Origin of the sequence: Actinomadura sp. 3N407 (assembly GCF_052245875.1) — a bacterium.
Lineage (GTDB): Bacteria > Actinomycetota > Actinomycetes > Streptosporangiales > Streptosporangiaceae > Spirillospora.
In genome coordinates, this window is the sequence record NZ_JBQQBP010000013.1 from 168,084 (window position 1) to 223,273 (window position 55,190).

The window sequence follows — 55,190 nt, forward strand, 5'->3', positions numbered from 1 at the left end:
ACTGGAAGGGCGAGTAACCCCGGCCGCCGGTTCCCTCTGGTCCCGACACTGGCCCCGCCGCGGGCCGGGACCACGGGCCCGACCACGTAAGACGCCCGGAACCGACCGGTTCCGGGCGTCTTGGCGTATGTGACGCAAGTGCCTGATGCGTCACATACGCCCGTCACGCTGTCCCCGGCGGGGCGGGTGTCGCGCTCTGCCCGGCAGGCGCGCTGTGCACTGCCCCGCCGTGCCGGTCCGCTGTGTTGGTCCTGCTGCTGCCGGTCAGGCCAGGACGGGGAAGTTGCTGCGGAAGACGCCGTGCGGGTCGCGGCCGCGCTTCAGGTCGCGGAGCCTGGCGAGGGTACCGGGCGTGAACGCGTTCGCGGCGCGCTCGCCCGGGGCGAGCAAGGTGAACGGCTTGCGGCCGGTCGTGTACGGGACGAGGGCGTTCGCGATCTCGTGCTGGCGGTCGCGCACGGCCGCCCCGCCGTCCTCGCCGGGGACGCCGAACATGTAGAGGGCGAAGGGCTCGTCCAGTTGCCCGGCGGGCGTACCGGACGGACGGGCCAGGGCGCCGCCGAGGTGCCGCAACTGGACGCTGAGCAGCGGGTCGATGGGGCGTTCCAGCAGCGTCGCGGCCACGTCGTCCGCCAGTTCCGTCAGCAGTTCCGCGCGGGACCGCCCGGGGCCCGGGTCGGTCGGCTCGGCGGTGATCGACCCCAGGTCGGCGACCGGCAGCGGGGCGCGCGAGTCCGAGATCCGTCCGGGGACCTTGTCGAGCGGGCGGAGGAGCGTCTCCGCGTCCGCGCCGTCGCCGAGGAAGGCGCTGTCGACCGCCGCCAGCGGAGCCGCGCCCGGGAACTTCAGCAGCTCGTACCAGGCGGTCAGCTCGTCCGGTGCCGTCCCGGTGACCTCCCGGTAGGCGTCCAGGACGGCGGGTGCCTGCTCGGCGGGCCACAGCATCCGGCCGCCATGCAGCCGCGGCGCCGGATGCAGGGCGAACTCGATCGCGGTGACGATCGCGAAGTCGCCGCCCCCGCCGCGCAGCGCCCAGAACAGGTCCGGGTCGGTCTCGGACGTCACCCGGGAGCGGGCCCCGGCCGCGTCCACGACGTCGAACGCGCGGACGCTCCCGGCCGCCCATCCGTGCTTGCGGCCGAACCAGCTCAGCCCGCCGCCGAGGGTGTAGCCGGTGACGGTGACCACGGGACTGCTGCCCGCGAGACCGGTGAGGCCATGCGGGCTCGCCGCCGCCAGGACGCGCCCCCACCCGACGCCCGCGCCGGCCCGGGCGATCCGCTCGTCCGGGCGGATCTCCAGCTCGTCCAGGCGGGCGGTGCGGAGCAGGATCACCTCGCCGAGGTCGCCGGCGGCGCCGTGGCCGCTCGGCTGCGTCGCGATGGTCAGCCCGGCGAGGCGGGCGTGCCGGACGAGGGCGGCCACGTCGTCGGCGTCGGCGGCCTCGACCACGGCCCGGACGGGCTGGTCCACAGCCAGGTTCCAGGCGCGCCGCGCGTCGTCGAATCCGCGGTCGCCCGCCGCGAGCACCCGGCCCCGGACCACGCCGCGCAGTTCGTCCCCGATGTTCATGACTTCTCCTCTTCGTCGCCCTGTTCGTCGTCCTGGGTCGACTGTGCTCCCCGGCGGCTGGGATCGAGCTGGGATCGAGTTGAGGTGCCCGTAAGCTGGTAACTCGCGCGATTCGGGAGGGTGATGGCGGAGGGACCGGCGTTCCGGCTGTTCGGCCCCCTTGAGGTCGCGGACGGCTCGGGGCGCGCGCTCGACCTCGGCACGCGCAAGCAGCGCGCGCTGGTGGCGATGCTGGCGCTGGAACCCGGCCGGGTGGTGTCCCTGGACCGGCTGATCGACGAACTGTGGGCCGGTGAACCGCCCGCCCAGGCGACCCGGACACTGCAGGCCTACATCGCGCACCTCCGCAAAGTGCTGGAGCCCGGCCGGGCGCCGCGGACACCGCCGTCCGTCCTGCTCACCCGCGAGCCCGGCTACCAGCTCGCCGTCCCGCCGGGACGGATCGACCTGTGGCGATTCACCGCCTGGGCGGACGAGGGCCGCGAGGCTCTCGCCCGCGGCGTGTACGCGGAGGCCGTCGAGATCCTGGACCGGGCCCTCGACCTGTGGCGCGGTGATCCGCTGGGGGAGTTCGCCGACCAGGGGTTCGCCCGTCCCGCCGCCGCCCGCCTCACCGACCTGCGCGCGGCCGCCCTGGAGGACCGGTTCGACGCCCGGCTGGCCCTCGGCGAGGCCGCGTCCCTGGTCCCGGGTCTGGAGGCGCTCGTCGAGGACGGGCCTTACCGGGAACGCGCGTGGTCGCTGCTGGTCCTCGCGCTCTACCGGGCCGGACGTCAGGCCGACGCCCTGGCCGCACTGCGCCGCGTCAAGGCACGCCTGTCGGACGACCTCGGGCTTCGTCCGGGGCCTGAGCTTCGGGAGCTGGAGCGGGCGGTGTTCGACCAGGCGCCCGGCCTCCGCCTGCCCCCACGCGAACCGCCGCGTGAGCCGCCACGCGAGCGACCGCCGTCCTACGTGGCGGGCCCGGAACCGGACGGGGACGGCCTGGTCGCGCGGTCGGCGCAGATGGCGCTGGTCGAGCGGTGGCTCCGTGAGGCGCGGCGCGGGCAGGGCGGTGTCGTCCTGGTGACCGGGGAGGCCGGCATCGGCAAGACCCGGCTCGTCCGGGCCGCCGCCGACCTGGCCGCCGCCCGGGGGTTCCGTCTCGCGTGGGGACGGTGCGTGGACGGCACCGCGCCCGCGTTCTGGCCGTGGAGGCAGATCGTCCGTGAGGTGGGGGACGAGTCCGGGCTGCTCTCCGCGGAGACGCTCTCCCCCGGTCAGGACCCCGGTGCCGCCCTGTTCGCCTTGTTCGAACAGGTCGTGGACGTTCTGACGCGGGACGAGACACCGCTTGCGGTCGTTCTGGACGATCTCCACTGGGCGGACGTGTCGTCCCTGCGGCTGCTGTCCTTCGTGGCGGACGCGGCAGTCCGGAACCGGCTGCTGGTGTTCGTCACGTGCCGCCCCGAACCCGGCGATCATCCGGGCGTGCTCCGCGACACTCTGGCGGCGCTGGCGCGGTCGGCCGAACGCGTGGAGCTGAGCCCGTTCACCGCGGACGACGTGGCGTCCTACCTGCGCGTGAGGGGCGTCGCCGAAGAACCCGGGCTGGTGGAGGCCCTCCTGGACCGGACGGGCGGCAACCCCTTCTACCTCGGTGAGGTGCTGCGCCTGCGCGGCAGTGAGGGGACCGTGCCGAGCGGCGCGCGGAACGTGATCGAGCGCCGCGTCGCCCGGCTGCCGGAGGAGACGCGGGCCCTGCTGCGCGCCGCCGCGGTGGCCGGACGCGACGTCGGCATCGACCTGCTCGAAACGGTCACGGACACGGCACCGGAGCAGGTCATGACGGCGATGGAACCGGCCGTCGCGACCGGCCTGCTGGTCGAGCCGCCCGCCGGGGACGCGCCGGCGCCCGACTACCGGTTCGCGCACGCCCTCGTCCGCGAGGCGCTCTACGCCGGGCTGAGCCGGCTGGAACGGTCCCGGCTGCACCTGCGGGTGGGGGAGGCGCTGGAACCCGTCCTTCCCGAGGCGGAGTCGGCCACGCTCGCGCACCACTTCGCCCAGGCCGCGAAGCTGGGCGGCGGCGCGGACAAGGCGGACAAGGCGAGAAGGGCGAACAGGGCGGTCGAGCACGCGTCCCGCGCGGCCCGGCACGCGACCGGCCAGCTCGCGCACACCGAGGCCGTCGACCTGTGGGCTGTGGCGCTCTCCGTCCTCCCGCCCGGCCGGGACGCCGAACGGGCCAGGATCCTCACCGAACTCGGCCAGGCCCGCCGTACCGTCGGACGGCCGGAAGAGGCGCGCCGCGACTGGGAGGAAGCGATCCGGATCGCCCGCGCGATCGGCGACCGCGACGCCCTGATCCCCGCGGTCACCGCCATCGGCGGACCGTCCCTGTGGAACTGGCGCCCGTACGGCGTCGTCGACGCCGAGATGGTCGCGATCATCGAGGATCTGCTCGCCGGCCCGCTGCCCGACGCCGACCGGGCGGCGCTGCTCGGCGCCCTCGCCCTCGAACTCCACTACGGGCCGCGCGGCGCCGAGGGCGAACGCCGCGCCGCCGAGGCCGTCGAGATCGCCAGGAAGGCCGGGGACGTCCCGCTCCTTGCCCGGACGCTGAACAACTACCTGCTCGCGGCGTTCCGTCCCGGCCGCAACACCGAGCGGCGCGCAGCGGCGGAGGAACTGGCGAACCTGCCCGGCCTCCCGGTCAGCGGCGAGGTGATGGCGCGCGTCTTCCTGATGTCCTGCCTGCTGCGCGACGGCGACGTGCCCGGCTGGGACCGCGAGCTGGCCCGCTGCGAGACCCTCCTCGGCGCGGCGCCCCGTCCCGAGCTGGAGTCGATGGTCCGTGTCGCGCAGACCGCCCGCAGCACCCTGGACGGCCGGTGGGACGAGGCAGAAGGACTGCTCGCCCATGACATGCAGTTCGGCTCGACCCTCTGGGGCAGCCGGTTCCGCCGACTGGTGACCACGTTCACGTGCCGCCGCGCTCAAGGCCGCGTCCCCGAAATACTGGACGAGCTGGTGGCCGCCGCAGGGGAAACCCATCTCGTGCCGCTGCGCCCGGTCGCCGTCCTGGCGGCCGTCGAAGCGGACCGTCCCGAACTGGCCCACGAGCTGATCGGCCGCTGGGGAACCGGCGTCCCCGACGACTGGGTCGCCGACTTCCTCATCCCCGTCTGGGGCCTGGTCGCCGCGCGCCTGGGCACCCCCGACCCCGGTGACCTGTATCGACGTCTCCTCCCGTACGCGGACCAGTTCGTCGTCGCCGGCATGGGGACCGCCTGCTGGGGATCCACCCACCTCGTCCTCGCCGAACTGGCGCAGCGCACGGGTGACGACGACGCGGCCCGTGATCACACCCGCGCGGCCCACAAAACGCACGCTGCTCACCATGTGCACGAACAGCACTGATTCGGCTACTGGGCGTCGCGGGACGCCGCGAAACGGTCCATCCGGTGGCTGTACGACGAGGCGGGACGGCGCCGGGGCCGCGGCCTGAAGAAGCTCGGGCACCGCGACGTGTACGCGACGAGCTGCCCGGGGGACGAGCTGTACGCCTGGGTACGGGCCGGGATGCCCGCCGACCTGGACGACACGCCCGACTACGTCTCCGTCTCGATGGACACCGAGCAGGCCCTCCCGCCGAACACCTGGGTGACGATCGACTGGGGCCGGGAGCACTCCGACCGCGAGCATCACCACCGGGACGCCGGCGGACCGTCCTTCGTCGAAGGCCCCGCCCGCTACGCCTTCACGGCCAACGTCCGGATCGACGGTCTGGCCCCCGGCACCGGGTTGCGGGCCCGCGCGATCGAGCACCCCGACTCCGGCGGCGACGTCGCGGGCGGCCCCATCGCCTGGCCCACCTGACTCGATGTCGCCCAACGGTTGTTTCGTGACGCTGGGCGGGCAAGGTCGGAGCGTAGTCAGTCCCAGCGGCTGGAGCGCTGGCGTTTTATGGCGGAGCGGCGTTTCTTGTTCTCCAGGCGGCGTTCGTTGATGCCGCGGGGGACTTTCTTGGGGACGCGCTTCTTCGGGGGCGGGGCCGTGGCCTCGGCCAGGAGGGTGGCCAGGCGGGTGCGGGCGGCGTCGCGGTTGCGGAGTTGGGAGCGGTACTCCTCGGCGCGGACGGTGAGGACGCCGCGGACGAGGCGGCCGGCCAGGCGGTCCAGGGCGCGGGCCTTCAGGGTGTCGGGGAGGGACGGGGAGTTCGCGACGTCGAAGGAGAGTTCGGCGGCGGTGGCGCTGGTGTTGACGTGCTGCCCGCCCGGCCCCGAGGAACGGGAGAAACGCCAGCTGAGCTCGGACTCCGGGATGGAGACCGAGCCGCGGACATGGATCTCGTCGGCCATGTCCCCATTGTCGCAGGGGAGTCTGATCTTGTCGTCCGGGTAAGGCCCGGTCGATAACGACTGCAAGTACTTACTTACAATGGTCGGCATGGCTGATGGAGTGTTCCAGGACGGCGACCTCATCCGCGTCATCACGCAGGAGGGCGCGCTCATGGCGGCGGGTGGGGCCGCGTCGCTGCTGCAGACCGCCCATCCCAAGGTTGCGCAGGGCGTCTACGACCACAGTTACACGGCGGACGATCCGGTGCGCCGGCTGCGGAACACGATGGGGTGGCTCTACACGGTGCAGTTCGGTACGCGGGAGGAGGCCGAGACCCTCAGCGCGCTGGTCACGAAGGGCCATGAGTCCATCACCGGACCCGGCTACGAGGCGAATGATCCGGAGTTGCAGGTGTGGGTCGCCTCCACGCTGTTCGCGGTGGCCGCGCAGTTCTACCAGCTGCTCTTCCGGCGGACGTTCGACGAGGCGGAGCTTGAGGAGTTCTACCAGCAGAGCAAGACCTACGCGACGATCCTGGGGTGCCCGGAGGAGCGGATGCCGGGGAACTACCGGCAGTTCCGCGAGTACTACGCGGACATGCTCCGGACCTTGAAGATCAGCGATGCGTCGCGGGCGGTGGCGGACCAGGTGCTGGACGGGAAGAAGCTGCCGGGCGGCGCGTTGAACGTGCCCGGGATGATGGCGGTCCGGTTGCTCACGGCGGGGCTGATGCCGGCGCCGATCCGCGAGCAGTACGGGTGGAAGTGGGACGCCGCGCGGGAGCGGCGGTTCCGGCTCCTGGTCGATGTGCTGTCGGTCGTGTATCCGCGGCTGCCGCCGCGGGTCCGGACGCTCCCCCGGGGCGTCTACCTGCGTTCGACGCGGAAGATGCTGGCCAAGGTGGGGCGGCGGCCGGCGATCTCGGTCAGGTCGGGCCGAGCGGGGCGGGCGCGGCCGCGTGGCCCACAGGGAAGCCACGCGGCCGCTCTCCCTTGCTCGGTCCCTCCCCGCCCGGCCCGGCCGGGAGGGACCTTCTGGCCCGGTTCCGCCGCCCGTCCGCCCGCTCCCCCCAGAGCCTGGCCGGACGGCGCCCGGGTCAGACCGTGGCGCCGGCGATGATCTCGTCGGCGGTCTTCTTTGCGGAATCGATCGGGATCGCGAAGCCGACACCGATGTTGCCGTTGCCCTCCCCGGCGGTGGCGATGGCGGTGTTCACGCCGATCACGTGGCCGGAGGCGTTGACGAGGGCGCCGCCGGAGTTGCCGGGGTTGATGGCCGCATCGGTCTGGATCGCGTTCTCGATGACGGTCTGCTCTTGCCGGGTCAGCCGGTCCTGCAGGCCCGGCGGGAGTTGCCGGTCGTCCTGCCCCTCCTGGACTTCGCGGCCCAGTGCGCTGACGATGCCCGAGGTCACCGAGCCGTCCAGACCGAGCGGGCTGCCGACCGCCAGCACCATGTCGCCGACGGCGAGGTCGCCGCTGTCGCCGAGGGTGGCGGGCTTGAGGCCCGATACCCCCCGCGCCTTGATCACGGCGATGTCGTCGCCGGCGTCGGAACCGAGGACCTGCGCGGGTGCGGTCCGGCCGTCGCTGAACTTCACCGACACCTGCCGGGCGCCCTTCACGACGTGCGCGTTCGTGAGGATCACGCCGTCCGAGCGCAGGATGACGCCGGAACCGCCGCTGGTGCCCGCCGCCGTCTCCGCCTGGATCGACACCACGCTCGGCTGGACGGCGGCTGCGACCTGCGCGGCCGTGCCGCTGCCGGACGCTGCTCCCGATACGGCCGTCGGGCTCGCGTAGACGGTGCTCTGGTGCGTCAGCGCCATCGTGATGCCCGCGCCCGCGCCGCCCGCCCCCAGGGCCAGCGCGGTGGCGGCACCGATCGCCGCGATCTTCTGCCGTGTCGTGCCGAGCAGGCCCGGACGCGGGGCCCGCGGCGGGACGTTCCCCGGTCCCCGCCACGGCGGCTGTTCCCAGTGCGGAGTGAAGCCCGGTCTTCCGGGCTCCCATGGCCGCTCCCGCGGCTGGTCGGCGTTCATACGGATCCCCCTGTCGTTACCTCACCATCGAGAGTGCGCCCCGGGGCTGCAGCCCGCCTGGATCCAACCTGAAAGTGTGCTGAACGCCGACATGTCACGAGAACCGCGGCCGGGGGGCGTGCGGCGTTGCGCCCTCCCGGCCGCGGACGACGGCGAGCCCGGTGCCGGTAACCACGGTGCCGGTAACCACGGTGCCGGTGACCACGGTGCCGATAACGGCGCGGGCCGCCGAAGCTGGCCAGGGCGCGGACTCCCGCTCCCCGTCGAGACCGGGGCGCGCCCTGTGGATGTCACCTAAGCGCACATACCTGGAAGTTGCCTGAACGCCACCTTCGGTCTTCGTCCACCCGTCGGTGTTCGTCCGCCGTCAGTCTTCGTCCAAGGGCAGGACGACCCTGAACGTGGCGCCCTCGTCCGGTGTGGAGTCGACCTCCACCAAGCCCTCGTGGGCCGCCACCAGCGCCGCGACGATGGCGAGGCCGAGCCCCGCGCCGCCGCCCTCCCGCGACCGGGCCTCGTCCGCCCGGTAGAAACGCTCGAAGACCCGTTCCGACTGCTCCGGTGAGAGACCGGGGCCCTGGTCGACGACCTCGACGTTCGCCGCGGGGGCGTCGCGCAGCGTCCCCGGCGTGAGGCGCACCTCGACCGGCGTGCCCTCCGGGGTGTGCACGATCGCGTTGGTCAGCAGGTTCCCGAGCACCTGGCGCAGCCGCGGCTCGTCCCCCAGCACCTGGTAGGCCAGGCCTCCCTCGACCGAAAGGTCGATCCTCCGTTCGGGTGCGAGAACTCTCGCCTCCTGGACAGAGTCGGCGGCGACGGCGAGCAGGTCCGCCGGACGCCGCTCGATCGGACGCTGCCGGTCCAGCCGGGCGAGCAGCAGCAGGTCCTCCACGAGCAGGCCCATCCGGGACGCGGTCTCCTCGATCCGGCCTATCAGCCGGTCGAGTTCCTCAGGGCTGCGGGCCGCGCCCTGCCGGTAGAACTCGGCGAAGCCGCGGATCGCGGTCAGCGGGGTGCGCAGCTCGTGGCTGGCGTCGGCGATGAACCGCCGCATCCGCTCCTCCGAGCGCAGCGCGGTCCGCTCCGACCGCCGCGCCGCCGTCTCCGACTCGGCACGGGCCCGGAAAGCCGTCTCGATCTGCGCGAGCATCGCGTTCAGCGACCGGCCGAGCCGTCCCATCTCGGTGCGCGGATCGGCCTGCGGGACGCGGCGGGACAGGTCTCCCGCGGCGATCGCGCCCGCGGTCTCCTCGACGGCGGCGAGCGGCCGCAGGCTCGCGCGGACGACCCACACGCCGAGACCGACGAGGCCGGCCAGCACCACCAGGCCCACGATCGCGTCGATCGCCATCAGCCGGCGGACGGTCCTGTCGACCTCGTCCAGGCTGAACGCCAGCACGAGGATCGCCCCGTCGCTGCCCGGTATCGGCTCGGCCAGGATCCGCCACGAGGACGTCGAACCGCCGGTCCCGGAGACGGTGAACGGCCGGTCGATCCACCCGGACAGGTCCTCCGGGAGACGCGGATGACCGGGATCGCTCCACGCCGGGTTCTGTCCGACCGTGCGGCCGTCGTTGACGCGGATCTGCCCGTAGATCTCGCTCGGGAGCCGGACGGTGAACCGGGTCTGCCCGCGCTCCAGATGCGGGAGGACCTGGTCGATCGTCCGCCCGACGGAGCCGCGCAGCTGGTCGTCGGCCCGCCCGACCAGGTACTGCCGCAGCACCGACGCGCCCGCCGCGGCCATCACCGTCATCCCGAGAGTGGCGAGGACGAGCATCCCGGCGACGAGCTTGACGCGCAGCGACGTCCGCCCCCACAGATGGGACAGGCCGCGCCGCGGCCACCCGGCCGCCTTCCCGCCGGGGACGTTCGGCGGCTCAGGCGGCGCCGCGGATGAAAGAGCGCCGGCGGCGGACGCCGGAACCTGGGAGGCCATCAGCCCGGTCTCGCCGGCTCACGCAGGACGTACCCCACACCGCGCAGCGTGTGGATGAGGCGCGGTTCGGCGTTGTCGACCTTGCGGCGCAGCGCCGACACGTACGACTCGACGATTCCCGCGTCGCCGCGGAAGTCGTAGTTCCACACGTGGTCGAGGATCTGCGCCTTCGACACGACCCGTCCCGCGTTGGCCATGAAGTAGCGCAGCAGCTTGAACTCCGTCGGCGACAGCTGGATCGCTCGTCCGCCCCGCCACACCTCGTGGCTGTCCTCGTCGAGTTCGACGTCGGCGAACACCATGCGCGGCGTCGGCTCGGCCAGCCCGCCGCGGAACCGCCGCAGGACCGCCCGGATGCGGGCGATGACCTCCTCCAGGCTGAACGGCTTGGTGACATAGTCGTCACCGCCGATCGTCAGCCCCTTGATCCGGTCCTGCACGGCGTCCCGCGCGGTCAGGAAAAGCACCGGGGTGTGGTCGCCGCCGGACCGCAGCCGCCGCGCCACGTCGAACCCGTCGATGTCGGGCAGCATCACGTCGAGCACTATGAGGTCCGGGCGGTGCCGCCGCGCCGACTGGACGGCGTCGGCCCCGTTGGTGGCGGTGACCACGTCGAACCCGGTGAAGCGCAGGCTGCCGGCGAGCAGTTCCAGAATATTCGGTTCGTCCTCGACGACGAGCAGCGTCGCCTCCGCCGCCTTGCCGCCGTTCGCGGTTCGATCAACCAATGGCACAGTCCCCCTCCACAATCACCGCAGAGGTTCCCATCTGAACCTGAACGTCCCCTGAATGCGCGCAGAGGATCCGTTGAGTGCCGTCTACGTCATTGTGCCTGGTGGGGAGCCCCGGCTCTCCCGAGAGGGAAGAGGCCCGCCGTGCGCCCGTGCGCTGCGCCTCGCCTACCGGTCGAGGTCCCGGATGGCTCGCATGGCCTCGCGGCGCGCATCGCCGGACAGGACATCGATGTAGACGCCGCCATCCAGATGTCCGCACTCGTGCTGGAGGCAGCGGGCGAAGTAACCGGTGCCCTCGACGCGGACGGGTTCGCCTTTCACGTCCACACCCTCGACGACGGCACGCGCGTGGCGGGGCGTCTCGAAACGCATGCGGGGGACGGACAGGCAGCCTTCCGGCTCGACCAGCATCTCCCCGTCGGCGGCCACGAGCCTCGGGTTGACGACGTGCCCGATGTGGCGCCGGCCCCTGTCGTCGTTGACGTCGTACACGAAGACCCGCAGGCCGACGCCCACCTGGTTGGCGGCGACCCCGGCGCCGTCCTCCTCGTACATCGTGACGAACATGTCGTCGACGAGGCGTTCCAGGGAGGCGTCGAACGTCCGGACGGGATCGCATCCGGTGCGCAGGACCGGGTCTCCGAGGAGCCGGATCGGGCGGGCGGTTCCGCGGCGCGTGTGGGTCCTCTTGCTCACCCCAAGATCTTATAAAGGGGGCCGGCTCAACGGCGAGACGGTGCGGGCGAGGCGGTGCGCCCGGCCGGGTGGGCCGGGCGCACCGCGGAAACCGCCTGACGTTTCCGGAGCCGGGTGGGCTACAGCTCGATGGGGCCGCGTGGCTGCTGCGGCGGGACGGCGGGCCCGCCGGACTGCGCGGGACCACCGGACTCCGCGGGGCCGGACTGCGAGGGGCCGGACTGTGACGGGCCGGACTGGGTGGGGCCGGACTGGGTGGGGCCGCCGGGCTGCGCGGGGGAGCCCGGTTCCTCGGCCGGGCGTGCGGGCTTGGGCTCCGGCCGGGCCGGCGGCGCGGGGGCGTCGGCGGCCGGGGTCGCCGGCTCGGGCTTCTTCATGGAAGGCGTGCCCTGCGGTGCGCCGGGCGCCGCTGCGGGCTTGGGCGCGGCCGCCGCCGGCTTCGCGCCGGGCCCGGACTGCGGCCCGGACTGCGATGAAGGCTGGGCGGGGGAGGGCTGGGCGGGCCCGGCCTGGGACGGGGCGGGCTGCGGCTGCTTGCGGGGCGCGCTCTGCCGGACGGCGTCCTCGACCATCTTCTCCAGCGGACCCGCCTCGTTCTCGGCGGTCAGCAGCCGGTGCAACGTCTCGCTGATCTCGGTGAGGCGCTGCAGGGCCTGGGTGTGGTTCTTGGTGAGCGAGGTCAGCCGCTGCGTCGCGCCCTCGTTGATCACGCTGGCGCGGCGCTCCGACGCGGTGAGGGTGCGCTCGGCCTCCAGCCGCGCGCTGCTCACCGTCTGCTCGGCCTCCTGCTTGGCGGCCGACAGGACGCTCTCGGACTCCTTCTTGGCGGAGGCGAGCACGTTCTCGGCCTTCTCCTGCGCCTGAGCGAGGTTCTTGTCGGCGTGCGAGCGGGCGTCGTCGATGATCCGCTTGGACTCTTGCTCGGCGTCCTCGCGGATCTCCGCGCCCTTGGCCTCGGCCTGGGAGACCTTGTCCTGGGCCTCGTCCTCGGCGAGGTTGATGATCTGCCGGAGCCGGTCGCTCAGGTCGTCGCCGGTGGGCTTGCGCGCCTCCCGGAGTTCGGCCATCTCGCGGCGGAGGCGTTCGCCGTCGTCCTGGGCGCGGGCGAGACGCGCCTCCAGTTCGCGGTGCTTCTGCTGGGCGCTCTGCTGGGCGCGGGCGATGTAATCGTCGACCTGGCGGCGGTTGTAGCCGCGCATGACGATCTCGAAGGACTCTTCTTGGAGGAGGTTCGGCAGGATTTCGGCTTCGTTGCTCATGATGCCTTGGGGGTCGTTGGCGGGGGTCATCACCCCGTCAGGGTCGGTTGCGATAACATCCTCACCCGCCGGTGAGCGGGCCCACATGTGGAAACGTCAGGACGACTCTTGTCCGGTCCACCCCATTCGCGCAACCGGAACGCGCTTCTCGCTGCCGTTTCTTCACCTGGGTAGGCCCGACAAGCTACCTAATCTGCGGATATTTCGCGCGATAGGGGGCCCGTGTCGGGGGATCGTTTTCCGGGGCCGCCCGCCCCGCGCACCCCCGCAAGGCCCGTCCGATGCCCGCCCGGAGCCGGTGCGGAGTCCGCCGGGGGCCCCCTCCGGGGTGGGGCGGGACGCCTCCTAGCATCGGCCGCATGAGCTACCTGGGATCATTGGGTGAGGACCGGCCGAAGATCGACCCCGAGGCGTGGGTCGCGCCGGGCGCGGTCGTCGTCGGGCGGGTGACGCTGGGCCGCGCGTCCAGCGTCTGGTACGGCTCCGTGCTGCGCGGTGACGACGAGGAGGTCGTCGTCGGCGACGAATGCAACATCCAGGACCTCTGCTGCATGCACTCCGACGCCGGGCTGCCCGCCGTCCTGGAGGACCGGGTCAGCCTCGGCCACAAGGCGATGGTGCACGGCGCGCACGTCGAGACCGGCTCGCTCATCGGGATCGGCGCGATCGTGCTGAACGGCGCCCGGATCGGCTCCGGGACGCTGATCGCGGCGGGCGCGCTGGTGCCGCCCGGCAAGAAGATCCCGTCCGGCGTCCTCGTCGCCGGCACCCCGGGCAAGATCGTCCGGGAGCTGACCGACGATGACCGGCTCGTCCTGGAGCACACCCCTCAGGCGTACATGACCAAGGCCCGGCGGCACCGCACCGCCGAATGGCAGTGACCCTCCGGTGACCGTCAAGCCCGGAATGATATTTCGCTGACCTGCGATTATGTGGCGAATGGGCCGGTGAGGGGCACCCCGACCGGCTTCTCCTGACTACCATGACGATCGTGGTGTGGGGACCGGGCTATGGCAGTGCTCCGCCGCCCAGCCCCCAGATGGGGCAGGATCCGTTCGCGGAGGCAGAGCGGGACACGAGGGCGATGGTGGCCGCCGCATGGTGGCCGTCGACGCCTCCTCAGCAGCGCCATCACGCGATCGGCGGGCGCATGCTCGTCCTGCCCGATGGCACGTGGTGGCTGTTCGGGGCGTGGGCGCGCTGGTACCGGCTGCACCCGTCCGACGGGCAGTGGTACCTGTGCCCGCCGCCCCGCACGCCCGCGGTCCGGATGGCGGCCAGGCCCGCGCAGCAGGCGCCGGGGCAGGCGCCCAACCTGCCGCCGCACGTCATCCCGGCCGGCCCCGACTTCTCCTACGACCCGCCGGCGGGGCTGCCGTTCGTCGGGCACGGGTTCGCGACCGACGTGACCTCGCGGGTCCGGTCGACGGTCGAGTCCGCCGCGGCGCTGCCCGCGCCGGAGTACCCGCACTGGTGGCCCGAGTTCTCCAGCGCGACGCCGTCGACCGTGGTCGTCGCGTGGGGCGTGATGCTGTGGTGCGCGTCGGCGCCCGCGTTCGACGCGCGGCTGGACCCGCAGATGCTCGACCTCTGGAAGCCGTACCGCGCCAGGCCGCTCCCGGACGTGGACGGCCCGCGCTGGCTCACCCCGCCCGCCCTGGAGACCCTGGCCGGGCTCTACGCGGAACGCCTGCGGTCGAGCCGGGTGGACGCCGCGGTCGTCATCCTGCGGACGATGTGGGCCGTCGCCAGCGCGCTGCGCGAAGACGTCCGGTACCAGATCCGGGCTGACGCGCTGCTCGCCATCCTCGGCCCCACGCTCGCCAACCCGACGGTCGACTACGGGGCTCTGCCGTACGGGGACCAGGCGATCGTCCAGCAGTGGCTTACCCGCTGCCCGGCGAACCTGGTTCCCTCGCTGAGGAACGAGAGTTCGCCGGGGGACAACTTCCGCCACGCCTTCTACACGCTCAGCGAACTGATAGCCGACCTCGCAGGCGACCCCGCCGACCCGGCCTACGTCGAGCCTCGCCTGGTGGCCGCCGCGTTGCTCGCCGCCGATCTGGACGTCGTCCGCAAGGACATGGTGGGAACCATCGTCCCCTGGCTGGACCCGGAGATCCGTTACACGGTGCAGGCGGTGTCGGACCAGAAGGGCCACCCGCTGCGCCGGCTGTGGCCACAGGACATGCGCCTCCCGGAGCCGTTGCGGTCCGCGGCCGGATCCGGCCCGGGCGCGGAGTCGCTGCTGGCCGCGATGTACGAGGTCGACCTGGCCTGGTGCCGGCTCGGCGGGATGCCCGCACGCCCCCGCGGCTTCCCCGTCCCCACCGCGATCATCGCCGGGATCATCGGCCGCAACCGCGCCCGCGCGACGGCCGTCACCGCCGCCCCCACGCCGCCGCCCAACCCGGCGCCCTCGCAGCCGTCCCCGTTCGGCATGCAGAGCCAGCCCGGACTCGCCCCGGGCACGCCTCCGCAGCCGCAGGGGAAGCCGTCCGAGCCCGACCGTCCGTTCGTCCAGCCGCCCGCTCAGCAGGGTTGGGAGAACGCGTCCGGTCCGGCAGGGCCGGCGCACGACCAGCCGCCCGCGCAGAGTCCCGGCCAGGGGCAGCAGGCCGCGTTCGCCGCTCCCGAGCCGCCGGTGGGGGGCGCGTCGCCCGCCGAGGAGGACCGGGACGAGAGGAACGTCGCGCCTCCCTACACCGAACTCGGGTTCCAGCGTCCTGGCGCGGCACAGCCTGCGCCGATGCAGAGTCCCGCGCCGATGCAGAGCCCCGCCCCCATGCAAAGCCCTGCGCAGAGCCCTGCCCCCATGCAGAGCCCGGGAGCGATGCAGAACCCTGCGCCGATGCAGAGCGCCCCTCCGTCACCGCAGGTCCCCAACCAGGGCCAGGTGCCCTATGCGGCACAGGAACAGGCCACGCCTCCCCCTCCTGCCGCGCCGGAGCAGCAGCCGACCCCCGCTCCGCAGCTCGGCGGCTTCTCCCCTCCCGAGGAGGAGAGGCAGGACGAGAACTTCGTGCCGCCGTACACGCATCTCGGCTACCAGCCCGCGGGCGCCGCTCCTCCGCAGCAGGGACCGCCGCAGAGCCCCGTCCCGCAAGGACCGCCGAGCCCCGTCCAGCCTCCAGAGGCGCAGCAAGCACACCAGCAGGCACCTCAGCAGGCGCAGCGACAGGCACAACAGCAGCAGCCGCCGGCGCCCGCCGCGTTCGACCCGTATTCCACGCGAGTGGAGGACCAGGCGGGGGCCCCGCAGGTCGCGTCCGGCCCGCCCGTGCAGCAGCCCCAGCCGCAGCCGCCCGGCGGCCAGGGGCCGCCCGGCACGCGCGTTCTGGGGCCCGGCGACCTCGACGACGACCCGGCCGCACCGCCGCCGCCCGTCCCCGGAGGCGGACCGGGCACGAAGGTGATGTCCAAGACGATGGTCGGCGATTTCGACTTCCTGGACGACACGCCATCGCCGGAGCAGCCCGTCCACGAGATTCCGCCTCCGCAGGATCGCAGTGAGCGCCGTGTCCTGGAGCGGTTCGGCTTCGGCTTCGTGTACGGGGACCACGATGCGAGCCCGTTCCTGGCGGACCTGCGCACGCAGGCACAGGAGTGGAACGAGCCCGCGGGGCAGGACGTCGAGCGGACCAGGGTGGACGGCGCACCGAGCTCCATCAAGTCGGGCCTGCCGGGCGTGCTGCTGGTCGGCGGCCCGCACTCGGGGCAGCGCCGGCTGGCCCGGATGATCGCGCTGACGCTGGCGAACGCCGGCCTCGGCGACGGGTCGATCCGCGCGCACGACGCCGAGGACGTGCGGGACGCGCCCGCCGACCGGATCGGGCAGATCCTCGCCCAGCCGGGCCCGGTGATCCTGTTCGAGCGGCTGGACGCGGCGATCGACGGCGCGCCCGACCCGGCGGCGGTCGTCGGCGCGGTCCGCCGGGCCCGCCGCGACCCGGTGAACACGACGCCCGTGATCGCCACCTGCGAGCCGCACGCCTACAAGCGCCTCCTGCAGGAGCATCCGAAGCTCGTCCAGGCGTTCCGCGTGCACCGGCTGCCCGACTTCAGCGACCTCGACAACCGGCTGACGCTGCTGCACCTGCTGGCCGACGAGCGGCGCGTCACCATCGGCGCGTCGGCGCTGGAGGTCGTCCGGGAGGATCTGAACCGGCTCCGGGGACCGGGCGACCTGGTGAACGCGCGCCTGGTCGAGGCGTACCTGGACCAGGCGGCCCAGCGGAACATGGAGCGGGCGGGGGCGTCGCACGACCGGCTCGTGCTGACCCCGGACGACCTCGCGGGCGTCGCGGAGGGCATCGAGCCGGCGCTGCGCCCGCCCGGCGACATCGGCGGCTACCTGCGGCAGCTCGACCAGCTCACCGGGCTGGACGACGTCAAGGCGGCCGTGCACGAGCTGGCCGACGAGGCGGGGCTCGCGGCGGACCGGGCCCGGTACGGGGTGGGCGGCGGCGACACCCGCCATCTGATCTTCGTGGGGCCGCCCGGCACCGGGAAGACGACCGTGGCGGGCCTCGTCGGCGGCATCTACGCGGCGCTCGGGCTGCTGAGCTCCGGGCATGTGGTGGCCTGCCGTCCCGTCCACCTCGCGGGACGCGACCGGCTCGACACCGAGCGCCGGGTCGCGGGCATGGTCGACCAGGCGCTCGGCGGGGTGCTGCTCGTCCAGGAGGCGTACCGGCTCGACCGGAGCCCCGCCGTGGTGGACGAGCTGCTGCGCCGCATGAACCAGGACGGCGTGCGGCTCATGGTGGTGTGCTCCAGCCCGGCGGCCGAGATGGAGGGGTTCCTCGCGGGCAACCCCGCGTTCCGCGCCGAGTTCGGCCGTGTCCTAGAGTTCACCGGGATGGGCGACCGCGACATGGTCCGGCTCTTCCAGGGCTACGCCGAGCGTGACCTGTACATGCTGGACGAGGAACTGCGCGTCGAGTTGCTGAGCCGGTTCGAGCGGCTGCGCGACGACCCGCAGTTCGCCTACGCCCGGACCGTCCGGGCGCTGTTCGAGCAGACGGTGGCGCGGCAGGCGGCCCGGCTCGCGGGCGCCGACGTCAACGCCGCGACCGTGGCCCGGCTGACGGCCCGTGACCTGCCCGAGACGCCGCTGGAGCAGATGCTCGGCGACTTCCGTCCGGGAAGCTGAACCACCCCGCCGGACGCCCGCCGGACGCCCGCCGGACGTTTCGCGAACCGGACACAGGTATCAGATGGGCGTCACGCGGGAAGGCTAAGGGCAGTTGCCGAGGGTTTGGGGTCATCCTCCGGAGTGAGCGATGGTCGCCCGGATCTGAGATCCGCCAGATCGGACGGGAACGATCACGGGGGGACTGTGGGGGTCCCCCGGATTGACAGGGTCAGAGTGACCCTCGAATGACCCGCTTGGGTCATGTGCCCGTCGGGGTCGGCCGCGTAGCCTCGATTTGGGTGTGGGGACGAACGGAGGTGGACGCGGTGCGCCAGAACCTTGATTTGCGCGTCCACGATCGTGTTGCGCTGGACGAGATCGAACTCTATGCCGAGATGCTCAGTGCGGTGGCGGCGGCGGAGCGGCCGCTCACCGTCGCGGAAATCGACATGGTGCTCGGGGTACGGTCCGACGAAGCCGGTCGTCGCGAGCTGACGCCACAGGACTAGGCCGTCCGGGGGCATCCCCCCGGGGGCCGGCCGAGCCGAAGCCCGCAGTTGCGCCGGGGACGCCGATCAGGCGTCCCCGGTTCGTCTTTCGCGCCGGCCACAGCGAGTTTCGCGTCCCGGCCCTGTAACGAATCTCACTCCCTGCTCCTCGTCGCCGGTCAGGTGACGGTCCCGTCCGGCCCGCGGGTTCTGGGAACCCGGCGGATACCGGGGTTCACAACAGGTATGTACCTGATGGTGTAGGGCAATCTTGTAGGTGAGAGGATGGCGGACACCAGCCGAAGCTGGGGCAAAGGTTCTTTTTACGGCTGGTTGCGCCTACGATCCTCTGCGGACTGTTCCGGCACTTCAGGAGAACGACGTGCGCTTGCGTCTCACGCCGCGTGAGGACAGCTTCTACGACATGTTCGCCGACTCGGCGAACAACCTGGTCACCGGTGCCAGGCTGCTCGTGGAACTCATCAGCGACGGCTCAGACCGTGCAGCGATCGCGGAGAAGATGCGTGCCTGCGAGCATGCGGGCGACGAATGCACTCACGCGATCATGCGACGGCTCAACGAAACCTTCATCACGCCTTTCGACCGCGAGGACATCTACCGGCTGGCCTCGACGATCGACGACGTGATGGACGAGATGGAAGAGGCAGCGGACCTCGTCGTGCTCTACAAGATCGACGAGTTCCCCAAAGGCATCGTCGCCATGGTGGAGGTGCTGGAACGCGCAGCGGAGCTGACCGCCGAGGCGATGCCGAGGCTGCGCTCGATGAAGGAGCTCAACGAGTACTGGATCGAGATCAACAGGCTTGAGAACCAGGGCGACCAGGTTTACCGCAAGCTGCTGGCGCAGCTGTTCAGCGGCGACTACGACACCCTCACGGTCCTGAAACTGAAGCAGGTCATCGACCGGCTGGAGGACGCGGCGGACGCGTTCGAGCATGTCGCCAACACGGTCGAGACGATCTCGGTCAAGGAATCATGAGCGCGAAGGACGAACCGCCAGAATCCGGCCGCCCCGCCGAACCCGCCACAGGCGGGACCGTCGGGGCGGTCCTGACCAAGGACGAGCCTCCCGGGGCGGATCCGACGCTCGCCGAGCAGGTCCGCCGCGGCCCGGTGAGGTTCTGGCCCTTCCTGCTGCTGGGCCTCCTCGCGGTGGTGATCTCCGGGGCGCTGGGCCTGCGCCAGGACGCGCAGACCGCGGTCCTCATCCTGGTCGTGGTCATCGCGCTGGTCTTCGACTACACCAACGGCTTCCACGACGCCGCCAACGCCATCGCGACGTCGGTGTCCACCCGGGCGCTGACACCGCGGGCGGCGCTGCTGATGGCGGCCGTGATGAACCTGATCGGCGCCCTGCTCGGCGTCGAGGTCGCCAAGACCGTCAGCGAGGTCATCACCCCGCCCACCGGTCTGCACGGTCTCACGGTGGTCGCGGCCGGCGTGCTGGGCGCGATCACCTGGAACATGATCACCTGGTACTTCGGGCTGCCCTCGTCGTCCTCGCACGCGCTGATCGGCGGCGTGGTCGGTGCCGGGGTCGCGTCGGCGTCGTCGGTGAGCTGGTCCACCGTCATGGAGAAGGTCGCCATCCCGATGGTGATCTCGCCGGTCGCCGGGTTCGGGCTCGCCTACCTGGTGATGGTCGCCATCCTGTGGATCTTCCGCCGTGCCAACCCGGGCCGGATCGCCCGCCGGTTCCGGATCGCGCAGTCGCTGTCGGCCGCGTCGATGGCGCTGGGGCACGGCCTCCAGGACGCGCAGAAGACGATGGGCATCATCGTCCTGGCCCTGGTCACCACCGGCCACTCCGACGGCAGCGACGTCCCCCTGTGGGTCATCATCTCCTGTGCGGGCGCGCTGTCCCTCGGCACCTACGCCGGCGGCTGGCGGATCATGCGTACGCTGGGCCGCAAGGTGATCGAACTGGATCCGCCGAAGGGGTTCGCCGCCGAATCGACGGCCTCGATGATTTTGTACGCGACCGCATACATCTGGCACGCTCCAATCTCCACCACCCACACGATCACGTCCTGCATCATGGGCGTGGGCGCGACCAAGCGGCTCTCCGCGGTCCGCTGGGGCGTGGCGGGCAACATCATCACCGCCTGGGTCCTGACCATGCCCATGGCCGCCGGGGTGGCAGCCCTTGTCTACTTCGTGGTCCACCTCTTCGGAGCGTGATCCACCGGCGGGCCCGTCACGACCTCCACGTCACATGGATCGCCAGGCTCGCTCCACACCACACTGAACTGCGGCGTGCCGCCCTTGTGAAGCCGCGCAAGGGCGGCACGCCGCAGTCAACGGAACGGGGTCACCGACCGGTGATTCTGTTCAGGGGCGGGGGCGAGATCGTGCCCTGGGCCTTGAAGTAGGCGACGAAGGTGTCGAGGTCGATCGGGCCCAGCACCTGGCCGGTGCCCTCGGTGAAGACGGTGAAGCCGTCACCGCCGCCGAGGAGGAAGTTGTTCGCCGCGACCTTGTAGGCGGTGTCCGGGTCGGCGGGCGTTCCGTCGATGGTGATGGCGGAGACGCGGTCGCCGACGGGGCCGGAGCGGTCGATGGTGAAGTGCAGGTTGGCCGACGGCTGGAGGATCTTCTCGCCCGCGTCCGTCCACTGCTGTTCGAGGAGCGCGTCGATCTGCGCGCCCGTCAGGGACACGACTCCCATCACGTTGCTGAACGGCTGGACGGCGAACGCCTCGCCGTAGGTGACGACGCCGTCGCCTTCCGAGCCGCTCGCCGCGTAGGTGAGGTCGGTGCGGATACCGCCCGGGTTCATCAGCGCGACCTGCGCGCCGAGGTCCTTGGTCCCGGCGAGCTGCGCGTCGGCGATGACGTCGCCGAGCGCGGTCTCGCCCGACGGGGACGGTGTGCGGGTGAGGTCGGCGGTGATGCCCCCGATGGGCTTGTCGGCGATCTCGGAGACGCGGTCCTTCCAGGTCTGGACGAACCGTTCCGTCTTCGGGTCCGGCGGCACGTCACGGGTGACGACGTGGTTGTCGCCGCGGAGCGAGGACCGGTCGATGTCGCCGGTGCGGCGGTTCACCTTGAGGTTCACCTCGGTGATCACGCGGCCGTAGGAGGAGCCGGACGAGAACAGGCGCGGGTCGCCGTCCGGGTCCTCGACCGAGCACACGTACTGCTCGTGGGTGTGCCCGGACAGCACGACGTCGATCTCCGGGTCGGCCTCCGAGGCGATGCGGGACCCGGCGCCCGGGACGACGCCGCACTCGTCCGGCCGCTGACCGGAGTTCACCTCGTCGCCCTCGTGGACGAGGAGCACGATCGCGCGGACGTGGCGGCGCTTCAGCTCGCGGGCGGCCCGGTTCGCGGCTTCGACCTCGTCCTGGAACTCAAGGCCCTTGATGCCCTCCGCGGTGACGATGCTCGGGGTGGTCTTGGTGACGACGCCGATGAAGCCGACCCGGACGCCGTTGACGCGGCGGATCGTCCACGGCTTCAGGATCGGCCGCTTCCAGTGCCGGTGCTTGCCGAACTCGCGCTTCTTCAGCACGTTCGCGGCGAGGTAGTCGAACTCCGCGCCCCGCCACTCGCCTTCGGGGGAGCAGCCGTCGACCGGGTGGCAGCCGCCGTTCTGGATGCGCAGCAGCTCCTTGTAGCCCTCGTCGAACTCGTGGTTGCCGACGGCGGAGGCCGTGACGCCGATGTCGCCGAGGAACTGCACGGTGGGCTCGTCGTGGTAGGCGGCGGACAGCAGCGGCGAGGCCCCGATCAGGTCGCCCTGCGCGACGGTGAGGGTGTCGCGGTTCCGCAGCTTGTTCAGGTGGGCGGCGACGTAGGCGGCGCCGCCGGCGGGGACGGTGTCGCCGTTCTCGTCGACGGCCCTGCCGGAGCTGCCGGACGGCGGCTCCAAGTTGCCGTGGAAGTCGTTCAGTGCGAGCAGCCGCACGGACGCGGTCGGTGCGGGCCGCGCGGCGGCGGGTTGGGCGGTCAGGCCGATGACCGTCAACCCCGCCGCCGCGCACGCCAGGATGGTGCGTCGTCGAGTCATGCTGCGGACGGTAAGTGCGTCCGGCATACGGTTCCCGGCGGCGCGGTGACGTTTCTGTGACGAATCGATCAGGGGTTCCGGCGATCATTACGGCTCGTCCGCATAGGGTGGTGACCGTGAGTGAGCTGCGGGCGCGCGGGACGCTGGGGGACGGTGAGATCGCCGAGGTGCTGGCACTGGCCGAGGCGGCGGCGGACGCCGACGGGGTCGGGCCGCTGTCGGAGCACTCGCTGCTCGCGCTCCGCGGCGGCCGCGCCGGGATGGCGATCCACGACGGCGGCGGAGACGGCGGGAGAGACGGCGGGCGAATCGTCGCGTACGCGCATCTTGATCCGGCGACCGATGAGGAACCGGCGGCGGGGGAACTCGTCGTCCATCCGGAGCACCGGCGCCGGGGGCACGGGCGCGCGCTGCTGCGTGCGCTCCGCGAGGAGGCCGGTGGGCCGCTCCGCGTATGGGCGCACGGTGACCTTCCCGCGGCGGCCGGGCTGGCGGCCGGTGAAGGCATGGCGCGTGTCCGCGCGCTGTTCCAGATGCGGCGCCCGGCGTCCGGTCCGCTGCCGGAGACGCGGGTCGCGGCGGGCGTCACCCTCCGTACCTTCGAGCCCGGCCGGGACGAGCGGGCGTGGCTGGAGGTGAACGCCCGCGCGTTCGCCGACCACCCCGAGCAGGGCGCCTGGACGATCGACGACGTCCGCGCGCGGGAGGCCGAGGACTGGTTCGACCCGGCCGGCTTCTTCCTCGCCGAGCGGGACGGCCGGCCGGCCGGCTTCCACTGGACCAAGATCCACCCGGGCGGCGTCGGCGAGGTCTACGTCGTGGGCGTCGACCCGGACGCGCAGGGCCTCGGCCTCGGCCGCACCCTGACCCTGAAGGGGCTGCACCACCTGCGCGACGCCGGCGTCGACCAGTTCATGCTCTATGTGGACGAGTCGAACGTCGCGGCCGTCCGCCTGTACGAGTCCCTCGGTTTCACCCGCCACGCCGTCGACGTCATGTACGCGACGACCTAGGCGACCTCCGCACCGCCGGCCTTCCGCACCGCCGGCCTTCCGCATGGCCGAGCCCCGCACACGGGCCGAGCGTCCGCACTGCGCATGACCCGGTCTCTACCGGATCTTTTGCGTTGTGAGCTGCGCTGTTAACCCGGCGTCCATGGCAAATCGGGACATTCTTCCCGGTGCTGGTCATCCTCGTTCATCCGCCGTTCACCTGGATCAGGGTGGCTGGTCACTTCGCCTGCTTAGCGTCGCATCCGACGGTGACCCCGGCACCTGCGCAGCGAGCCAGGACCGGACCGGGGGGCCCGGCCGACGAAACTAAGAGGAGACCCTCCGGTGAAGAACGGTTCCCGACTTGCCGCCCTGAGCGGCGTGGTCGTCGCGGGGGCACTGGCCCTCACCGCCTGCGGGAGCGACAACAACACGACGGCGAGCACGGGGAGCGCGCCGTCGGCCAACATCGACTGCGCGAAGGCCAGCGTCAACGCGGCCGGTTCCAGTGCGCAGAAGAACGCCATGGAGGAGTGGACGAAGGTCTACGCCGCCGAATGCGCGGGCGCGAACCTCAACTACAACCCGTCCGGCTCGGGGGCCGGCATCCAGGCGTTCACGAACGGGCAGGTGGCGTTCGCCGGCTCGGACTCGGCGCTCGACGCCGAAGAGGCGACCGCGGCGCAGCAGCGCTGCGAGGGCAACAAGGCGCTGAACCTGCCGATGGTCGTCGGCCCCGTCGCCGTGGTCTACAACCTTCCGGGTGTGGACGGGCTGAAGATTTCGCCCGAGACGATCGCGAAGGTCTTCTCCGGCAAGGTCAAGACGTGGAACGACCCGGCGATCGCCAAGGAGAACGAGGGCGCGGAGCTCCCGTCCTCGCCGATCAAGCCGGTCTACCGTTCGGACGAGTCGGGCACCACCGACAACTTCACGAACTACCTGAACACCACCGCGCCCGACATCTGGACGTGGGAGGCCGCCAAGAAGTGGCCGAACTCCACCGGTCAGGGCGCACCCAAGTCCGACGGCGTCACCAGCCAGGTGAAGAGCACCGAGGGCGCCATCTCCTACGTGGAGATGTCGTACGCGACGAACAACAAGCTGCAGACCGCGCAAGTGAAGAACGGCGCCGGCGAGTTCACCGAGCTGTCGCCGGACAGCGCCTCCAAGGCCGTCGCCGGAGCGAAGGTCGTCGGCACCGGCAACGACGTCGCACTCGAGATCGACTACACCACCAAGGAGACGGGCGCCTACCCGATCGTCCTGGTCACGTACGAGATCGCGTGTGAGAAGGGCCTGCCGGCCGAGCAGGCCGAGTTCGTCAAGTCCTTCCTGACCTACACCTCCAGCGCGGACGGTCAGAAGATCCTCACCGAACACGGTTACGCGCCGATCCCGCAGAGCGTGCTGACCAAGGTCCAGGCGTCCGTGAAGGCGCTGTCCTGACAGCGGACGACACCAGCCGCAGCCCCGCCGCCGACGACCCCCTCACCGGGGGGCCGGGCGGCGGGGCCGGCCTGGTTTCGGCCGACGTGATCGAAGGAGGCACCCCCATGACCAGCGAGACCGGCGTCGAGGCGCGGGCCGGCGCCCGGCACCGCGCCACCGGCGCCGCGATGAGCACCGGACGCGCCGGTGACAGGATCTTCGCAGGCGCGGCCCGCGGCTCGGGCGTCACCGTGCTGGCGCTCGTCGCCGCGATCGCGGCGTTCCTCGTCTGGAAGGCCATCCCGGCCCTGCGGGAGAACGAGGCGAGCTTCCTCACCACCGAGGAGTGGAACCCCAACGCGAACCCGCCGGAGTTCGGCATCGCGCAGCTGGCGTTCGGGACGGCGATCTCCTCGGTGCTGGCGATGCTCATCGCGACGCCCATCGCGATCGGCATCGCGCTGTTCATCTCGTTCTACTCGCCGCGGCGGCTCGCGTCCGGGCTCGGCTACATCGTCGACCTGCTCGCCGCCGTCCCCAGCATCGTGTACGGGCTCTGGGGCCTGGTGTTCCTGTCCCAGCACATGGACGAGGTCAGCCGGTTCCTCAACGCGGTGTTCGGCTGGATCCCGCTGTTCGGCGGCAGCCCCGGCAAGAACTCGATCTTCACGGCCTCGGTGGTGCTGGCCATCATGATCCTGCCGATCATCTCGTCCATCTCCCGGGAGGTGTTCCTGCAGGTCCCGCGGCCCAACGTGGAGGCCGCGCTGGCGCTCGGAGCCACCCGCTGGGAGATGATCCGGATGTCGGTGCTGCCGTACGGGCGGTCCGGCATGATCGGCGCCTCGATGCTCGGGCTCGGCCGCGCGATGGGCGAGACGATCGCGGTCGCGATGGTGCTGACGTTCGTGCCCGGGATCAACTGGAAGATCCTGGAGAACGGCGGCTCCACGTTCGCCGCCAACATCGCCAACAGCTTCGCCGAGGCGTCGGTCACCGGCCGCGGCGCCCTCATCGCCTCCGGCCTCGTCCTCTTCGTGATCACCCTGGTCGTCAACATGGCGGCCCGCGCCGTCGTCGCCCGCCGGAAGGAATTCGTGTGACCACCCTGACCACCGGCAAGGGCTCGAGCCTGTCGTCGGTCTCGCTCGGGCGGAAGATCAAGGACCGGGTCGTCCAGGGGCTGGTCTACCTGGCGTTCGCGCTGGCGGTCATCCCGCTGGTGTCGGTGCTGTGGACGGTCCTCGTGAACGGCCTCGAGCGGCTCGACCTCACGTTCTTCCAGTTCTCGATGAACGCGGTCAGCGGCAGCGACCCGGGCGGCGGCGCCTACCACGCCATCATCGGCACCCTTCAGCAGGTCGCGATCAGCAGCCTGATCGCCGTCCCGATCGCCATCCTGACCGGGATCTACCTGGTGGAGTACGCCGGGAACGGACGGCTCGGCAAGATCATCAGCTTCACCGTGGACGTCATGATGGGCATCCCGTCCATCGTCGCCGGCCTGTTCGTCCTGGCGCTGTGGCTGCTGACGTTCGGGTTCGAGTTCTCCGGGTTCGCCGGGGCGCTGGCCCTGACGATCCTGATGATCCCGACCGTGGTGCGGGCCACCGAGGAGATGCTCAAGCTGGTCCCGAACGACCTGCGCGAGGCGTCCTACGCGCTCGGCGTGCCCCGCTGGCGGACGGTCCTGTTCGTCGTCCTGCCGACCGCGATGACCGGGATCGTGACCGGCGTGATGCTGGCCGTCGCCCGCGTGATGGGGGAGACCGCGCCGCTGCTGCTCACGATCTTCTTCACCAAGGCGATCAACAACGACCCGTTCAACGGCCCGCAGGCGTCGCTGCCCACCTTCATCTGGGAGCAGGCCGCCGACCCCAACCAGAACTCGATCGACCGGGCCTGGACGGGTGCCCTCGTCCTGATCGGGATCATCATGCTGCTCAACCTGGTCGCCCGGTTCGTCGCCCGGCGCAGCTCTCCCACGCGTCACTGAGGACGCGCCACTGAATCGCGCGTCACCGAACCGCGGGACCCACAGAAAGGACCACCAACCCCATGGCCAAGCGGATCGAGGTCTCCGGGCTGCACGCCTACTACGGCGGCGTCCACGCCATCGAGGACATCTCGATGACGGTCGAGCCGCGCTCGGTGACGGCGTTCATCGGGCCGTCCGGCTGCGGCAAGTCCACGTTCCTTCGCACGCTCAACCGGATGCACGAGGTCATTCCGGGCGCCCGTGTCGAGGGCAAGGTCATGCTGGACGACGAGGACCTGTACGACTCGTCCGTCGACCCCGTCGCGGTGCGGCGCCTCGTCGGCATGGTCTTCCAGCGGCCCAACCCGTTCCCCACGATGTCCATCTACGACAACGTGGCGGCGGGCCTGAAGCTGAACGGCGTGCGCCGCAAGAGCCGGCTGGACGACATCGTCGAGGAGTCGCTGCAGGGAGCCAACCTGTGGAAGGAGGTCAAGGACCGGCTGAGCAAGCCCGGTGCGGGCCTGTCCGGCGGCCAGCAGCAGCGCCTCTGCATCGCCCGCGCCATCGCCGTCCAGCCCCAGGTCCTCCTGATGGACGAGCCGTGCTCGGCGCTCGACCCGATCTCCACCCTCGCGATCGAGGACCTGATCGACAAGCTGAAGTCGCAGTACACGATCGTCATCGTCACGCACAACATGCAGCAGGCCGCCCGCGTCAGCGACCGCACCGCGTTCTTCACCATCGCCGGAACCGGCAAGCCGGGCAAGCTCATTGAGATCGACGAGACGAGCAAGATCTTCACCAACCCGGAGCAGAAGGCGACCGAGGACTACATCACCGGCCGCTTCGGCTGATCACGCGGGTGCCGGGGTCTTCTCTTCGGTGTCGCCGCCGGGGCGGTGGTCGGGGACGAAGCGGTAGCCGACGTTCCTGACCGTGCCTATGAGGGACTCGTACTCGGCGCCCAGCTTGGCGCGCAGGCGGCGGACGTGGACGTCCACGGTGCGGGTACCGCCGAAGTAGTCGTAGCCCCACACCTCCTGCAGCAGCTGGGCGCGGGTGAAGACCCGGCCCGGGTGCTGCGCGAGGTACTTCAGCAGCTCGAACTCCTTGAAGGTGAGGTCGAGCACCCGTCCGCGGAGGCGGGCGGTGTAGGTGGCCTCGTCGATCGTGAGGTCGCCGCTGCGGATCTCGCCGGGGACCTCCTCGGCGTCGGCGACGGCGGCGCGCCCCACCGCGAGCCGCAGCCGCGCCTCGACCTCGGCGGGCCCGGCGGCCTGGAGCAGCACGTCGTCCAGGCCCCACTCGGAGCTGAGGGCGGCGAGCCCGCCTTCGGTCACGATGGCGAGCAGCGGGCAGTCGAGCCCGGTGGTGCGCAGCAGCCGGCACAGGCTCTTGGCCTGCGCCAGGTCCCGGCGGGCGTCCACCAGCACGATGTCGGCGGGTGGGGCGTCGATGAGGGCGGACGCCTCCGCCGGGGCGACGCGCACGGAGTGCAGCAGCAGCCCGAGCGCGGGCAGGACCTCGTCCGAGGGCTCCAATGCGTTGGTCAACAAGAGCAAGCTGCTCAAGTGCCGCCTCCCGTCCACAAAGACGTAGGATCCAGGCGGCCCACCCCCAAGCCCGGCCATGGCCGTCGGCTCAAGGACGAGGCGGCCATGAAGGGTTTCTGAATGAACTCCATGGCCTCGTCGCCCGGATCCCTCCCCCCGAGCATAACGGAGTGGGTCCGGCGGACAATGGAGTGGCCAGGTCGGGACGGTCACGCGGCGGGAATGAGAGTCTGGGGACATGGCCAAGGGGACGATGCGGTACTGGGCCGCCGCGAAGGCGGCGGCGGGTACGCACGAGGAGCCGTACGACGCGGGCACGCTGGCCGAGGCGATCGCCGCCGCGACCTCGCGGGACGGGCGCGGAACCGAGTTCGAGAGGGTCGTGGGACGCAGTTCGTTCCTCGTCGACGGAGATCCGGTGGGCGGCCGTCCGCACGCGTCGGTGGAGCTTCCGGAGGGCGGCGTCGTGGAGGTTCTGCCGCCGTTCGCGGGTGGTTGATATCACAATGGAGTGATTTTCCGAACTTCGAGGTCATTCTCCGGTCTGACCCGTTCTGGTGCGTCCGCGCAATAAGGTGTGGCGATCGCAAGGTGTAGCGATCGCATGCCGTCGGGCGGAGGAGAGACATGCGGAAAGTACTCGTGGTGCTGCTGATCCTCGCGATCGTCGGCGTGGTCGCCGCCGACCGGATCGGTGTGCGGATCGCCGAGGACAGGATCGCCCAGGAGGTCTCGGCGCAGAGCGATCTGACGCAGCCGCCGGAGGTCACCATCCACGGCATTCCCTTCCTCACGCAGGTGATCGGCGGCGAGTACGGGCACATCGAACTGGCCATCGGCGACTGGACGGAACAGGGCGTGACCGTCACCGACGTCAGGGTCGACATGCGCGGGGTGAGCGCGCCGCTGTCGGAGGTCACCGGGGGCAACACCGCGAACGTCACCGCGCGGACCGCGACCGTGTCCGCCGTCGTCCCCTACCCGCTGATCAAGAAGCACGCGCCGAAGGAGGTCAAGCGGATCGCCCCGAAGGGCGACAACCTGGCGGTGGACATGGAGGGCAGCGTCCTGGGCTTCCGGCTGTCCGGCACCGGCGTCGTGGAGGTCGAGCCGACCGCGCGCGGCATCGCGGTCAGTCCCGTGTCGGTGGAGTCGAACGGGGGCCCGCAGGTCCCGCTGGCGGCGATGAAGCGGCAGCTCACCTGGGTCGTGCCCGTCCCCGCGCTGCCGCTCGGGGCCAAGATCACCGAGATCCGGCCGACGGCGGAGGGGCTCCGGGTCGGCGCCACCGCCGAGAACGTCAAGCTGAACGACATCCAGCAGGTACAGAAATGACCCGGCCCTGGTGAACCGGCCCGGCCGCCCGTACGTGTGAATGGTGTGGGTCCCACCGCGGATGAGAGTTTGCTGCGCGCCCTGTACAGCGAGCATGGAGGTCCCCTCCTCGGCTACGTTCTGCGGCTGACGGGTGGGGACCGAACCCAGGCCGAGGATGTCGTGCAGGAGACGCTGCTACGCGCCTGGAAACACCCGGAGGCGCTTGCGGGACGTCCGGTCCGACCATGGCTGTTCACGGTCGCGCGCAACCTCGTGGTGGACGCGCATCGCGCCAAGCGCGCGCGGCCGCCGGAGACGGGCATCGACGACCACGTCATGATGACCGCGTCCAGCTCGGACGACATCGATCGGGCGCTGGAGTCCTGGACGGTCGCCGAGGCGCTGGCCGGGCTGAGCGCGCCGCACCGTGCCGTCCTGGTGGAGACCTACTACAAGGGCCGGTCCGTGGCGGAGACGGCGAAGACGCTGGGCATCCCGCCGGGCACGGTCAAGTCCCGCACCTATTACGCACTGCGGGCGCTCAAACTCGCATTGGAGGAGCGGGGGTTGGCGCCATGAACGACTGCACGGACGTGCGCACAGCGCTCGGGTCTTACGTGCTCGGCTCGCTCGACTCCGGCGAGCGGTCCCAGGTGGAGACCCACCTGGCGGACTGCCCCGCCTGCCGGGACGAGCTCGCGGGGCTGGCCGGCCTGCCCGCGATGCTCGGCCGGGTCGAGGAGTCGCAGCTCGACCAGATGGCCGGCCCGCCGCCCGAACTGCTGGACGGGCTCCTGGCCCGCGCGGCCGAGCGAAGGAGGGGATCGCTCGGATCGCTCGGATCCCTTGGACTGCCCGGACCTCTGGGGCGGCGGGCCGGCGGGCGCGGTCCCGGATGGGCCCCGCTCGCCACCGCCGCGTGCCTGCTGCTGGTCATCGGCGCCCTGTTCGGCGGCTTCCTGCTCCCGTTCGGGTCGCAGAACGCCGCGTCGCCGCCGCCGTCCGCCTCGCCGTCCGCCTCGCCCGCCATCACCGGCGACGTCGAGCGGATCGCCGCCGAGAACCCCGAGACGAACATCAAGGGGTACGTGCTGCTGAAGAAGAAACGGTGGGGCACGGAGGTCGAACTGCATCTGGCGGGCGTCCCGAAGGGGTCGCGCTGCCGGCTGCTGGTGATCGCGCGGGACGGCCGCCGTGACGCGCTCGGCAGCTGGTACGTGCCGTACGACGAGGGCTACGGTGAGTACCGCGGCTCCACGATGTTCCCGCGCGGGCAGCTGTTCTCGTTCGAGATCGTCGGCCTGGGCGGCCAGCCGCTCCTCACGATCCCGACCTGACCGGCCCGGCACCCCGCCTGAACCGCCGACCCACCTGACCCGATGCTCATGGAAGAACTCGCGGCCCCGCGCGGTTGTCCCTACCGATGACGGGTGTACTCATTGCGGCGGCGGTGATCGCCGCGGCCACGGTGTTCGGCCTGCTGCGGCGGCGCCGCGACGGCGTCCTGCGCGCACGCCGGAGAAGCGGGGACGACGAGGTGGGCGACATCATCCGGCCGGACGACCTGGGCGCCGACCTCGGCGAGAAGGCGACACTGCTGCAGTTCTCCAGCGCGTTCTGCGCACCGTGCCGTGCCACCCGCCGCGTCCTCGGCGAGGTCGCGGGCATGGTGGACGGCGTCGCGCACGTCGAGCTCGACGCCGAGGCGCACCTGGACCTCGTCCGCCGGCTGAACGTGATCCGCACGCCGACCGTCCTCGTCCTGGACGACGCCGGACGCATCGTCCGCCGCGCCGCCGGCGCCCCCCGCAAGCCCGACGTCATCGCGGCCCTGGGCGAGGCCATTCAGTGAGCCGTACCCGGGCGACCTGCCATAAGGCCATCGTCAGACGAGTCCTTTTCGTCCTCGGTGGGCTGAACGGTGCGTTGATCCGTGACACGCCGGACGAAGAGCACCCCGCTGTCTCGGAAGGCGAGACGGATGTGACAGTACGTCGATTGGCGGATTACTATCGTGTTCGTGCGTGACTGGACAGAGCAGATGCTCACGAAGCGCCGCGCGGTCGACTTCTGCCGCGTGGCCGCCTCGCTCTGTCGTACGGCCTGAGGCATCGAGCCCACCCGCCCCCGAGCACTTCCACTTCTAGCTCGTACGCACGCTTCCACTCCGCCAGGAGCACCCCGATGCAGGTTGACCCTCGTGGGCCACGCTTCGGCGCGGCCGTCACGACAGTGATCCTCGTCGCGGTCCTGGTGACCGGAAGCTGGGCGCTGCTCGCCGCTCAGGCCGTCGTGTTCGCCATCGCGACCTTCCTCGGCCTCCGGTACGCCCCGTACGGACTCGTGTTCGCAATGCTGATCCGTCCCCGGCTCGCTCCGCCAAGGGAACTGGAGGACGCGGCCGCCCCCCGCTTTGCGCAGGGTGTCGGTCTCGCGTTCGCCCTGGTCGGAACGGTCGGCTACGTGACGGGGATCACCTGGCTCGGCATCGGTGCCACCGCCCTCGCGCTGGCGGCGGCGTTCCTGAACGCGGCGTTCGGGTTCTGCCTCGGGTGCGAGATGTATCTGCTGATCCGACGTATCACCGCGAAGAATTCCGAAAGGGAGGTTCCCGCATGAGCCGCTCAGACGTCCTGGTGGACACCGACTGGGTTGAGTCCAACCTGGACGCGCCCGGTCTGGTCCTCGTCGAGGTCGACGAGGACGTGTCCGCCTACGACAAGGGCCACATCCGTGGCGCCGTGAAGATCGACTGGCAGACCGAGCTGCAGGACCCGGTCCGCCGCGACTTCGTGGACAAGACCGGGTTCGAGCAGCTGCTGTCCGCCAAGGGCATCGCCAACGACGACGTGGTGATCCTCTACGGCGGCAACAACAACTGGTTCGCCGCGTACGCGTACTGGTACTTCAAGCTGTACGGCCACAACAGGGTGAAGCTGCTCGACGGCGGCCGCAAGAAGTGGGAGCTCGAGTCCCGCGAGCTCGTCACCGACGTCCCGTCCCGTCCGGCGACCGAGTACAAGGCCAAGGACCAGGACCTGTCGATCCGCGCCTTCCGCGACGAGGTCGTGGACTCCATCGGCAAGCAGAACCTGGTCGACGTCCGTTCCCCGGACGAGTTCAGCGGCAAGCTGCTCGCCCCGGCGCACCTCCCGCAGGAGCAGTCGCAGCGGGCCGGGCACGTGCCGACCGCGCGCAGCATCCCGTGGTCGAAGGCGGCCAACGACGACGGCACGTTCAAGTCCGACGAGGAGCTCCGGCAGATCTACACCGAGGCCGGCGTCGACCTGAACAAGGACACCATCGCCTACTGCCGCATCGGCGAGCGTTCCTCGCACACCTGGTTCGCGCTGCGCGAGCTGCTCGGTGTGCAGAACGTGAAGAACTACGACGGTTCCTGGACCGAGTACGGCTCGCTCATCGGCGTCCCGATCGAGCTCGGCGCACCCAAGTGAACGGGCGCGCCCGAGTGAACGGGCGCGCCCGAGCAATCATCGGCCCGCCACGTCCGGCGGAAGAGTTTTCCGTGTGCACGGAGATGGAGGAGCAATGACCCAGGGTTGCGCAGCACCCGAGCAGACGGCGCACCTGCCGGCGACCGTCGACCTCACCAACGAGGCCGTCATCCAGGGCACCGTCACTCGTGACGGCGCCCCGGTGTCCAGCGCCTACGCCCGCCTGCTCGACTCGACGGGCGAGTTCACCGCCGAGGTCGTCACCGGCGACGAGGGCGTGTTCCGGTTCTTCGCCGCCGACGGCGACTGGACCGTGCGCGTCCTGGCGGCCGGCGGCGTGAGCGTCGACAACGCCGTCACGGCGAAGATCGGCGAGGTCGCCGGCCTCCAGGTCGCGATCTGACCCGAACCAGCGCGACGCGGCGCCCCGAGGCGTGGGGGCCGTCCCCCACGGGGGAAAGGCGCGTCCCGGACCCCGCCGCCCGCTCCACGCGGACGGCGGGGTCCGTCATTTCCGGGCCCGGGCAACCGGGGAGCGCCGCGGCGGGGTGCGCGGGCTCGATACCATCGGCGCGATGCTGGGACTGTCCGCGCGATCGCCGCTGATACTTCCGTGGGCCACGCTGAAGCTCGCGGGACGTTTCGTCCTGCCGCTCGCCCTGTGGTTCACGGTCGGCGAACTGCTGCGCTACGGCGTGATGTACGGCGGTTACCGGCTCGGCTCGATGAAGGGGACGGCGGCGACGATCGCGCCGATCGCCACCGTCGGCCTGCTCGTGGTGATCACGCTCGCGGTCACGGTGCTGATGGTGCACAGCGTCCGGGAGGGCCTGGACGTCGTGCACGCCCGCGAGTCCGATGGCGAGTTGACGCCGTGGGCGGTCGGCAACGAAGAGTCGGTGATCGGCGCGATGGGCCGCGCCGCGCTCCCGTTCGTGATCTTCTATCTGGCGTGGGGTAAGCAGTCCGAGGACGCCCGCGAGTTCGCCGACATGGCCGCGAGCCGCGGCTTCACCGAGGGCGGCATCCAGGGACAGATCGACGCCCTGCAGCTGCTGCTGTCGCTGGAGAAGCACGTCGGGCTCGCGATCGGCCTCACCGCGGGCCTGTTCGTGATGAAGGTGGCGGCGGAGTGGCGGCTGGAGGAGCGGCTGCCCCGCGCCGTCGGCGCGCTCGTCGCGTTCCTCGAGGTCCAGTTCGCGCTGTTCGGCATCTTCACCATCGACCACCTGCGCGCCGAAGCGGCCGACTGGGTCACCGGGCGGCAGGCGTGGGAGTGGCTGACGGGCGCCGCGGGTCCCGCCCTCGCCCTGTGGCCGCCGTTCAAGGACGCGGTGCTCGGCGCGCTGATCATGCTGGTGATCGCCGGGGTGATCCTCGGGCTGGACGCCGGGGACGAGCGGGTCGTGCTCGGCCGCAGCCGTGCGGCACAGCGGCTGGCGAGGGCCGGCGGTATCGAGCGGGTCAACAGCGCCCGGGAGATCCTCACGCGCGGTTTCCGGGAGATGTGGCTGCCCGCCTGGTTCGGGCTGCGCCTCGTCCGCCGGTCGGGGATGATGCCGTTCGCGACGTTCTGCCTGCTGTTCGCGGGCCTGGACGTGGGCCAGGAGACCTCACGCCGCTTCGTCTACGAGCTGATCGGCCCGCATGAGGTGACGTGGTGGATCCAGGTGCTGCCGTTCGTCGGGTACGGGACGGCGCTGGTCTTCGAGATCCTGCGCGTCTGCCTGCTGGCGGCGGCGTTCAACCTCGTCATGGCGAGGGTCAGTGCTCGAACCGCAGCGAAGGCAGTGGCTCCCCCTTCTTCCGGGACGTCTTCGGTGCCCGTATCTCAAGGTCCAGCGAGTCCGCCTTGGCACGGGGCACCATCCCCTTGACGGTGACCGCCATCGCGGTGCCCGCCCGCGGTTTCTGACTGGTCGAGTCCGCGGCGGTCCATTCGCGGCCCTCGTCGTCGACGAACCGGTAGGCGAGGCCGAACGACCCGACCGCCTTCGCGCTGGCGGCGTCCCCGGGACGGACGCCGACCGTGAGCCGGAGCTCGGTCACGTCGTTCGAGACCTGCCCCGCACCGCCCACCCGGGGCTGCGCCGTCGCACGCTTCATGACCGTCCACCTCGCGCCGACGAGTTCGCCGACCTCGCCCGGCGGGACGGTGGTGACCTTCTCCGGCGGCTTCAGGTTCTTCTCGATGTTGTTCGTCTCGTCCACCCAGTGCAGGGCGAGGATCGCGGGGACGGCGCACAGCAGCGCGATCGCCTGAAGGATCCGCCTGTCGAGGGGCCGCAGCTTGGACTCCCGCGTCTGCTCGGTCTCCCGCGTCTCCTCGGACTGCCGCGTCTCCTCGGACTGCCGTCTCTCCTGGGGCCCGGCCGGAACGGCGGGGATGTCGGGCCGGGTGTCGTCGGCCGTCATGGCTGGTCCTTGATCTCGTAGCGTTCGGTGGCGGCCCGGACCAGCTGGTCCGCCCGGTCCCCGGTGATGCCGAGGTCGATGTCGGCGGCCGCGGACAGCTGCGGCAGCAGCCCGCCCGTGCCCACGATCAGGTGCGCCCCTTCCAGCCGCTCCTTCGGCAGCTCGAACACGAACGCCGTCCGCGTCCAGATCATCGGCTGGAAGGTGGGCTGGGAGCCCGCGGACGCGCTGCTCGTCCGCGGGTCCTGCTTGAAGGTGTAGCCGCCGGGCGTCTCCAGTTCGGCCGTCCTGAGCTGCAGGGGTTCACGATGGCTCACCGCGCGGAGCCGCACGATGAGGTAGATGCCGTCGGTGCCGACCGGGGGCGGGTTGCGGAGCGAGAATCCGGGTGCCAGCGACCGCGCCGCCTCCACCTTCTCGACCCGGACGCTGAAGTCGCGGTTGCGGACCTCCTCGCCGACCGTGCCGCCGTCCCTGATCGGATCCAGCTCCGCGGCCCTGATCTCGGGCAGGAGGGAATTCAGCCACATCGCGCCGGCGAGCAGGACCGTCCCGCCGATCCCGGCGCCGCCCCGCAACAGCACCTGCCGCGCGTTCATCGGCGGCTCGCGGTCGGCCTCGGCGAACGGGGGGTGGAGCGCGGCGTCGGCCGCGCCGTCGCCGACGGCCGTGTCGCCGACGGCCGTGTCGCCCGCGGGGACGGCTGGGCCGCGGGGCTCATCGGCGCCACCGGGAGGGTGAGGCGGCCGACGAGCTTGTCGTCCTCACGCTGCACCAGCCAGTTGAAGTCGCTGTCGGTGAACCCTTGCTCGTACGTCCACTCGCGCAGCCCCACGGTCAGCTTCTCCGGCGAGTCCGCCGGGCCCATCTTCCACATGGCCGACGCCTCGACCGGCAGCCCAGGCTGCGCCACGTTCGTCTCCGCGCCGCCGGCGACGCCCTCGACGCGCTCCGGCTCCACCCACTTGCCGGTCCTCGTCAGCGCGACCACACCGTCGGCCAGACCGCTGTCGCCGAGCGACTCGGTCTCCTTGCCCTTGTTGAGCACCCTCATCCGCATGATGAGGAAACGCTCCTGCTTGTTCCCGAAGTCCGCGGTCGCCAGCCCGATCCGCACGTCCCGGACGGTGACGGTGAACAGGCCGAGATCGAGCGCCTTCCCCGCGGGCCGGGCCGGCTGCTTCGGCCTCTCCTTGAGGCCGCCCGTCGCCCACAGGGCCGCGGTCAGGACGGCCACCACACCGAGCACGGACACGGGAATCACCCAGCGCCGCGCCGCACGCTGCCGTCGCGCGTCCCCGGGAGGCGGGGGAACCGGTCCGTACGAGTGCACCCGCTAGATGGTAATACCCCACCCCACCCCCGACGCGACCGAAAGATCGGTTATGTACCGGAACGCTCGTCCGCGGCGTCGGTGGTCATCCGCACGTGGCCGGGCCGCCAGCCGCGGCGCCGGCCGAGCGGGATCAGCACCCCACCGGCCGCCACCAGGGCGGCGACGCCCAGGGCTCCGCCCGCGATGCCCAGCGCCACGGCCCGGGTCGTCGGGTCCGGCCGGTCGGCCATGGCGATCTCCACGGGCGGGCCGGCGGCGCCTCCGCTTCCGGCGACCGGGATGTTCACCGCGGTGAGGGCCTCGAACGGGTTGATCATGCCGTTCCCGCTGCCGATTCCCTTGCTGCCCTCCGCGGTCCCCTCGATCCGCTGCTTGACCTGCGCGGGGGTGAGGTCCGGGTAGGCCTCCTCGATCAGTGCCGCGAGGCCGGAGACGAACGGGGTCGCGAAGCTCGTGCCCTGCTCGGCGACCGCGTAGTTGCCGTCGGGCGCCGTGGTCACGATGTCCTTCCCGGGCGCCATGACCGACACCGGAGTCGCGGAGTTGGAGAACGCGGTGACCGAACCCTGCTGGTCGACGGCGCCCACCGAGATCACCCCCGGATAGGCGCTCGGATACATCAGCCCCGGCTCCCGGCCCTGCTCCGGGTCGATGTTTCCGGCCGCCGCGACGATGACGACGCCCTTGGCGATCGCGTTCTCCACGGACTTCCGCAGCCGCGGGTCGTCGCCCAGCGACTGGGTCGAGACGTTGACGACGTCGGCGCCCAGTCGCACCGCGGCGTCGATGCCCTTGGCGGCGAGGCCGCTGTCGACCCCGCGTGCCTTGGCCGCGAACTTGATCGGGATGATCTTCGCGTCGGGGGCGACGCCGAAGAACGGGCCGCCCCCCTTCTTGGCCGCGATGATCCCGGCGACCCAGGTGCCGTGCCCGAGACAGTCCTCCGGGCCGGTCTTCGTCAGGTCCGCGCCCTTGAGCACCTGCCCGCTCAGCTGCGGGTTCTTCGCGGACACGCCGCTGTCCACCACCGCGACCCTGACGCCGCGGCCGGTGGCCCGCTCATGCGCCGCGCCGATGTTGAGGATCTGCTGGGCCCACGGCTGCCCGTTCTGGCCGAGCTGCTGCCCGGTCATGACCCCCGCCGGCGGCTGGCAGGGCGCGGCATGGATCGGCGCGGCATGGGCCGGCGCGGCGTGGGCGGGGGCCGCGTGGGCGGGGGCCGCGTGGGCCACCGGCGCCGAGTACAGGGGTGCGAGGCACCCGGCGAGCACGGCGATCGCGGTCCGTTTCATGCCGCAAGCCTCCGCTCCGATGTCGCATCCGCCACAGCAGAAGACCTTAAGGGACGGGACGCCCACCTCACGACCACGGTGACCGGAGTGCGCCGGCCCCGGGCGACCGGCCCCGGATGATCGGCGTCCGACGTGCCGTAGACCTGGCCCGTGCGCCATTAGGCCGAGACTCCTCCGGCCGGCCCGAAGTGCCCTAGTATAAGCGAGGCCTGATCACGAGCTCATGACGTAGAGCCGGTAAGAGAGGTAGATGTGGCTCCCCCGAAATCGGCTGACCCGGAGCGGATCGCTCTCCACGGCAAGGACATCACCAACGTCGTCGTCCCCCGTCTGACCAATGCGGGGAACACGCTCAACACCGAAGGCACCTACAACCTCGAGGGCGGTGATTTCAGCATCGCCTGTTCCGCCGCGTCCGCCGCCTACCCGATCGCGGTGCAGTTCGCCTTCGAGGACATCAAGCTTTTGATGGACACCGCCCAGGACTACGCGAAGAAGATCGACGCCGCGGCGAAGCGGTACGCCGCCGCCGAGCAGTCCAACACGATCTGAGGTCGTCCCGGAATGGTTCCGAGAACGGTGACGCAACGAGAGAGCGGATGACATGACCCCTCCCGGCGGTAACTCTTCGCAAACCGGAAGCCCCTCCGGCGGGACGCCGGGCGGCGGGCAAACGGGCAATCAGGGCTCCGGCGGGAACACCACGCCCGTCGGCAATTCGCCGCGTAACAGTGGCGCGGGGCGCGGTGGCGCCGCGGCGGGCGGTGCGGTTCTCGCCGCCGCGACGGGCGGCTCGGCCGTCGCCGTCGCCGAGCCGCTGATGGACGCGGCGATAGCCATGGTCAGCGCCGCGGTCATTCTGCCTCCCGCGCTCATGATCTCATTCGAGTTCCGGCTGGCGAAGGGCAAGCCGCAGAGTCTCGAAAAGGCGGCGGCCGACTGGAGCAAGGCCGCCAAGGAACTCGAACAGGCCGCCAACGACCTGCGGAGCCTGGCTCAGGGAATTCCCGAGCAGGCGTGGAACATGGACGACCGCAAGGGCTACGAGGCCAAGGTCGAAGGGTTCTGCCAGTCGGTCGAAGCCCTGAACATGTACCTCCAGGCGGTCTCGATCGCGCTGAACGTGCTGGCGTACGCATTGCTCGCCTACGCGATCTTCGCCATGGGGATGGCCGTCTACATCGACGTCCTCCTCGTCCTGGCGGTGGCCGCGCTGGCGAGCGTCGTCGGTGCCCCGTCCTACGGCGCCATCGTCGCGGCCGCCGGCACGGGCCTGACGATCACCCACATCGCGACCGCCATCCTGGCCTCCGCCGGTTCGATGGCCGGCATGGCGATGTTCGGCGGTGCCGGCCTCACCACCGCCAGCCAGACGGGGGACGGCCTCGAGGGTGCCGGAGGCGCGTTCAAGGAGGCGGTGGTGAACGGGGCCGCCGGTTCGGCCGCCAACCTGCTGCAGAACGCCGCGAACGCCGGCCTGTCCTGGGTCAACCGGTCCGACGGCAGCACCGTCAACGGCGGCCTGCCGGGCGGCGGCTCCTCGGGCAGCAAGGGCTTCCCCGTCAGCGAGATCGACCTGGACGCCGACCGGAGCATCGACGAGACGTGGACCTACGGCGGCGGGGTCAAGTTCAACACCCCGGCGGGCGAGACCGAGATCGCCGGCAACGTGAAGAAGAACGAGGAAGGCTGGGCCGGCGGCGAGGTCGGCGTCAACCAGAAGGTGTCGGACCCCACCAACACGTGGAACGCGACCGGGGGCGGCAAGGTCACCTGGGACGAGAACGAGGACGTCGGCGGCGGTTTCAAAGCCGGCGGCGGGCATTCCCCGTCCGGCAGCAAGGCCGAGTACGAGGGCGGCTGGAACGGCCAGGGCGACTACTCGGACAAATACAACGTGAACACCCCCGGGTTCAACCGTGAAGGGTCCTTTGACAAGGCGAAGGACGAGACGCCTCCTTGGGACAAGTGATGACCGCCGGTCTTTTCACCAGTACGTCTCTGCGCCTGAATCCCGCGAACCTGTACGAATTCCAGGACGCCCGCTCAGGAGTCGCCCAAGCTCGGCTTGTCGAGGTGGCGCGTGTCCGTTCACCACGAGGTAGTTTCCTCACCCCGGACCGCGTCCAAACGCCGCGCCTGACGTTCGCCGTTACCGGGCCCGATGGGGCGACGCTCATGTACGCCGATCGTGCGGAGCATCAGAAACTCAATCCCATCGCGCCGCAGATGGCGTTCGTCGGCACCGACGGCACGGTCCTGGCCAGGGTCGAGTACGACAGCCACTCCACATTCCACGGTGGCGGGCGGGTACTGGGAACGACCGAACAAGGGTGGAACCTGACGCCCGGCGGTCGTCTGCTCGATGCGAACCTCAAGCCGCTCGGCGACCTCGTCTACGAACAGCCGCCGAGCATGGACCGCCCGATACTGCCCGACGGGCGGGACGCCCGCACCATCCGCTGGATCGCCACCGACGGCACCCGGCTGGCCGAGCGACGCGACGGCGACCTCTACATCGACGACCGGGTCACCGGAGCCTGGCGCGCCATCATCATCGGCTCCTACCTGGCGGTCGCCTTCGAGTTCCACCTGCCGATCAACGATGGCGAGGCGACCGAGACGGCCCCGGACGTCTATCCCGGCTACGCCGGCCTCCATGCCGCCTACGACGAGTTCCAGCGGAACTTCATGATCCAGTACAGGCAGCCCACCCGCACGCGGGCCTCCGCGGGGGTGTTCAGGGCGGGCGTCCAGCGAGACCAACTCGAGCACCTGTTCAAGCTCTTCTTCCCGGTGGTCGTCCTCGTGGCCGTCATCTCCCTCATCGTCAGACTCGTCGCCTGAGGTCTCATGACACCGCCAACCGGCGCCACCCGCCGTACCGGCCTGGGCTGGTCTCTCATCGGCATCGGCTGGGCGCTCTTCGCGGCCGCCCTCCTGGTCGCCTTCACGACCTCCTCGGGCTTCCCCTCCGTCACCGAGCTCGGCAGGACGGGCCGGCTCTGGGCGCTGCTGCCCATGGTCGCGGTGGCGGGAGTGCTCATCCTCGTCGGCTGCCGCCTCCTGACGAACGCTCCCTGGTTCTCGGTTCTGCTCCTGATCCCGCTGGCCCTCGTCGTCGCCCCGCCCATCGCGCTCAGCCGGTTCGGGGGCGCCTCGCGCGTCCCGCGCCGCGCGGACCCCGACCGAGGCCCCTTCGCGGGCGACTGGCCGACCCCGCCTGGCGGCCACGCCCGCTGAAGGCCGCCCGCAAAAGGTCGGTTCGTTAACGCGAGCCTCACGACTCTGAAGTCGTTCGGTCGCTTCGAGAGGCGTCGCCGGTCAGCGGTCGAACTGCTCCACGGTGCGTGGAGCCTTCTCCGGGTGCCCGTGATCCCCGGTTCCGGGACGGGGCCGTCCCGGAACCGGGGAGGGCGGGGTGGTCAGCGGGGGCCGGGGAAGCCGGGGCCCTTGTAGTTCTCCATGGCCTCCTTGGCGCGCTGCTGCTGGATGCCCAGTTCCCGGGCCAGGTCCTTCATCTGCCCGGCGAAGCCGTTGGCGAGTTTGTCGAGGGAGGCGAGGGCGGCGGACGGGTCCGCGGGCTTCTGGGCGTCCTCGGGCGTCGGGAAGACGGCGGAACTCGCCTCGCGGACCTTTGTCTGGAAGTCCTGCGCGGCGGCGTTGACCGCTTCGCGGATCGCCTCGCTGAGTTCCGCCGCCGGCATGCGCATCGCGCGGGGGTCCATGTCGAGTTTGGTCAGCCCGCCCTCCGCCTTGTACTCGGCGACGATCCGGCCCTCGGCCGCCTCGCCGTGGCCGAGGGCGGCCTTGATGGACTCCTGTATCTTGGCGAACTCTCCCACCTGCGCTTGCATGTCGCGCTGGTAGCGCTCGACGCCTTCACCGAAGCTGAAGTCGGCCATATGTCCTTACTCCTGGTGTGCGGTCTGGATGAGGCGGCTGCCGTGCCGGCGGTTGATGAAGTATCCGCGGCCCGGCGGCAGTGCGTGACCCTTGATGTTGCCGAGCACGACTCCCTCGTCCTTGTTGCCGGACATCAGCAGACCGGGCGAGCCCATCTCCTTGATGCGCTGGAGTACCGGGTCGTACATCGCGCGCCCGGCGCCGCCGAAGGCGCGGGACACGATCACGTGCAGTCCGATGTCGCGGGCCTGGGGGAGCAGTTCGGCCAGCTGAGCCACCGGGTTGTTGGACGTGGCCACCAGGTCGTAGTCGTCGATGACCAGGTAGAGGTCCGCGCCGGTCCACCATGACCGGTCGCGCAGCTGCTCGGGGGTGAGGTCGGCGGGCGGGAGCCGGGCCTGCAGCGCGCCGACGATGTCCTTGACCAGGCCCTGCGCGGCTGCCGAGGACGCGGCGTAGCCGATCCGGTGTTCGGTGTCGGCCGTGTCCAGCAGCGCCCGGCGGTAGTCAATGAAGATCATCCGCGCCTGGTCGGGCGTGTACCGCTCGATGATCCCGCCGGTGATCATGCGCAGCAGGTTCGACTTGCCGCATTCGGTGTCGCCGATCACCAGGAAGTGGGACTCGGCCGTGAAGTCCAGGAAGACCGGCGACAGGGTGTCCTCGTCGATGCCGATCGGGATCCGCGAGCCGCTCTCGGCGGCGCTCGGCATCGAGGAGGCCGGCAGCACCGCGGGCAGCATCCGGACCTTCGGCGCGGACGGCCCGTCCCAGTTGCCGGCGATCGCGGCGACCAGCTTCTTGACGCCCTCCGCGAGCGTGGAGTCGTCGGTGTCGCCGTCCAGGCGCGGCAGCGCCGTCAGGCAGTGGTGGCCCTCGCGGGTGAGGCCGCGGCCGGGCTTGCCCTCCGGCACGTTCCCGGCGAGCTTCCGGTCGATCTCGGACTCGTACGGGTCGCCGAGCTTCAGTTCCAGCTTGGTCCCGAAGAGGTCGCGGACGTTCATCCGGAACTCCGACCACTTGTTGACCGTGGAGACCACGTGGATGCCGTAGCCGAGCCCGCGGGCCACCAGGTCGGTGATGACGGGTTCGAGGTTCTCGAAGTCCTGGCGGAGCGTCATCCAGCCGTCCACGACGAGGAACACGTCACCGTAGCCGTCGCCGGTGATCTCGCCGGACGCGCGCATCCGCCGGTAGGTGGGCATCGAGTCGATGCCGCGCTCGGCGAACTCGCGTTCCCGCTGCTCCAGCAGGGAGGTGACCTCGGCGACCGTGCGGCGGACGCGGTCGCCGTCGAGGCGGTTGGCGACACCGCCGACGTGCGGGATGTCCGACAGCGCGGCGAGCGTCCCGCCGCCGAAGTCGAGGCAGTAGAACTGCACCTGCTGCGGCGAGTGCGTCAGCGCGAGCGACGCGATCAGCGTCCGCAGCATCGTGGACTTGCCGGTCTGCGGTGAGCCGGCGATGCCCGCGTTGCCCGCCGCACCCGACAGGTCGACGTACATCGGGTCGCGGCGCTGCTCGAACGGCTTGTCGACGACGCCGACGATCGCGTGCAGCCGGTTCCGCCACGCCTCGTGCTGCGTCGTCAGGCCGAGCCCGGGAACGACCGCGAGGGACGGCAGCAGCTCGTCCATCGTCGGCGGCGCGTCCAGCGGCGGCAGCCAGATCGCGTGCGCCGGCGGGCCGTGGTTCTCCAGCTGCTTGACGACCACGTCGAACAGCGAGGCCTGCGACTCCTCCTCGGCGCCCTGCTGCTCCTGCTGGTTCTCGATGACGTGCGGGCGGATGTAGTCGGGGATGTACGGGACGATCTGCCGGACGACCTGCGGCCCCGCCTGCTCCTTCGGCTGCAGGTCCTCGCTGGCGGGCCCGGAGACGTACGCGGCGCGGAACCGGGTCATCGACTCGGTGCCGAACTTCATGTACCCGTGCCCCGGGGCGGACGGCAGTTCGTAGGCGTCCGGGACGCCGAGCACGACCCGCGACTCCTGAGCGGAGAACGTTCGGAGGCCGATCCGGTACGACAGGTGGGTGTCGAGGCCGCGCAGCTTGCCCTCCTCCAGACGCTGCGAGGCCAGCAGGATGTGCACGCCCAGCGACCGTCCCAGCCGCCCGATCATGACGAACAGGTCGGCGAACTCGGGCTTGGCCGACAGCAGCTCGGAGAACTCGTCCAGGACCAGGAACAGCGTCGGCATCGGCTGCAGGTCGGCGCCCTGCTCGCGGGCCTTCTCGTAGTCGCGGAGCGAGGCGTAGTTGCCCTGGGCGCGCAGGTACTCCTGCCGGCGGACCATCTCGCCGTGCAGCGCGTCGTACATGCGGTCGACCAGCGGGAGCTCGTCCTCAAGGTTGGTGATGATGGCGGAGACGTGCCGGAGGTTGTCCATCCCCAGGAACGTCGCACCGCCCTTGAAGTCGACGAGGACGAAGTTGAGCACCTCGGACGAGTGCGTCAGCGCAAGACCGAGCACCAGCGTGCGGAGCGCCTCGGACTTACCGGAACCGGTGGCGCCGATGCACAGGCCGTGCGGGCCCATGCCGCCCTGAGCGGACTCCTTGATGTCCAGGTGGACGGGCCGTCCCTCGGTGTCGACGCCGATGGGGACGCGCAGGCGGTTGCGCGGCGCCCGCGGCCGCCACGTCACGTTGGGGTCGACGCGGAACGGGTTCTCGATGCCCAGCAGCGACGTGACCGTGGTGGCGCCGGACAGCGCGTCCTCCATCGGGCCGGACACGGCGCTGGCGCGCAGCGGGGCGAGCTGGCGGGCCAGCGACTCGGCCTGCTGGAGGGTGACCGAGTCGGGTTTGCCGATGCGGGTGGCCACGTCCTTGCCCGTGCGGTCTTTGGACAGCCGGGAGACCTGCTCCTTGGTGACGCCGAGCCGCAGCATGGTCGGTTCCGGTGTCGGCGCGACGGAACCGGTGAGGTCGATGATGCAGACGCCCTCGACACCGTCGGCGGCGAGCTGCGAGTCGTAGGACGCCTGGCCGCCGTCCATGATGACGATGTGGTACGGGAGGTCGTCCTGGGAGAGGCCCGGCTGGAAGCGGGGACGGTCCTTGACATCCTGGCCGAACATGGCTTCCAGCGTGGTCATGCTCTCGGCCATGAGCCGCACTGGGCCCGCCGCGTCGTGCTCGGTGGGATGCAGGTTGTGCGGCAGCCACTTGATCCACTGCCACCACGGCATCCGTTCGCGGGACGCGCACACCGTGATGCGCACGTCGTCGGGGGAGTGGAAGGTGGCGATCTGCGAGATCACCGCGCGGACCATCCCGTACACGGCCTCGGGATCACCGGTCGGGACGATCCGGGAGAACGACCGCAGGGAAAGCGAGATCGGCAGATTCGGGACGTTCGCGTGGGTGCGCATGAAACGGCGCAGCGCCCCCGCCGTCATGGGTTCGAGGTCCTCGATGGGCTTCGTCTCCGGCGCGATCAGCTGCACGGCGAGCTTCTGCGCCCCGCTGGCCAGCCTGAGCTGGAGGAAGTCGTCGTCGGACGGGCGGCGCTCCCACAGCCGGGCGCTCATCGCCAGCGACCACAGGGAACCGGGGTCGGGGCTCGCCCACTCCAGCGCCTCGCGCTGCTGCTTGGCCGCCTTGCGGACCTTCTTGCGGACCTGCCCGAGGTAGCGCAGGTAGTCGCGCCGGTCGTTGTTGAGCTTGACCTTGCGCTCGCCGCTGCCGCGGCCGACCTGGCCGAGCATCATGCCGAACATGGAGACGGCGAACATGCCGCCCGCCACGTACTGCAGCGTCCCGCCGCCCCGGCCCGTCATCATGAGGACCATGGCGCCGGATCCGGCCAGCATCGGCAGGTAGGTCAGCACCGCCTGGAAGCCCTGCGGGATCAACTCGGGCAGTTCCGGCGGCGACTCGAGGAGGATCTCTCCCCGCGGCATCGGCGGGGGGTCGCGCCGCTCCTTGCGCCGGACGATGTCCGTGCTCACGCTAGCCGTCCCTTCCATCGCGCCCGTCGCGGCGGCGGGGCGCGCCGCCGGCCTGCGGTCGTTCCGCCGCATGCCGTATCAGGTGGTCGTGCCGTTACTCGATCGGTACGAATCGTAGAGGCATCGGATGTGGCGTGCGAGCCACATCAACCCCCATTGACGGTCGGTCCAGTACACGCCCGGCTCATTCAGACATTAGGGTTGGCGCCGTTCACATCACCATCACGTCACATGAGGCACGAGGATCCCCCGGCGGCCGAGGCGGCGGGCATGGCACCATTCAGGTGCTTCGCCCCCCGTCCGCACACCGGAAGATTTGCGAGGAAGTCGTGAGTGCGCTCCCAGGAGCTGACCTCTGCCGGATCACGGTCGTCGGACCGAGCCGGCGGGTCGACATCGCGCTGCCCGCCGACGCGACCTTCGCCGAGCTCTACCCCACGATGCTGCGCTACGCCGGCCAGAACCTCGCCGACGCCGGCCTGGCGCACGGCGGCTGGGTGCTGCAGAAGCTCGACGAGGCCCCCTTCGACCCGGCCAGCACACCGGCGCAGGCCGGTATCCGCGACGGCGACCTGATCTATCTGCGCCCGCGGATGGCGCAGATCCCCGACCTGGCCTTCGACGACGTCCCCGATGTCGTGGCGACCGGGGTCGGCGAGCGGCCGGGCCGCTGGCGCCAGGATTCCACCCGCAGGTTCGCCCTCGCGTGGGGCGTGGCGGGGCTGTTCGTCGGGGCGCTGACCCTGCTGATGGCCGGGCCGTCCTGGATCGCCCCGGCGATCGCGGCCGGCGTGGTCGGGCTGCTCCTGCTGGGCGCCGCGATCGCGCTGTCCCGCGCGCTCGGCGACGCCGGGGCGGGGACGGCGCTCGGCTACGCGGCGCTGCCGTACGCGTTCCTCGCCGGGCTGCTGGCCCCCGCGGGCGACGACGCGCTGCGCGACATCGGCGCGCTGCACCTGGTCGCCGGGTTCGGCGCGGTCGTGCTCGCCGCGACGCTGGCCGGGTTCGCCATCGCCGACGGGCTGCCGGTCTTCTACGGCGTCGCGGTCGCCGCGCTGCTCGGGACGGCGAACTGCGCGGTCCCGCTCGCGTTCGACATGGACGCCGCCGGGATCGCCGCCATCACGGTGACGATCGCTCTCGCGCTGACCCCGCTCCTGCCCGGCGTCGCGTTCAAGATGGCGCGGGTCCAGTTGCCGCCCGTGCCGGGCAGTGCCGAGGACCTGCGGCGCGACACCCTGATGGTCGACGGGCAGGCGCTGCTGAGCCGCACCGCGGTCGCCGACCGGTACGTGACCGGGGGCGTGTCGGTGATCGGGCTGGTCGCCTTCGGGGCGGTGGTGCCGCTGGCCTTCGACGGCGGATGGGTGAGCCCCGTCATGTGCGTCGTCCTGTCCTTCGCGCTGCTGCTGCGGGCGCGGATATTCCGGGCCAGGGCGCAGAAGCTCTGGCTCCTGCTGCCCGGCGTCGCGGGGCTCGGCGCGCTCGCCGTCGCCACCGCGCTCGACACCGATTCCCAGGTCCTCCTGCTGACCGGCGTGCTCCTGCCCACGCTCATCGTTTCCGGTATCGCCACCGGGGTGGGAATGTGGCTGCCCGGCAACCGGCTGACCCCGTTCTGGGGACGTGCCGGAGACATCCTGGAGATCCTCCTCGTGGTGGCGCTGATCCCGCTCGCGCTCGGCGTCGCGGGGGTCTTCGAGTACGTGCGCACTGTGGTGAGCTGACGAGGGGGAAGGCTCGATGCAGACCAAGAGGGATCTGCTGCAGGCGCACCGCCTGATGACCCACCGCGCGTCCCAGGCGCTGATCCTCGCCGAACCCGACTATCCAGAGCAGCCGCTGCGCAAGCTCAACGTCGGCACGTTCGCCGGGATCATGGTCGGAGTGCTGGTCGCCGCCGTGTTCGGCATCATCGGCCTGCTCTTCGGCGGCGGCAGCAGCGGCCTGGACAAGAAGGGCATCGTCCTCATCGAGAAGGAGACCGGCGCCCACTTCGTGTGGTGCACGCCCCAAGGGGCCCGGAAGGACGTGCTGTGCCCGGTGGCCAACTACACGTCGGCCAAGCTCGCCGCTTCGCTGGCGGGCGGCGGAGGCGGCGGGGCCGCCGAGCAGAAGTCCGTCTCCGCCAAGTCGCTCTCGAAGTTCCCCCGCGGACCGATGATCGGCATCCCCGGGGCGCCGGACTCGGTTCCCGCGGCCAAACGGCTGGTCGGCGGGCCCTGGTCGGTCTGCGTGCGGCAGAACCAGCAGGGCGGCCCCGGGCAGTCGGTGGTCTCGCTGGTGGGCGGACGTGAGGTCGGCGGGGAGCCCCTCGACCCGGCGACCGGCGTGGTCGTCAGCACGGGGGCGAACAACAACTGGCTGATCTGGAAGAACCAGCGGATGCGCCTGTCGCCGGCCGGTCTCACCGTGCTCAGCGCCTCGGCGCCCGCGGCCGTGTCGCCCGGCTTCGTGAACGCGCTGCCCGCCGGGCCCGACTTCGCCCCCCCGAACATTCCCGGCGCGGGCGGCAAGCCGCAGTTCCCCGATTCCGCCGGCGTGATCGGCCAGGTCTTCGTCGTCAAGGGCGTCGGGGCCGGCGACCAGCCCTACGTCCTGATGGCGGACGGGTACGCGCCGATCAGCGTGCTTCAGGCGGCGCTCATCCAGAACTCCGCGTCGTACAAGCTCCCCAAGGACACCCCCCTCGACGGCGCCGCGGTGACCACCCACCGCTCGAACGAGCGGGTCATCGACGAGCGCCTGCCCCAGTCGCAGATCAAGGTGCGGCCGTATGACGCGAAGGAGTCCCTCTGCGTCGTCTATCCCGACACCGGCGACGGCTCCACGGGAGCCAAGCTCACCATCGGGGGCGGCACGGACCTGCCGATGCCCACCCGGGCCTCCGGCTCCGGTGTCGACAACGTGGTGCTGCCACCGGGGAGCGCGGTCCTGGCGGGTGTGCTGCCGGCGTCCGGATCCGCCGAGGCGATCAACACCTACGCGCTCGTGGCGGACGACGGCCGCAGATACGCGCTGAAGTCGGCGGAGACCGCCAAGGCGCTGGGATACACCATCTCCGGTGAGAAGAACGACGCCGTTCCGGTGCCCGCCAACCTGCTCAACCTGGTGCCGAAGGGACCGGTGCTGGATCCGCAGAAGGCACTTGAACCCATTCAACCGAGTGGTGCGGGCGGATGATCAGCGAAAAGGGTGAGTATCCCAACGTACCGCAGAATCTTGGTAAGATCACCGGTCGTTACGGTCATCACGGAGGGGTTGCAGTGAGTCACGCGTTCAGCACTGACTACGCCACGATGCAACACGCCCAGGCGATCTTCCAGGCCAAGCATCGGGAGATGGTCCAGCTGCTGGACACGCTCGAGGCCGACCTGCAGAGCGGTCTGGGCAGGTGGGAGGACGATGCGCGTGACGCCTACTTCGAAGCCAAGGGGAAGTGGGACAAGGTGGCGCGGGAGCAGGCGGACACGGTGAAGCAGTTCAGCGAGGCGGTGGGCACCGCCCAGCAGAACTACCAGTCCGCCGAGGGGACCAACTCCCAGATGTGGGCCTGACGGTCCTGTTCACCTGGCCGGCACTTCGGCGACACCGTTACGTGCCATCTGGTCCCCCGTAAGTCCAATCTCTGATGATCTACCGTTATGCACCGTAACGACGCTTTACGAGGATGTGCGTTGTGCCTGACGATGGTGTTCAAAGTCGACTGGGTCGGCGGTGAACCAACGGGGGCTCACGCCGCGTCGAACACAGGTAGTACCTAGTCGGGAAGGATGACTGATGAGCCAGAAGTCTTCGGTCGACAGAGCAGAAATGGCCCAGGCGGCCCAGCGGGTCGAGGAGGCGGCGCAGGATCTGCGCAAGATTCAGGGCGACCTCGGCCAGGAGCAGGCGCAGCTGTCGGGCCGCTGGGTCGGTGAGGCCGGCAGCGCCTTCACCAGGGTCTACAACGAGTTCAACGGCGAGCTGGGCAAGGTCCTCGAGGTCCTCAACGGCCTCCACGAGAAGCTCGTCCAGGTGAAGATCAACTACGAGGGCAGCGAGCAGCAGCAGACCGAGGCGGTCAACCGCGTCGCCGGGCTGCTCAACGGCTGATCGACCACCACGGATCCCAGGACGACACGGAGGAACAATGAGCTACAGCTCGATGGACTTCGGCGCGATGCAGCAGGCATACGCCGCCTTCCAGCAGAAGTACAACCAGATGAACTCCGAGCTCGACGACCTCGCGCGCAGCGTCGAGGGCAAGCTCGCCCAGTGGGAGGACGGCGCGCGCGAAGCCTACTTCGACGCCAAGCGCCAGTGGGAGGCCTCGGCCGCCGACATCTCCCGCATCGTGCAGCAGCTCGGCGCGGTCATCCAGTCCTCGCAGGAGACGGGCCAGAGCACGGTCAAGACGAACGTCGGAATCATCGGCGGCTGACGACCACACGATTGGCCGGCCGCCCGGAACACCGGCGGCCGGCCGTGGTGACGGCAGGTCACCGAACTTCTAGGACAGAAGTCAACACGGGGAGCGGGCGCTTCCGGCCCGCCGGAGGCTGACATGGGTGATCAGAAGAGCGAGATCGATCGCGACGAGGTCAGGAAGATCCTTAAGAAGCTGAAGGACAACCTGGCCGAGTTCGACGACGGCAAGGGGACCCGCAACGACATCTCGGTGCACGGCAACATCACGAACGCGGATCTGGGGCAGTACCCCGCGGTGCAGGGCCTGGCCGCGTCGACCACGGCCGCCTATAACCAGATCAAGGCCCAGTACGACGCTTTCCTGCGCAGCTACGACGGCATCATCCAGGCGCTTGACCGCATGGTCGGCAACCACGACGAGAAGGAACAGCAGAACGCCGCCGCAGCCAACAGAACAATGGCGGACGGTAGTGGTGCCACCCCGAACACCAGTAACACCAGCGCGTACTAGCCGGCGCGAGTAGGCGGGATCGATAACTCATGGGTTACACGCAGCACGACGAGCCGATTCGCTCGCACCAGAACAGCCCCACCGAGTGGGACGGCGGCATCGATCAGATGAACTCGATCCTTGATGCCACCAATCCGCAAAGGGTCATTGACGCAGGCGGCCACTACGAGGCCGCCGCGCGGAAGTTCCAGAATGCGGTCGGTATCCTCCGTGCGCAGAAGACCGCGCTCGCCGGTGTCTGGAAGGGCGACGACGCAGAGGCCACGATCAAGCAGATCGGACGTTTGGAGACGAGCGCCGAGGGCCTGCGGCAGGTTTCTGACACGACTGGGAAGGCGCTGTCCGACCACGGCACGAAGCTCGACTGGTATGTGAAGAACCGGCCCGGCAAGGGCTTTGTTGGCAACATCTCTTATGACGACGCCGGTGTTGTCGTGGCGGGCACCATGGTCGCCGGCCCCGCCGGCGGAATGATCGCCCTTGGCGGTAAGAAGATCGGTGAAGCCCTGGGCCTCATCGACAGCGCGGAGGAGAAGGCCGCGCAGGAGCACATGAAGCGCCTTGGTGAGCGCACCGTCCAGGCCAACGGCGACATGCCCGAGCGGATTTCCACCAACCTGCCGTCGACCGACCGCGGTGGCGGCCTGCCCCCCGAGAACCGGGTTCCGGGTGGCGGCAGCATCGGCAATCCGGGCGGCGGCGGTGGCGGCGGCAGCATTCCCGGTGGCGGCAGCATTCCCGGCGGCGGTGGCGGCAGCATCCCGGGCGGTGGCGGCGGCGGTATCCCGGGTGGCGGCGGCAGCATCCCGGGCGGTGGCGGCGGCAGCATCCCCGGCGGCGGTGGCGGCGGCAGCATTCCCGGCGGTGGCGGCGGCATTCCCGGCGGCCCCTCCGAGAGCGACCTCGCCGGCCTGTCCAGTGGTCCCCCCAGCGGTGGCGCGGGCGTTGACCCGTTCGGCCGCGGCGGCGTCGGCGGCGGCGGCATTCCCGGTGGCGGTGGCGGCGGCATTCCCGGTGGCGGCGGCCTCGGTGCAGGTGGTCTGGCCGGAGGCATGCCCGGCGCGGGCCGGGGCGGTGCCACCGGAGGCGCGGGCGCGGGCAGAGGCGGCGCCGGCGGCCGCGGCATGATGGGCGGCGGCGCTCCCATGGGCCGCGGCGGCGGTGGCGGCGAGGACGAACACGAGCGCACCACCTGGCTCATGGAAGATGAGGACGTGTGGGGCGGAAACGATGATGACACCGCCCCTCCCGTGATTGGCTGACCCCAGGCTCGGTCACGAGACGATGCAGGAGACGGCGTGAGCAGATCGAATTCTTCGAACTGCTCACGCCGTGTTCCGTGTAGTGAGGTTGCGTTGTGCGACGGATGACACGATGGCTCGCCGCGATCGGAGCGACTTCCGCTCTGGTCCTGACGACCGCAGCGCCTGTCAGTGCGGCTCCCGGCCCGCGCAGTGACCAGTGGTGGTTCACGGCCTGGGAGATCCAGCAGAAGGTCTGGCCGGTCAGCAAGGGGGCCGGCGTCACCGTCGCGGTGATCGACGACGGGGTCAATGGAAAGCTCCCCGACTTCCAGGGGGCCATGGTTCCCGGAATCGACGCGGGAACCGGCTCCGGAAACGGTCAGATCGGTCCCACTTCGAGTGCGGAGGATTCGCACGGTACGGGCATGGCCGCCCTCATCGCCAGCCGGGGAACGGGCTCCGGCTTCGTCGGCGTGGCCCCGGAATCGAAGATCATGCCGATTAAGGCCAGCCTCACCGTGTGGGACAAGGCGATCCGTTTCGCAGCTGATCGCGGCGCCAAAGTGATCAACATTTCTCAGGGCCTCAGTGGCCAATGCAGGCCCGAGACCCAGCAGGCGATCGGGTATGCGCTGCAACGTGATGTCGTGGTCGTCGCCGCTGCGGGCAACAGCGGCGACGCCGGCAACCGGCCGGAGGAGCCGGCGAATTGCAGCGGGGTACTCGCGGTGGGGGCCGTCGACAACCAGAAGGCCGCATGGGAGAAGACACAGCGCCAGCCTTACGTCGCCGTGGCGGCTCCGGGTCTGCTGGTGAACACCCTTCGGGCGGACGGGCAGGTCATCGACCGGCGGGCCGGGACGAGCCAGGCCGCGGCCCTGACGTCCGCGGTCGCGGCGCTGGTCCGGTCGAAGCACCCGAACATGCCGGCTCGTGAGGTCGTCCAGCGGATCGTCAACACCACCAAGGACGCCGGTCCTCCCGGTAAGGACGAGTTGACCGGTACCGGGGTCATCATTCCGGCGGCGGCGCTGACCGCGAAGGTGCCGAAGGACGCGCCGAACCCCGTCTTCGCCGCGTACGACCGCTGGCTGGCGGACAACCCGCAGGCGAGCGCGAAGCCGTCCGCGACCAAGGTGCCCAAGTCCGACGCCACCAAGCGTGCCGACCAGGCGGATCGCAACCTTCTGATCATTCTGATCGCCGGAGCCGTGATCCTGGTGGTCGGCGGGGGTGTGTTGTTCTTCTTCATCCGGCGCGGCACCAAGAAGAACGCCCGGACGGGGCCGGGTGCCGGCCCGCCGGGCGGAGGACGGTCCGGCCCGCCGCCCGGCTGGGGCGGTCAGGCGCCGCCTCCCCAGGGTGGGCAGGCACCGCCCCCGCAGGGTGGGATGCCGGTGCCCCCGCAGGGTGGGCAGCCGGGTCCGCCGCCGGGGTGGGGCGGACAGCCGGGGGCCCCGCAGGGCGGACCGCCCGGGGGTCCGCAGGGAGGGCAGCCGTACGTGCCGCCGCAAGGCCCCGGAGCGCCCCGGCCCCCCAACTAGATTCGCTTTCTTCCTCGCGGCTGCCTTCTCGCTCAGCGTCGTGCGTGTGGACGGCCGTCCCCCTGGTATGCGATCGAGCAGAGAGAAAGAGTGGTCATGAAGAAGCTCCTGGTCATTCCCGCCGCCGTCGCCCTGACGCTGGGCATGAGCGCCTGCGGGTCGGACTCGAAGGACGACGCCGGCGGAGGATCGTCGCCGTCCGCCACCGCGAGCACGTCGGTGAACCCCTCGGGCGGCACCATCACCGGCAACGGCGGCGGGGGCAACGGCGGCGGTGGTGACGGCGGCAACGGCAACGGCGGTGGAGGTCTCACCGCGGCGCAGAAGAAGTCGATCGCGAAGGTCATCGACTGCATGCGCAAGAAGGGTTACGACATGCCCGAGCCGAGCCCGACCTCGCCCGCCGTCGCGCCGAGGAACGTCGAGGGCATGGACCCCGCGAAGGTCAACAAGGACTCCCAGGAGTGCGCGGCGCAGGCGACCCCGTAGCCGGGTGCGTCCCGCCCGGGTGACCCCCGCCCGGGTGGCGCCGTCCGGGTGATGCGGGCGTTCGCGGCGAGGGCGGGAGGCGTAGGCTGGCGCAGGGTGAAAGGAGGGCGGGTGCCGGACTCCAGCTGGCAGCACTCCGTGTTGCGTGATCTCGGCGTGTCGCAGCGCGGCCTGACGGCCTTCGGGTCGGCGGCGACCGTCATCGCCGACGCGGGCTGGGGGGCCGAGGCGGCCGAGCACAGTGCGCGGCGGCCGTCGCCGCCACCGGCCGTACAGGAGCCTCTCGCCGCGCCTCCCGCGCCCCCGGCGCCCCAGCCGCTTCCCGCCGAAGCCGAGCAGCCGAGGCCGTACGATCCGTTCCCGGACCCGCCGCAGCCGGCTCCCGCGGAGGCGGAGCAGCCGCCGCCGAGGCCGTACGATCCGTTCCCCGAGTCGCCGCGGCCGAGCGCCCCCGAACCGGCGCAGCCGAGCGCGCCCGAACCGGCGCAGGCCGGCGCGGCGCAGACGCCGGCGCCACAGCATGCGCCGGAGATGCCGGGCCCGGACCCGCGGCCTGAGCCGGCACCGCAGCAGCATCCCGATCCGGGCCCGCAGCAGCAGGCCGCCGAGGCGGGGGTGCCGCTCGTCAACGAGGACTTCAGCTGGGAGGCGGCGATCTCTCCGGTGGGCGGCTCCGCGCCGCAGGCCCCCGGCGTCCCGCAGGCCCCGGGGGCCGGCGGGGAGAACGACGAACAGCAGCACGACGCCGCGTCCGCCCAGCACGCACCGTCCGCGCCCGTCCCGGCTCCGCCCCCTCAGCCGCACGGCGCGGGGGCGGTGCCGATGGCGGACGAGTTCGTCCGCAAGAACCAGCACGGTGACGCGCTGGTGCGCAGGATGGGACGGGGAGTCCGCAAGGCCGTCGGGGCGTCCGGCCAGATCCGGACCCGCGCGGAGATCGCGGAATATCTTCGGCGGCCCGTCGGCGGCTTCCGGCAGATCACGGTGGTCAGCGTCCGCGGTGGCGCCGGCAAGACGACCGTGGCGGCGCTGCTGGCGACCGAGCTGGCGCGGCACCGTCCCGACCGGGTGCTGGCGATGGACGCCGACGCGGAGCTGGGGTCGCTTCCGCTGCGCCTCGGCGTCCGCTCCGAACT

At 71.1% G+C, this 55,190-nt stretch carries 54 protein-coding genes (2 of these 54 cut by a window edge); 38 read left to right on the plus strand and 16 right to left on the minus strand.

Annotated elements, in window-relative coordinates; all coding sequences use genetic code 11:
- Window positions 1–17: the end of a crotonase/enoyl-CoA hydratase family protein gene (locus ACTWPP_RS29910; RefSeq protein ID WP_443107710.1), read on the plus strand. It extends 748 nt beyond the left edge of the window; the window shows 17 of its 765 coding nt (coding positions 749–765); its start codon lies beyond the left edge, outside the window; its stop codon occupies window positions 15–17.
- Window positions 18–264: 247 nt separating this feature from the next.
- Here ACTWPP_RS29910 and ACTWPP_RS29915 read toward each other — a convergent pair whose 3' ends face one another.
- Window positions 265–1,572, minus strand: a complete 1,308-nt coding sequence (locus ACTWPP_RS29915) for an FAD-binding oxidoreductase (RefSeq protein ID WP_443107711.1) — start codon at window positions 1,570–1,572, stop codon at window positions 265–267.
- 123 nt (window positions 1,573–1,695) lie between these two features.
- Here ACTWPP_RS29915 and ACTWPP_RS29920 point away from each other — a divergent pair, with 123 nt between their 5' ends.
- Together ACTWPP_RS29920 and ACTWPP_RS29925 are read left to right on the plus strand one after the other, a co-directional pair.
- The gene (locus ACTWPP_RS29920) at window positions 1,696–4,974 is read left to right on the plus strand and encodes a BTAD domain-containing putative transcriptional regulator (RefSeq protein WP_443107712.1); all 3,279 of its coding nucleotides are present in this window, start codon (window positions 1,696–1,698) and stop codon (window positions 4,972–4,974) included.
- A gap of 108 nt (window positions 4,975–5,082) precedes the next feature.
- Complete coding sequence (locus tag ACTWPP_RS29925; RefSeq protein ID WP_443107713.1) at window positions 5,083–5,433, plus strand: hypothetical protein; 351 nt, start codon at window positions 5,083–5,085, stop codon at window positions 5,431–5,433.
- 56 nt (window positions 5,434–5,489) lie between these two features.
- Here the strand turns inward: ACTWPP_RS29925 and arfB are convergent, their stop codons facing one another.
- Window positions 5,490–5,915, minus strand: coding sequence for an alternative ribosome rescue aminoacyl-tRNA hydrolase ArfB (gene arfB, locus ACTWPP_RS29930; protein ID WP_443107714.1), 426 nt, complete (start codon window positions 5,913–5,915; stop codon window positions 5,490–5,492).
- A gap of 88 nt (window positions 5,916–6,003) precedes the next feature.
- On the opposite strand from arfB, the gene ACTWPP_RS29935 reads away from it, so the two are divergent.
- Complete coding sequence (locus ACTWPP_RS29935) at window positions 6,004–7,014, plus strand: oxygenase MpaB family protein (protein WP_443107715.1); 1,011 nt, start codon at window positions 6,004–6,006, stop codon at window positions 7,012–7,014.
- Here ACTWPP_RS29935 and ACTWPP_RS29940 read toward each other — a convergent pair.
- The 5 genes from ACTWPP_RS29940 to ACTWPP_RS29960 form a co-directional block, all read right to left on the minus strand.
- Entirely contained in the window at window positions 6,992–7,936 is a 945-nt protein-coding gene (locus ACTWPP_RS29940) for a S1C family serine protease (protein ID WP_443107716.1), read from the minus strand. The genes ACTWPP_RS29935 and ACTWPP_RS29940 overlap by 23 nt on opposite strands.
- A 367-nt stretch (window positions 7,937–8,303) precedes the next feature.
- Entirely contained in the window at window positions 8,304–9,875 is a 1,572-nt protein-coding gene (locus ACTWPP_RS29945; protein ID WP_443107717.1) for a sensor histidine kinase, read from the minus strand.
- Window positions 9,875–10,603 carry a response regulator transcription factor gene (locus tag ACTWPP_RS29950; protein WP_443107719.1) on the minus strand — a complete coding sequence of 243 codons (729 nt, stop codon included), beginning with the start codon at window positions 10,601–10,603 and terminating at the stop codon, window positions 9,875–9,877. The genes ACTWPP_RS29945 and ACTWPP_RS29950 overlap by 1 nt, the downstream gene beginning before the upstream one ends.
- 171 nt (window positions 10,604–10,774) lie before the next feature.
- The gene (gene def / locus ACTWPP_RS29955) at window positions 10,775–11,305 is read right to left on the minus strand and encodes a peptide deformylase (RefSeq protein WP_443107720.1); all 531 of its coding nucleotides are present in this window, start codon (window positions 11,303–11,305) and stop codon (window positions 10,775–10,777) included.
- A gap of 119 nt (window positions 11,306–11,424) precedes the next feature.
- Entirely contained in the window at window positions 11,425–12,564 is a 1,140-nt protein-coding gene (locus ACTWPP_RS29960; RefSeq protein ID WP_443107721.1) for a hypothetical protein, read from the minus strand.
- A gap of 359 nt (window positions 12,565–12,923) precedes the next feature.
- On the opposite strand from ACTWPP_RS29960, the gene ACTWPP_RS29965 reads away from it, so the two are divergent.
- From ACTWPP_RS29965 to ACTWPP_RS29985, 5 genes are all read left to right on the plus strand, one after another.
- Window positions 12,924–13,445, plus strand: coding sequence for a gamma carbonic anhydrase family protein (locus tag ACTWPP_RS29965; protein ID WP_443107722.1), 522 nt, complete (start codon window positions 12,924–12,926; stop codon window positions 13,443–13,445).
- 101 nt (window positions 13,446–13,546) lie between these two features.
- Window positions 13,547–17,719, plus strand: coding sequence for an AAA family ATPase (locus ACTWPP_RS29970; protein WP_443107723.1), 4,173 nt, complete (start codon window positions 13,547–13,549; stop codon window positions 17,717–17,719).
- A gap of 299 nt (window positions 17,720–18,018) precedes the next feature.
- The gene (locus ACTWPP_RS29975) at window positions 18,019–18,210 is read left to right on the plus strand and encodes a hypothetical protein (protein ID WP_021597037.1); all 192 of its coding nucleotides are present in this window, start codon (window positions 18,019–18,021) and stop codon (window positions 18,208–18,210) included.
- Window positions 18,211–18,571: 361 nt separating this feature from the next.
- Window positions 18,572–19,189, plus strand: a complete 618-nt coding sequence (locus ACTWPP_RS29980; protein WP_392907046.1) for a DUF47 domain-containing protein — start codon at window positions 18,572–18,574, stop codon at window positions 19,187–19,189.
- Window positions 19,186–20,391 (plus strand): inorganic phosphate transporter, encoded by a 1,206-nt coding sequence (locus tag ACTWPP_RS29985; RefSeq protein WP_443107724.1) that lies wholly within the window; start codon window positions 19,186–19,188, stop codon window positions 20,389–20,391. Before ACTWPP_RS29980 ends, ACTWPP_RS29985 begins: the two co-directional genes overlap by 4 nt.
- Window positions 20,392–20,521: 130 nt before the next feature.
- Here the strand turns inward: ACTWPP_RS29985 and ACTWPP_RS29990 are convergent, their stop codons facing one another.
- Entirely contained in the window at window positions 20,522–22,222 is a 1,701-nt protein-coding gene (locus tag ACTWPP_RS29990; protein WP_443107725.1) for a bifunctional metallophosphatase/5'-nucleotidase, read from the minus strand.
- A 116-nt stretch (window positions 22,223–22,338) separates the two neighbouring features.
- Here ACTWPP_RS29990 and mshD point away from each other — a divergent pair, with 116 nt between their 5' ends.
- The 5 genes from mshD (at window position 22,339) to pstB (ending at window position 27,480) form a co-directional block, all read left to right on the plus strand.
- The gene (mshD, locus tag ACTWPP_RS29995) at window positions 22,339–23,235 is read left to right on the plus strand and encodes a mycothiol synthase (RefSeq protein WP_443107726.1); all 897 of its coding nucleotides are present in this window, start codon (window positions 22,339–22,341) and stop codon (window positions 23,233–23,235) included.
- A gap of 324 nt (window positions 23,236–23,559) precedes the next feature.
- Window positions 23,560–24,663, plus strand: a complete 1,104-nt coding sequence (pstS, locus tag ACTWPP_RS30000; RefSeq protein ID WP_443107727.1) for a phosphate ABC transporter substrate-binding protein PstS — start codon at window positions 23,560–23,562, stop codon at window positions 24,661–24,663.
- 107 nt (window positions 24,664–24,770) lie between these two features.
- Window positions 24,771–25,748 carry a phosphate ABC transporter permease subunit PstC gene (gene pstC / locus ACTWPP_RS30005; RefSeq protein ID WP_443107728.1) on the plus strand — a complete coding sequence of 326 codons (978 nt, stop codon included), beginning with the start codon at window positions 24,771–24,773 and terminating at the stop codon, window positions 25,746–25,748.
- A complete protein-coding gene (pstA, locus tag ACTWPP_RS30010) occupies window positions 25,745–26,641 on the plus strand; it encodes a phosphate ABC transporter permease PstA (protein WP_443107729.1) in 897 nt (298 codons plus the stop codon). Before pstC ends, pstA begins: the two co-directional genes overlap by 4 nt.
- A gap of 62 nt (window positions 26,642–26,703) precedes the next feature.
- Window positions 26,704–27,480, plus strand: coding sequence for a phosphate ABC transporter ATP-binding protein PstB (gene pstB, locus ACTWPP_RS30015; RefSeq protein ID WP_443107730.1), 777 nt, complete (start codon window positions 26,704–26,706; stop codon window positions 27,478–27,480).
- Here the strand turns inward: pstB and ACTWPP_RS30020 are convergent, their stop codons facing one another.
- Complete coding sequence (locus tag ACTWPP_RS30020) at window positions 27,481–28,197, minus strand: winged helix-turn-helix transcriptional regulator (protein WP_443107731.1); 717 nt, start codon at window positions 28,195–28,197, stop codon at window positions 27,481–27,483.
- Between the two features lie 220 nt (window positions 28,198–28,417).
- Here ACTWPP_RS30020 and ACTWPP_RS30025 point away from each other — a divergent pair, with 220 nt between their 5' ends.
- The 10 genes from ACTWPP_RS30025 (at window position 28,418) to ACTWPP_RS30070 (ending at window position 34,828) form a co-directional block, all read left to right on the plus strand.
- Window positions 28,418–28,678, plus strand: coding sequence for a MoaD/ThiS family protein (locus ACTWPP_RS30025; RefSeq protein ID WP_443107732.1), 261 nt, complete (start codon window positions 28,418–28,420; stop codon window positions 28,676–28,678).
- Between the two features lie 128 nt (window positions 28,679–28,806).
- Window positions 28,807–29,514: an LmeA family phospholipid-binding protein gene (locus ACTWPP_RS30030; protein ID WP_443107733.1), complete on the plus strand. Its 708-nt coding sequence runs from the start codon at window positions 28,807–28,809 to the stop codon at window positions 29,512–29,514.
- 36 nt (window positions 29,515–29,550) lie between these two features.
- Window positions 29,551–30,075 (plus strand): sigma-70 family RNA polymerase sigma factor, encoded by a 525-nt coding sequence (locus tag ACTWPP_RS30035; protein ID WP_443107734.1) that lies wholly within the window; start codon window positions 29,551–29,553, stop codon window positions 30,073–30,075.
- Window positions 30,072–30,833, plus strand: coding sequence for an anti-sigma factor family protein (locus tag ACTWPP_RS30040; RefSeq protein WP_443107735.1), 762 nt, complete (start codon window positions 30,072–30,074; stop codon window positions 30,831–30,833). Before ACTWPP_RS30035 ends, ACTWPP_RS30040 begins: the two co-directional genes overlap by 4 nt.
- An 86-nt stretch (window positions 30,834–30,919) precedes the next feature.
- Window positions 30,920–31,348 carry a thioredoxin family protein gene (locus ACTWPP_RS30045; protein ID WP_443107736.1) on the plus strand — a complete coding sequence of 143 codons (429 nt, stop codon included), beginning with the start codon at window positions 30,920–30,922 and terminating at the stop codon, window positions 31,346–31,348.
- A 189-nt stretch (window positions 31,349–31,537) separates the two neighbouring features.
- Window positions 31,538–31,603: a putative leader peptide gene (locus tag ACTWPP_RS30050; protein ID WP_360761443.1), complete on the plus strand. Its 66-nt coding sequence runs from the start codon at window positions 31,538–31,540 to the stop codon at window positions 31,601–31,603.
- 77 nt (window positions 31,604–31,680) lie between these two features.
- A complete protein-coding gene (locus ACTWPP_RS30055; RefSeq protein ID WP_443107737.1) occupies window positions 31,681–32,115 on the plus strand; it encodes a DUF4395 domain-containing protein in 435 nt (144 codons plus the stop codon).
- The gene (locus ACTWPP_RS30060) at window positions 32,112–32,951 is read left to right on the plus strand and encodes a sulfurtransferase (protein ID WP_443107738.1); all 840 of its coding nucleotides are present in this window, start codon (window positions 32,112–32,114) and stop codon (window positions 32,949–32,951) included. Before ACTWPP_RS30055 ends, ACTWPP_RS30060 begins: the two co-directional genes overlap by 4 nt.
- A gap of 94 nt (window positions 32,952–33,045) precedes the next feature.
- Window positions 33,046–33,354 carry a DUF1416 domain-containing protein gene (locus ACTWPP_RS30065; RefSeq protein ID WP_443107739.1) on the plus strand — a complete coding sequence of 103 codons (309 nt, stop codon included), beginning with the start codon at window positions 33,046–33,048 and terminating at the stop codon, window positions 33,352–33,354.
- Between the two features lie 172 nt (window positions 33,355–33,526).
- Complete coding sequence (locus ACTWPP_RS30070; RefSeq protein WP_443107740.1) at window positions 33,527–34,828, plus strand: hypothetical protein; 1,302 nt, start codon at window positions 33,527–33,529, stop codon at window positions 34,826–34,828.
- On the opposite strand, the gene ACTWPP_RS30075 is transcribed toward ACTWPP_RS30070, so the two are convergent.
- The 4 genes from ACTWPP_RS30075 to ACTWPP_RS30090 form a co-directional block, all read right to left on the minus strand.
- Window positions 34,716–35,366 carry a hypothetical protein gene (locus tag ACTWPP_RS30075; protein ID WP_443107741.1) on the minus strand — a complete coding sequence of 217 codons (651 nt, stop codon included), beginning with the start codon at window positions 35,364–35,366 and terminating at the stop codon, window positions 34,716–34,718. The two genes, ACTWPP_RS30070 and ACTWPP_RS30075, sit on opposite strands and share 113 nt — an antisense overlap.
- Window positions 35,363–35,965: a hypothetical protein gene (locus ACTWPP_RS30080; RefSeq protein WP_443107742.1), complete on the minus strand. Its 603-nt coding sequence runs from the start codon at window positions 35,963–35,965 to the stop codon at window positions 35,363–35,365. The genes ACTWPP_RS30075 and ACTWPP_RS30080 overlap by 4 nt, the downstream gene beginning before the upstream one ends.
- Window positions 35,962–36,621, minus strand: a complete 660-nt coding sequence (locus tag ACTWPP_RS30085) for a hypothetical protein (protein ID WP_443107743.1) — start codon at window positions 36,619–36,621, stop codon at window positions 35,962–35,964. Before ACTWPP_RS30085 ends, ACTWPP_RS30080 begins: the two co-directional genes overlap by 4 nt.
- A 128-nt stretch (window positions 36,622–36,749) precedes the next feature.
- Window positions 36,750–37,994: a S8 family serine peptidase gene (locus tag ACTWPP_RS30090; protein WP_443107744.1), complete on the minus strand. Its 1,245-nt coding sequence runs from the start codon at window positions 37,992–37,994 to the stop codon at window positions 36,750–36,752.
- Window positions 37,995–38,246: 252 nt separating this feature from the next.
- On the opposite strand from ACTWPP_RS30090, the gene ACTWPP_RS30095 reads away from it, so the two are divergent.
- The gene (locus ACTWPP_RS30095) at window positions 38,247–38,546 is read left to right on the plus strand and encodes a hypothetical protein (protein WP_443107745.1); all 300 of its coding nucleotides are present in this window, start codon (window positions 38,247–38,249) and stop codon (window positions 38,544–38,546) included.
- A gap of 129 nt (window positions 38,547–38,675) precedes the next feature.
- Here ACTWPP_RS30095 and ACTWPP_RS30100 read toward each other — a convergent pair whose 3' ends face one another.
- On the minus strand, window positions 38,676–38,852 hold the full coding sequence (locus ACTWPP_RS30100) for a hypothetical protein (RefSeq protein WP_443107746.1): 177 nt from the start codon (window positions 38,850–38,852) through the stop codon (window positions 38,676–38,678).
- 16 nt (window positions 38,853–38,868) lie between these two features.
- On the opposite strand from ACTWPP_RS30100, the gene ACTWPP_RS30105 reads away from it, so the two are divergent.
- From ACTWPP_RS30105 to ACTWPP_RS30115, 3 genes are read left to right on the plus strand one after another with little or no spacing between them, the layout of a single operon-like run.
- Window positions 38,869–39,966: a WXG100 family type VII secretion target gene (locus tag ACTWPP_RS30105; protein ID WP_443107747.1), complete on the plus strand. Its 1,098-nt coding sequence runs from the start codon at window positions 38,869–38,871 to the stop codon at window positions 39,964–39,966.
- Window positions 39,966–40,841 (plus strand): hypothetical protein, encoded by an 876-nt coding sequence (locus ACTWPP_RS30110; protein WP_443107748.1) that lies wholly within the window; start codon window positions 39,966–39,968, stop codon window positions 40,839–40,841. The genes ACTWPP_RS30105 and ACTWPP_RS30110 overlap by 1 nt, the downstream gene beginning before the upstream one ends.
- Window positions 40,842–40,847: 6 nt before the next feature.
- Window positions 40,848–41,237, plus strand: a complete 390-nt coding sequence (locus ACTWPP_RS30115; protein ID WP_443107750.1) for a hypothetical protein — start codon at window positions 40,848–40,850, stop codon at window positions 41,235–41,237.
- 182 nt (window positions 41,238–41,419) lie between these two features.
- On the opposite strand, the gene ACTWPP_RS30120 is transcribed toward ACTWPP_RS30115, so the two are convergent.
- Both ACTWPP_RS30120 and eccCa read right to left on the minus strand, forming a co-directional pair.
- Window positions 41,420–41,899: a YbaB/EbfC family nucleoid-associated protein gene (locus tag ACTWPP_RS30120; protein ID WP_443107751.1), complete on the minus strand. Its 480-nt coding sequence runs from the start codon at window positions 41,897–41,899 to the stop codon at window positions 41,420–41,422.
- Window positions 41,900–41,905: 6 nt separating this feature from the next.
- Window positions 41,906–45,856, minus strand: coding sequence for a type VII secretion protein EccCa (eccCa, locus tag ACTWPP_RS30125; RefSeq protein WP_443107752.1), 3,951 nt, complete (start codon window positions 45,854–45,856; stop codon window positions 41,906–41,908).
- Window positions 45,857–46,185: 329 nt separating this feature from the next.
- On the opposite strand from eccCa, the gene eccD reads away from it, so the two are divergent.
- The 10 genes from eccD to ACTWPP_RS30175 form a co-directional block, all read left to right on the plus strand.
- Window positions 46,186–47,583 carry a type VII secretion integral membrane protein EccD gene (gene eccD / locus ACTWPP_RS30130; protein ID WP_443107753.1) on the plus strand — a complete coding sequence of 466 codons (1,398 nt, stop codon included), beginning with the start codon at window positions 46,186–46,188 and terminating at the stop codon, window positions 47,581–47,583.
- Window positions 47,584–47,599: 16 nt separating this feature from the next.
- Window positions 47,600–49,039, plus strand: coding sequence for a type VII secretion protein EccB (gene eccB / locus ACTWPP_RS30135; RefSeq protein WP_443107754.1), 1,440 nt, complete (start codon window positions 47,600–47,602; stop codon window positions 49,037–49,039).
- Between the two features lie 83 nt (window positions 49,040–49,122).
- Window positions 49,123–49,413, plus strand: coding sequence for a WXG100 family type VII secretion target (locus ACTWPP_RS30140; protein WP_443107755.1), 291 nt, complete (start codon window positions 49,123–49,125; stop codon window positions 49,411–49,413).
- A 223-nt stretch (window positions 49,414–49,636) separates the two neighbouring features.
- Window positions 49,637–49,951, plus strand: a complete 315-nt coding sequence (locus ACTWPP_RS30145) for a WXG100 family type VII secretion target (RefSeq protein ID WP_358455502.1) — start codon at window positions 49,637–49,639, stop codon at window positions 49,949–49,951.
- 37 nt (window positions 49,952–49,988) lie between these two features.
- Window positions 49,989–50,279 (plus strand): WXG100 family type VII secretion target, encoded by a 291-nt coding sequence (locus tag ACTWPP_RS30150; RefSeq protein WP_358455500.1) that lies wholly within the window; start codon window positions 49,989–49,991, stop codon window positions 50,277–50,279.
- Window positions 50,280–50,402: 123 nt separating this feature from the next.
- A complete protein-coding gene (locus ACTWPP_RS30155) occupies window positions 50,403–50,777 on the plus strand; it encodes a hypothetical protein (protein ID WP_443107756.1) in 375 nt (124 codons plus the stop codon).
- A 29-nt stretch (window positions 50,778–50,806) separates the two neighbouring features.
- Window positions 50,807–52,039 (plus strand): WXG100 family type VII secretion target, encoded by a 1,233-nt coding sequence (locus tag ACTWPP_RS30160; RefSeq protein ID WP_443107757.1) that lies wholly within the window; start codon window positions 50,807–50,809, stop codon window positions 52,037–52,039.
- 104 nt (window positions 52,040–52,143) lie between these two features.
- Window positions 52,144–53,565, plus strand: a complete 1,422-nt coding sequence (locus ACTWPP_RS30165) for a S8 family serine peptidase (RefSeq protein ID WP_443107758.1) — start codon at window positions 52,144–52,146, stop codon at window positions 53,563–53,565.
- A 96-nt stretch (window positions 53,566–53,661) separates the two neighbouring features.
- Window positions 53,662–54,054 carry a hypothetical protein gene (locus ACTWPP_RS30170; protein ID WP_443107759.1) on the plus strand — a complete coding sequence of 131 codons (393 nt, stop codon included), beginning with the start codon at window positions 53,662–53,664 and terminating at the stop codon, window positions 54,052–54,054.
- A gap of 111 nt (window positions 54,055–54,165) precedes the next feature.
- Window positions 54,166–55,190 carry the 5' portion of a nucleotide-binding protein gene (locus ACTWPP_RS30175; protein ID WP_443107760.1) on the plus strand. The gene runs 583 nt beyond the window's last position, so the window shows 1,025 of its 1,608 coding nt (coding positions 1–1,025); the start codon lies at window positions 54,166–54,168; its stop codon lies beyond the right edge, outside the window.

What these genes read in the sequence shown, in the direction of transcription:
- ACTWPP_RS29960 (WP_443107721.1), bottom strand. Translation starts at nt 12,564, where the DNA reads ATGAGCAACGAAGCCGAAATCCTGCCGAACCTCCTCCAAGAAGAGTCC.
- ACTWPP_RS30170 (WP_443107759.1), top strand. Translation starts at nt 53,662, where the DNA reads ATGAAGAAGCTCCTGGTCATTCCCGCCGCCGTCGCCCTGACGCTGGGC.
- ACTWPP_RS30030 (WP_443107733.1), top strand. Translation starts at nt 28,807, where the DNA reads ATGCGGAAAGTACTCGTGGTGCTGCTGATCCTCGCGATCGTCGGCGTG.
- ACTWPP_RS29965 (WP_443107722.1), top strand. Translation starts at nt 12,924, where the DNA reads ATGAGCTACCTGGGATCATTGGGTGAGGACCGGCCGAAGATCGACCCC.
- ACTWPP_RS29920 (WP_443107712.1), top strand. Translation starts at nt 1,696, where the DNA reads ATGGCGGAGGGACCGGCGTTCCGGCTGTTCGGCCCCCTTGAGGTCGCG.
- ACTWPP_RS30165 (WP_443107758.1), top strand. Translation starts at nt 52,144, where the DNA reads ATGACACGATGGCTCGCCGCGATCGGAGCGACTTCCGCTCTGGTCCTG.
- ACTWPP_RS30045 (WP_443107736.1), top strand. Translation starts at nt 30,920, where the DNA reads ATGACGGGTGTACTCATTGCGGCGGCGGTGATCGCCGCGGCCACGGTG.
- ACTWPP_RS29940 (WP_443107716.1), bottom strand. Translation starts at nt 7,936, where the DNA reads ATGAACGCCGACCAGCCGCGGGAGCGGCCATGGGAGCCCGGAAGACCG.
- ACTWPP_RS30025 (WP_443107732.1), top strand. Translation starts at nt 28,418, where the DNA reads ATGGCCAAGGGGACGATGCGGTACTGGGCCGCCGCGAAGGCGGCGGCG.
- ACTWPP_RS30070 (WP_443107740.1), top strand. Translation starts at nt 33,527, where the DNA reads ATGCTGGGACTGTCCGCGCGATCGCCGCTGATACTTCCGTGGGCCACG.
- arfB (WP_443107714.1), bottom strand. Translation starts at nt 5,915, where the DNA reads ATGGCCGACGAGATCCATGTCCGCGGCTCGGTCTCCATCCCGGAGTCC.
- ACTWPP_RS29935 (WP_443107715.1), top strand. Translation starts at nt 6,004, where the DNA reads ATGGCTGATGGAGTGTTCCAGGACGGCGACCTCATCCGCGTCATCACG.
- ACTWPP_RS30120 (WP_443107751.1), bottom strand. Translation starts at nt 41,899, where the DNA reads ATGGCCGACTTCAGCTTCGGTGAAGGCGTCGAGCGCTACCAGCGCGAC.
- eccB (WP_443107754.1), top strand. Translation starts at nt 47,600, where the DNA reads ATGCAGACCAAGAGGGATCTGCTGCAGGCGCACCGCCTGATGACCCAC.
- ACTWPP_RS30115 (WP_443107750.1), top strand. Translation starts at nt 40,848, where the DNA reads ATGACACCGCCAACCGGCGCCACCCGCCGTACCGGCCTGGGCTGGTCT.
- ACTWPP_RS30065 (WP_443107739.1), top strand. Translation starts at nt 33,046, where the DNA reads ATGACCCAGGGTTGCGCAGCACCCGAGCAGACGGCGCACCTGCCGGCG.
- pstB (WP_443107730.1), top strand. Translation starts at nt 26,704, where the DNA reads ATGGCCAAGCGGATCGAGGTCTCCGGGCTGCACGCCTACTACGGCGGC.
- ACTWPP_RS30090 (WP_443107744.1), bottom strand. Translation starts at nt 37,994, where the DNA reads ATGAAACGGACCGCGATCGCCGTGCTCGCCGGGTGCCTCGCACCCCTG.
- ACTWPP_RS30145 (WP_358455502.1), top strand. Translation starts at nt 49,637, where the DNA reads ATGAGCCAGAAGTCTTCGGTCGACAGAGCAGAAATGGCCCAGGCGGCC.
- ACTWPP_RS30150 (WP_358455500.1), top strand. Translation starts at nt 49,989, where the DNA reads ATGAGCTACAGCTCGATGGACTTCGGCGCGATGCAGCAGGCATACGCC.
- ACTWPP_RS30080 (WP_443107742.1), bottom strand. Translation starts at nt 35,965, where the DNA reads ATGAACGCGCGGCAGGTGCTGTTGCGGGGCGGCGCCGGGATCGGCGGG.
- ACTWPP_RS30110 (WP_443107748.1), top strand. Translation starts at nt 39,966, where the DNA reads ATGACCGCCGGTCTTTTCACCAGTACGTCTCTGCGCCTGAATCCCGCG.
- ACTWPP_RS30040 (WP_443107735.1), top strand. Translation starts at nt 30,072, where the DNA reads ATGAACGACTGCACGGACGTGCGCACAGCGCTCGGGTCTTACGTGCTC.
- ACTWPP_RS29945 (WP_443107717.1), bottom strand. Translation starts at nt 9,875, where the DNA reads ATGGCCTCCCAGGTTCCGGCGTCCGCCGCCGGCGCTCTTTCATCCGCG.
- ACTWPP_RS30160 (WP_443107757.1), top strand. Translation starts at nt 50,807, where the DNA reads ATGGGTTACACGCAGCACGACGAGCCGATTCGCTCGCACCAGAACAGC.
- ACTWPP_RS29985 (WP_443107724.1), top strand. Translation starts at nt 19,186, where the DNA reads ATGAGCGCGAAGGACGAACCGCCAGAATCCGGCCGCCCCGCCGAACCC.
- ACTWPP_RS29970 (WP_443107723.1), top strand. Translation starts at nt 13,547, where the DNA reads ATGACGATCGTGGTGTGGGGACCGGGCTATGGCAGTGCTCCGCCGCCC.
- ACTWPP_RS30055 (WP_443107737.1), top strand. Translation starts at nt 31,681, where the DNA reads ATGCAGGTTGACCCTCGTGGGCCACGCTTCGGCGCGGCCGTCACGACA.
- ACTWPP_RS30060 (WP_443107738.1), top strand. Translation starts at nt 32,112, where the DNA reads ATGAGCCGCTCAGACGTCCTGGTGGACACCGACTGGGTTGAGTCCAAC.
- ACTWPP_RS29915 (WP_443107711.1), bottom strand. Translation starts at nt 1,572, where the DNA reads ATGAACATCGGGGACGAACTGCGCGGCGTGGTCCGGGGCCGGGTGCTC.
- ACTWPP_RS30155 (WP_443107756.1), top strand. Translation starts at nt 50,403, where the DNA reads ATGGGTGATCAGAAGAGCGAGATCGATCGCGACGAGGTCAGGAAGATC.
- ACTWPP_RS30075 (WP_443107741.1), bottom strand. Translation starts at nt 35,366, where the DNA reads ATGACGGCCGACGACACCCGGCCCGACATCCCCGCCGTTCCGGCCGGG.
- pstC (WP_443107728.1), top strand. Translation starts at nt 24,771, where the DNA reads ATGACCAGCGAGACCGGCGTCGAGGCGCGGGCCGGCGCCCGGCACCGC.
- ACTWPP_RS29990 (WP_443107725.1), bottom strand. Translation starts at nt 22,222, where the DNA reads ATGACTCGACGACGCACCATCCTGGCGTGCGCGGCGGCGGGGTTGACG.
- ACTWPP_RS30105 (WP_443107747.1), top strand. Translation starts at nt 38,869, where the DNA reads ATGATCTCATTCGAGTTCCGGCTGGCGAAGGGCAAGCCGCAGAGTCTC.
- ACTWPP_RS30100 (WP_443107746.1), bottom strand. Translation starts at nt 38,852, where the DNA reads ATGACCGCGGCGCTGACCATGGCTATCGCCGCGTCCATCAGCGGCTCG.